The organism is Kluyvera sp. NPDC087067 (assembly GCF_044745165.1).
In the GTDB taxonomy this organism is placed as follows: domain Bacteria; phylum Pseudomonadota; class Gammaproteobacteria; order Enterobacterales; family Enterobacteriaceae; genus Kluyvera.
Genome location: NZ_JBIUZS010000006.1, coordinates 172,068 through 229,738, shown reverse-complemented (window position 1 = coordinate 229,738; position 57,671 = coordinate 172,068). Strand labels below are relative to the sequence as shown.

The window sequence follows — 57,671 nt, the reverse complement described above, 5'->3', positions numbered from 1 at the left end:
AACATCAATCACCACATTGCCGTTGGCGTCGACGGTATAGTTAACGCCCTGGTAGCTCAATGTCGATCCCGCCGGTAATCCGCCCAGCGAGATGGAGGTGATATGGTCGCCATCAGCCCCGCCTTCGAGGTTAGCGTCAATATTCAGATCGTAATGCCAGCTGGTTTTAACGTCATGATCGCCCGGATTGAGGCCTTCATCGCCCTTACCGGAGATAACGTCGGATATCCGGTTATTGCCACCGAAGGTTTGGCCGTTAATCGTGACGTTGACGCTTTCGTAATAGTTGATGCTGTTATTGACGTTTGCCGAGCCGGCCGACGAACTCCAGTTCGAGTCTCCTGGAACAAAAATATAGTCGTGCGCGTTGCTTGAGCTAGATTCCCGGTTGCCGTTGACCGCGTTCATGGCGTGCTGGGTATTATCGCCCTGGGTATAAGCGCTGCCATCGTGCAGCACGAAGATATCGCTCTTGCCCTCCGTGCCGTTGGCGTTGCCCTGGTCGTAATAGTGAATATTGGCGGCGGGAATGTCGCTTGAGACATATTTCCCGACATCGCCTTTAGATACCCACAGCACGACGTTATCACCCACGGCGGTGATCATCCCGTTGCTATCAACGTCGAAACCGTTACCGCTTGGATCTTTGCTGCCGCCGTTGACCTCAGTGACTTGTGTTCCTGATGTGGCGGTGAAGTCGATGTTTAGGGTGATGTCAGCGTCTGCGTCCGCATCAGCATCCGCGTCGGCATCGGCATCGGCATCGGCGTCGGCATCGGAGTCTGCATCGGCATCCGCATCTGCATCCGCATCCGCATCCGAATCGGCATCTGCATCTGCATCTGCATCTGCATCTGCATCCGCATCGGCATCCGAGTCAGCATCGGCATCCGCATCGGAATCGGCATCCGCGTCTGCATCAGCGTCTGCATCCGCATCGGCATCAGCGTCGGCATCTGCATCAGCGTCTGCATCGGCGTCCGCATCAGCATCAGCATCAGCATCCGCGTCGGCATCTGCATCAGCGTCCGCATCTGCATCTGCATCTGCATCTGCATCTGCGTCGGCATCTGCATCCGAATCGGCATCTGCATCGGAATCGGCGTCTGCGTCGGCATCGGCATCGGCGTCTGCATCAGCATCCGAATCGGCATCCGCATCCGCGTCGGCATCCGCATCGGCGTCGGCATCGGCATCGGCATCGGCATCGGCATCGGCGTCCGCATCAGCATCAGCATCCGCGTCGGCATCAGCATCAGCATCCGCGTCGGCATCAGCATCAGCATCCGCGTCGGCATCTGCATCTGCGTCGGCATCTGCATCTGCGTCCGCATCCGAGTCTGCATCGGCATCCGCATCTGCATCCGAATCGGCGTCGGCATCCGAGTCTGCATCGGCATCCGCATCTGCATCCGAATCGGCGTCCGCATCAGCATCCGCGTCGGCATCAGCATCAGCATCCGCGTCGGCATCAGCATCAGCATCCGCATCTGCATCTGCATCTGCATCTGCATCCGCATCAGAATCTGCATCGGCATCAGCATCCGCATCAGCGTCGGCATCGGCATCCGCATCGGCGTCTGCATCAGCATCAGCATCAGAATCTGCATCGGCGTCCGCATCAGCGTCGGCATCTGCATCTGCATCCGCGTCCGCATCGGCGTCCGCATCAGCGTCGGCATCTGCGTCGGCATCCGCATCTGCGTCGGCATCAGCATCTGCGTCGGCATCAGCATCCGCATCCGCATCTGCGTCGGCATCTGCATCCGAATCGGCATCTGCGTCCGCATCTGCATCCGCATCGGCGTCGGCATCCGCATCGGCATCGGCATCGGCATCGGCATCGGCATCCGCATCTGCATCCGAATCAGCGTCCGCATCAGCATCAGCATCCGCATCGGCGTCAGCATCCGCATCAGCATCCGCATCATCGCGAGAATTATCCGCGTCAGCGTTATTCAGAATCGTGAGTTCTTCGTCTACCTGGGTGTCGGGGAATTCCAGGCCCTGAGTGGGGTAGCCTGCGGTGGGATCGACAATTTCGCCGGTCAGGTCGAGGATGACGTGCGTATGTGCACCGCCCGCGCCGGGTTCACCGCTTCTGGTTGGCGATTGCGGGCCCGCGGCAGTGGCTTCGAGCAGTTGTGTCGGATCCTGTCCATCGGCAATGGCTTGCTGCATGGCAGCAATATCCATTTTATCGGTAGCGGTAGAGGTGGCCTGGAGATGATGGCCGCCTTCCCAGTGGCTATCGCGCCCGAGGTCGAGCGTTTTCCCATTCGGGAGTGTCAGGGTGATGGCGCCGTGGGCACCCGTCTCAATTTGCTCGCCGGTCTGGATTTTGTCGCCTTCTACCAATAAACGGCGACTTCCGTCTGGCGCAATGGCAAAAACCTGCCCAATGATGGCTTTTATTGTTCCGGCTATACCGCTCATATGACACTCCCCATGGTGATTGCAGTTATTCCTTAACCGCGACATCACAAATAAAAGATGGCAACTAATACAGATTTCTATGATGTCATTCAGTTGAATCGGTTAATTTTGCTTATATTTCTCGCTGAAAGCATCTGTAATAAGGAATATTTCTTACTGGTTCGAGGTTATTACGGAGAAAGGATGTATTCTTTGATTTTAATGTGGTTTTAATCGCAATATTTTACGAAATATTGCCAGGCGCAAGTGAAATAAAAAACGAAAAGTAAGGCTGCTAATAATACCCAGGCGTATTGTCATACGCCTGAAATAGTAAATAACCCGAATGATTAAATCAGTCTTTCATCGTCATCGCCAATGAGCCCTTCCAGGCCGCTGAGCGTTTGACGCGCCTGGGCACGGTTCAACAGTTTAGTTTGTGCGGCAGGTGGCAGGTCGGTAATACTGATGACACCTTTACTCATCAGCACTTCAATCAGGTCTTCCAGTACACGAACCATCTCCAGATCGCTCTGCTGGAGCTTTTGTAACGTTGCGGCGCGGATGCCTTCAACTTTAATCCATTCGCTGATTTCCGGCGTTAACTCATGACTGCTTTCCGTCATACCGCTGAACTCAACGGCTTCAACCCGCACAATCCGTCCTTCACCATCGCGTTCGATAAAATGCATGGTTGCTCTCCTGAGATTTATTGTATTTACCCGCCATACTTCATGTTGCACATCAAATGACGACAACGTGAATTATTTAGGGTTGAGCGTGCTGGCGTCGCTGAAATAACGCCCCATGGCGCCGTACAGGCCTATTTTTTCCAGTACCGCCAGCTCACCTGCTGTTTCCACACGTTCGGCGATAAGCGGCAAATTGATCTGCCGTGTCGCCCAGTAGATGGCTTCGATAAATAGCTTTTTATCTTCTTCTTCGTCAATACGATGAATGTACCCACCGTCCACTTTTATCCACGCAAGCCCCCACTGCGGCAGGTTACCGATGAGGTGGAAGCGACCGCCGAAGTGCTGAATACCGAGGCCACAGCCGAGATCCTGCAATTTTTTCACCAGCACGCTCACGCGTTCCGGGTCGGGCAGTTCGTTTTCATCGAGTTCCAGCGTCAAGCGTGATGTCAGATGGCGCGCGGTTTTAAGCGGCTGAAGCAGGGCGTTCAGGCTCTCGTCGTCCGCCACGCTCTCCCCGCTGATACTCAGCGCAAAGGCGTGGGTGGTGCTTTCCATGGCGCGAAGCGTCTGTTTTAGCATCACCACATCCATACGGCGGCCGAGCGCCAGACGGCGAACCCAGGGGATAAAGCGGCCCGCTGGGATAATCTCGCCATCTTCAGTTTTAATGCGCGCCAGAATTTTGCGGTGTAAAACAATATGCAGGTCATTGCACTGGTAAACAGGCTGCGAATAAAGCTCGAACGCCTCTTTATCCAGAATGGCGCTCAGACGCTGATGCCAGTGGTGGTGATCTTCATCCGGCACCGGCTTTTCACTATTTTCAGGGTCGACAAAAGTGTGCATGTCGGCTTCCGCGGCAACCAGAATCTGGTCGGCCTGACGCAGAATCATCTGCGGGGAATCGCCGTAGCGGAAGGCGGTCTCAGCAAAATGCGCCACTGGATTCACGTCGCTTAATCCGGTTTCGTACAACGCTTTGAGCTGCGTATTAAGCGCGTTAGCAAAACTTTCCATTTCCGTGGCTAATACGGGGGCGGTGATTATCGCGAACTCGCCGCCGCGTATGCGAGCGACAAAGCCTTCACTCTGGAAGAAACGCTGCTGTAAGTTGGTGAGAATATCGGCGACGGACTTTAACAGTTTGTCTGTATTCGCACCGCCGAAACGTTGGTTGAGCCCCATCAGATCTTGCACGCGCAGCAGTATCAGATTGCCGTCGGCGTGGTCTTCGTCGCTCAGTTTAGTGAGGAACTTCATGTCGAATGCGCGGCGGTTGTTCAGGCCGGTCAGACTGTCATTGTAGGCTTCCTGGCGCAGGCTTTCGGTGCGCGTTGCCTGTTCGCCGAACAGCGCTTTTAGCTGCGTGACCATCATGTTAGTCGCTTCTACCACCCGGCGAAGCTCCGGCGTTTTGGGCAGCGCAGGTAGGCTCAGAAACTCGCGGCGGCTGATAGCCATCGCCTGTTCGACGATATAGTTCAGCGGTCTCAGACGATGGCGTAACAGGAGCATCGCGCCGAGGATGCACAGCGCGCTACAGCCGATTAACCATAAGAAACTGGCGACGAGGCTTTCCCACAAGCGCGTGAGCGCAAACATCGGGTGGCTGATGACTTCAACGCGCGCGGCCTGCGTCCAGCCGCGCATAACAACGGCTTCCCCCTGGCCCGGGTTTAATCGCACCATGCGGGCAAACCAGGCGGGTACGTTAGCGCTGGGCGGTACATTTTGCCGTTCAATAATGGGCTTACCGCTTTTAATATCAACCACCTGGATGCGATAGAAATAGCCGCTGTCGAAGATGGAGTTCACCATCAGCTCGGTCATCACCGGATCGTCAATATGCGCGGTCAGGGACAGACCCAGTGCGGTGGCGGCATCCTGGGCATGAGCGCTCAGTTGGTTATGGTATTGCTCGCGGGAGCTTTCCAGCGTGGCAAAAAAGTTGCCGCAGAAGATCGTCAGCGTAAACAGGCAGATGCCAATCAGTAGCTGTTTATAAAGTGACATGTCTGCTTCCTATTCATTAATTACAAATCCTTCTGCACGCATCCTGGTGAGAAGATCCTGCCAACGAGAGAGTTTTGTACTGTCGCCTACGCGCTTGCTGCCGCTGGCCTGCGGGATCCATAAACCTTCACCGTTAAAGGAATAAACGGGAAGCAGATCGCTGCGCGCGGTCGCGGGTAATATGGCGGGCTTGAGATTATCCAGAACCAGCGGAATGGCGTCTGGCGTCGCATACCACGTCACAACCATATGCGCTTGATTTAGTTGTAATGCTTTAACGTAGGTAATTCTTAACTGGCTAGCCGGAACGCCCAGCTCTCGTAGGGTAAAGTATTTTGCCAGGGCGTAGTCTTCACAATCGCCCGCGCCTTTACGCAGCGCTTCTACCGGCGTTGCCCAATAATCCTGCTGGCCCCACACCGTCATATCATCAACAAAACGTATCCGCGAATTAAAAAACTGATTAACGAGGTTTAGCTTATTGCGAATATTGCCTTGGGGAGGTTGTTTAAGCAACGTTTCCCAGGCATCGATATTGCGTTGAGCGGCCGGGGTTGCCGGGCCATAAAGCCGCTGGGTGCGCGAGTTGATGGTATTAAAATCCCAACCCGCACCCAAATCTGGAGGCACCAGGAACAGCAGCGCCAGAAAAAGTGGCAGCCAGTGGCGTTGTTGAAAGAAGTTAAATCTCAACGTATTACACCGCATCGCCGCGCGCATGACGCCAGTGTTTACGGTAAGCGACATAGCCGGAGAGGTAGTGCTCTACATCATCGATTCGCACCCTAAAACTGTGGTGGCGAATGAAGAAACTGCCGACGATGCGCGGCGGATTTTTGAAAAACATCGCCAGTTCCGGCCAGAAAAAACCGTTCGCCAGATAGCGCGCGCGCGTCTCTAACGCCCAATTAAATTTCGCCATATCGAAATCGTCCAGCAGGTGGCGATGCTCCGAGTCGGCCAGACGTGCCAGCATCCGCGATGCCGCCATCATGAGCTCAAGCAGGGTCGGATAGGTGGTGACGCGTTCAATCACAAAGTCGAGATGATCGCGAACGTTATCCAGTCCGAACTGGTAGTAGCGCAGATTTGGGCGATAGAGCGTCAGTTCGTTCACGCAGTAGCTGAGCCAGTGGTCATGCGCCTGCCAGTGTTTTTGGGCGATAAAATGATCCATGGCGCGTTCGACGATCGCCAGCCAGCGTGGCGTTTTGGTCAGTCCATACAGGCGCATCAGCGCGAAAGCCGCTTCACCATCGTAATAAATAATCCGGTATTCGGCTTTGAGCGACAGGTCGGCGGCATTGAGTACATGATTGAACCCGCCGGTTTCCGGTTTTTGCATAAAGCCGATACCGTTAGCCAGTCGCTCCATCTGCGGCAGATAGCGCGTATCGCCGGTCAGCTCGGTGTATTTTGTCATGGCGAGTATGCACACCGCATTGCCGCCAAGCTTAATTTCACCGCCGGTATCGATAAGAAAGTCAGCCTCGCTGCCATCTGGCAGCGTGCGGGTTTCAATCAGCGACGTTGAGAGGTCGTGCAGCGCTCGTTCAATAGCGGCAAACTGGGATGGCGCTTGCGTCACCTCCCAGCCTTCCAGCAAAGCGTAGGTCGAGCTGGCATGGCGCAGGGTGTTATAGGTCGGAATCGCCCGGTCAAAGCAGGGGAACCAGCCATAATCGTAGCGCCCCGAAGCCTGTACCTGACGTGCCAGATAGTCGCTGGCGGAGAAGATCATCGGGTCCAGCGCCTCTTCCTGCCAGTGATTCAAACGGCGATAACCGGCGTTACGCCCGCTAAATTCAATGGGGTAGACCTGTTTGCCATCGCTAAATACGCTGCGGGTAGTAAAGCGCCAGATAAGCTGTTCAGGGTTTTCTGGCCACTGTAATGACGTGGCGAACCGCCAATGAGCGTAATGCGCAAGGTTAGTGGCATTGGGCGTAGCCACCCCCTCATTACCGTCATACAACAGCGCATTGGCGTTGATTTCTTGCTCGAGGATGGCGTGCTGAAAATCGGGGGTAAAACTCAGGCCAAAGCGGAAATAATTGCGTTTGGTTTGCGCCAGTTTCTCCTGCAAGCGATCCCAGCGCAGGGTCTGGATTTTATCGACCAGGTCGGCGCGCAGCCAGACGGGCGCGAGATTTTGCTCGCTTTCCCATTGTTGCAACGCTTCGGAAGCGGTCTGCCAGGCTTCATCCAGCGTTTTAGCGCAGGCGTAAGTCGTAAAAGCGCGTTCCTGACCATTGCTGGCGCTCAGAAAAAGAATATATCCCGGGAAGGGGGCAGGCTGTGTGGCAATATCTAGCTGCTCGACCTGTGGCCGAGTATGCGCAAGTAAATGGCTCAGTGACATTTATTCTCCTTGTTGCGCCAGTCAATCCTTGTAGAACATTTTCTCGGGCCAGAATAACACCATGTTCGGCGCTTTGTGTATTCTGTGGAAAATGTTTATTCAATGTTGAACTGGAGTGGGAACGTGCGTGAACGGATCGCTCTTTTTATATTATGTCTCAGTATTTCCTTATCCGCATGGTCATCGCAGCCGCTGCTCTGGAATCAACCGGCGGTAGAAGCGCAATGTCCGCTTCAGCACCAGGCGCTGTGGGTAAAATATGCTGGAGGAAACGCCTGTATCCGCTATTTCTTTGCGGGCAATCTGACTTCCGCGAAAAATGTGGTAGTCGTTCTGTCCGGCGACCGCGATACCTTTATGCGCCGCAACCCCGCAGACATTCCCAATAATACGCTTGAAGCGCTCGACAAGCAGGCGCAAAAACTCTCGGAAAAGATAGGCTTACCCGTCATTATTCTCGCACGTCCGGGAACCTATGGCTCTAGCGGCGATCATGCGAAGCGGCGTCAGCCTGAGGAGTTTCAGGCGCTAGATGCGGCGTTAACGGGCCTGCGTGAACGTTATGGGATGCAGCATTTTATTTTAAGCGGCCACAGCGGCGGCGCGACGGCGGCGGCAGCAATTTTAACGTTAGGTCGTAAGGATATTCGCTGCGCGATTTTAACTTCAGGCGCATATGGGCTTTTAGAAAGAGCTGAACGCTTACGGATTATTCGTGGTGAAAAAAGTCAGCGTGATAAAGATATTAATGGCCTGGCTCATCCATACGATCCGCTTGAACATATCAGTGGAATAGTGGCCGATCCTAAGCGCCACATCCTTATTATCGGTAATTCACACGACCGCGTAACGCCCTTTGATTTACAGGCGAAATTCGCTGCCGCATTACGTACCCACGGCCACTGGGTTTCCTTAATTGAATGGCCCGCGGTGCCGCCTCAATTTCATCAGTTAAAATTCAGTCCCTTGCGACAAAATTTACAGCAATGTGAATTATGATTTGAGTACACCCATTCGAAGTCTCCTTTTCAAGGACACCGACATGCACAAACAGGTACAGGGATGGCAAGCCGATGAGCTGGCCCAACTGTTAAATGGTCAGTGGCGCGCGATGCCGCCGGAGGGCTGGTTTGCGGATGATATCGCCTTAAAAACCTTTGATCTTAAACAGCCTGGGCGTAGGTATCTGCTGGTCGCCATCGACGCGGACACCTGGCATAAAGGGTCGGGAAACTCGGGCATTTATGCCGGCTGGAAAGATACGCACGAGACGCTTAAGCGCCATCATGCAAAATTCTGTGGGGCTATCGTGCAACGATTTATCCCCGAACTGCCGGCAGATTTTCCGCAGCTGGTGGTTGAGAACTCTTACGATGTCCTGAATATCCTTGCCGATGAGGCGCGCAGCCGCATGCAGGGGAAAGTGGTCGCGGTGACCGGCACGGTTGGCAAATCCTCCACCAAAGATTTGCTGGATATGCTGCTGAGTGAAGAGGGAACGGTGATTGCCACACGCGGCAACCACAACACCCGCACCGGGACGGCGGTGAGCCTCGCGCGCTGCATTACTAACCCGGATTATGTTGCGCTGGAAGTGGCGATTTCTGCGCTGTGGATGGCTTCCGGCGGCGTGGGTTCGCGTATTAAAGCCGACGTCGCCATCATTACCGAAATTGGCCTGACGCAGATAAGCGACCACGTCAAAGGCTTACGCGACACCGCGCGCTTTAAGGCACGCCTGTGCCGGGGCATGCAGCCGGGAGGCTATGCGGTGCTCAACCGGGACATGGCAGAGTACGACTATGTTCGCCAACAGGTTGAGGATTACGGCGCCACGGTGCTGACGTACGGCTTTCATTCGGATGCGGATATTTCCGTTACCCGGTATGAAGCGGATACCCTCGGTTCGACAATCACGGTCAATCTCAGGGGCACATCGCTCACCTATCGCCTCAATGTGCCAGGACGCGGCATGGCCGGAAACTCAGTGGCGGTTCTGGCAGCACTGCATCTGCTCGGCATCGACACCGCCCAGGCCGCTCGCCGGATGAGCTATTTCCGCAACGTGGCGAAAAAACTGCAAGCTGAAACCCTGAGTCTGCCCACCGGCGGCGCGGTGACGTTGATTGATGACAACTACAATGCCGCGTTTATTTCGATGAAAAACGGGCTGGAGGTCGCGGCGCTCTATCCGCGCGGTGAAAACCAGCGGCGTATCGCGGTGCTGGGGAGGCTGGCAACGCTTGGCGAGCTGTCACAGGTGAGCCACGAGGCGCTGGCGGAGCCCATTCTGGCGGCCGGGTTTGATAAGGTGTATCTGCATGGCGAGGAGATGCTGGCGCTCAAGAATAAGCTCCCGCCAAATCTTATCGGCGGCTATTTTACCGACGTCGATGTGATGGCAGAAACGGTGCTGGGCGAGCTACGTGATGGCGATGTGGTGCTGGTTAAAGGCAGCGTCAGCGATTCAGATTTCCACCTGATCATCGGCAAAATGAAAGACCATGCCAAAGCGACCGTGGTGCTATTAGGTGACGACGCCGCCACGCTGCTGATGAATCTCACTGATGGCAGCGTCCTGCGCGCCAGTCATCACTATAAGACGTTTAACCCGCGCCATTTGAGCCACCTATTACTGAGCGCTGAACTGGCCGCGGGTATTCTGGCCCGAACGCATCGCCTGAGCGATGTGGTACAGGTGAAGGCCCTGCCCGGTGAGGTGGGCCCGATGCTTGGCTTGCAGGACGGGCAAGGCTTAAGCGTGAAATCCCTCCTTCAGGGGATGCTTATCAGCAATGCCCGTGATGCCGCCATCAACCTCGCTGGCCTGCTTTCTACGCCGTCCTGCGATCCGTTAACGGCGTTATCTACGATGATCGATAAAGCCGGGATGCAAAAAACTCGCCTCACAAACGTGGCGGGCCGTACCCAGCGGGGGCAGCAAAGTACGCTGGAAGACGTGGCATCCTTCATTCGCTATTTTTATCAAACGTATCCCCATCTTTTGCACTGGTTCGCCGATTTTGAGGTGGATATCGGCGGTGTTCTGTATCAAAAGACCCACAATATTCAATCCGACGGTCGGGCAAGCTATAGCTTTTCCTCCGGCGGTTCACCGTGCTGGGGTTTTGCCATTCAGCGTCGGGATAACGCGCTCTGGTTAGCCTGCGCCGCCGGGGCCAGCGATGCTTTCCACCTCGATTATTTGCTCGACGGCTTGCTGGCACAAGATGCGCAGGCCGCAGTGACGCCGATGCCTAAGAGGTTAAATGAACCGTCGATCATCACGCTGGTGGGGGATACCTATTATGGCGAGTGGTACAGCGCCCAGCGGGCCAAACGGGGCGTCGATGATGCGCTGATGCGCTACGGTTATGACTACTCGTTTGAGGGCCTTACTCCGCTCCTCAAAGGCAGTGATTACACCATCGCCAACTTTGAAGCCGCGCTGAGTTTTGACGACCAACACGGTTTACAGGGGCTTAAACCTTTCTGCCTGACGGGTTCCCCGCTGCGGTCGGTGGCGGCGCTTAAAAAAGTGGGTATTGATGCGGTCGCGCTGGGCAATAATCACGTGATGGATGCTGGCGTTGCGGGTGTCGAAAGTACGCTTGCGGCCCTGGAACAAGGGGGAATCGCCAGCTTTGGTGCTGGGCTGAACGCCCAGCAGGCGGAGGCGCCGCTGGTGTTTACGCTGGGAGGCAGAACTTATAAGTTCTACAGCGCCTACTGGTATCGCCGCTATATGGAGCAGGACTGCGCCTTCTATGCGTTACCGCGCCGCGCTGGGGCGGCTTGTCTTAGCGGTGGCCTTGTTGATCAACTGCGCCACGATAAAGCCGCCGATCCCGCTAACACCTGCGTTGTGCTGGCGCATTGGGGTCAGGATTATCGCTGGACGCTGCCAATGCAAAGGCAGCTGGCGAGGCGGCTCACACAAGCGGGGGCCGATCTGATTATCGGCTCTGGCCCGCATATGCTGGGTGAGTTTGAACGGCTGGGCGATAGCTGGGTGGCCTACAGTATTGGCAACGGGGTATTCAACAGCAACGGTGAATATCGGCAGCGCGGTGTACCGCCGTTTAGCTTTATCGCCCGTTTGCTGCTGGGCGGCGCACAGCCGCAGCTTCAGCTTCATCCTATCTACACGCACAACCCGGAAACTTTCTGGCAGCCAAGACCGGTGAGTGATGCTGAGTTTGAACAGGTTATCACCGCTCTTGAAGGGCAGGGCGTGGCCTTCACCCATGATGGCGCGAGAATTGAAACGCTGCCTGAAGGCCGCCGGGCGATAATCCTGCCGCTGCCAGCGCAGTTTAGCTCCCGTCCGTAGGCCCGATAAGCGCAGCGCCATCGGGCAATGAAGCCTGATTGCCGGATGGCGGCGTAAACGCCTTATCCGGCCTACCGAGCTGTAGGCTCGATAAGCGCAGCGCCATCGGGCAATGAGCTTCGCGAGAGGGGGAAATCGTTTTCAGGTTTAAGTCAGGCGCCATTTCAGCCGCTTTGATCGGGTATTGAAATGGAGCGTTGAACATGAAGCGATTTGCTTTTGTCTTGTTATTGCCTTTATTACTCACCGGCTGCGCCACTATTGTCGGCAGCGACGATGAAGCCGTTTATATTGATAGTGTCCCGTCGAATACGCCGTTCATTGTGGCGGATAGCGCGGGCAATATCGTGGCGAAGGGCAGTACGCCGACATCGGTCATCCTGCAAAAGAATGACGGCAGCTATTTTGGCAAGCGGGAATACACGCTGACGGTGAAACATGATGGCTACCACTCCAGCATCGTACCGCTCGAATATCGCCTCAGCTATTGGTACACCTTCGGCAACCTTATTTTTGGCGGGATCCCGGGTTGGTTTATTGTTGACCCATACTCTGGCGGTATGTACACCCTCAAAGAGAACCGGCTGAACGTCATTCTACGACAGTGCGCGCCGGGACCTTTTCGCTATATGTGCACGTGATGGGTATTGACCCTCTCCCTGAAAGGGAGAGGGAGCACAGTCCTATCCTTCGTACACCGACCGGTCCCCTCGCCCCTATGGGGAGAGGGTTAGGGTGAGGGGGGCTGGCTGAGTCTTCAGGGCATTGTGCAATAGCCGTTATTCTTTGCGGTGAAGAAGATCCTGATAGATTTGCGTCAACACTCCCTGCGCGCCAAATTCCTTCTTAATCCACTGCGTGACCTGCCCGGTGGCCGAGTGCTGAGTTGCCAGCAGCATCCGCGAATCCTGACGCGGATTATGGATTTGGCGGGTCACCAATAACGACTGGGCCTCTCGCACCATATAATCCGGCAAAAAACCAATTCCTGCCCCGAGGATCTGGCACTGGCATTTGGTATTGAAATCCGGCACCAGGATCGACTCCTGGCCATGAAGGAGCCAGCCGACCTTTTTATTAATGGTATGCGCAGTATCCTCCACCATGATGTTGGGATACAGCCGCAGCTGGCTTTCGGCAATGGGCTCCGGCATAAACGCCAGCGGATGAGTCGGGGCAATGGCAAACGCCCAGCGGATGGCACCAATTTCGGTGTAATCAATACCGCCGCCGTCCAGCAGGGTATCGGGCGCGCCGATAGCGATATTAGCCTGGTTATTAATGATCGAATCCCACACGCCGTTATAGACCTCGGTGGTCACCGCTATCTGGCAGGTTGGAAACTGCTTTTTCAATACCTGAAGCAGCCGGGCGGTGTGCTTTGGCGTATACAGCAACTGGTTAATACAGATGCGTACGCGAGTCTCAATTCCCTGGGCGATGGTATCAATGCTGCGCTTGATGGCGTGGAAATCATTAAGCAGATCGCTGGCTTTGCGAAAGAAATAGCGGCCTGACTCGGTGAGTTCAATGCTGCGCGTGCTGCGGGTAAACAGCACCACATCCAGCCCGGTTTCCATCCGCTTGATGGTATAGCTGATGGCGGAGGTGGTCAGCCCTAGCTCCTCCGCCGCTTTGCTAAAGCTGCTTAACCGTGCGGCGGTGGTAAACGCCAACAGATTTTCTTCAGTAAAAATTGAGTTCATCCGCGCACTCCTGCCATCAGTGAGATCCACTGATGAATGTATTGGTAGTGCTTATGGTTGGGCAATCATTTTTGAATAACTTTTAAAACCGCCGTTTATGCTTCTATTTGGCATGCTGCCGGATGGCGGCGTAAACGCCTTATCCGACCTACAACAGATATTCATTCGTAGGCCGGATAAGCGCAGCGCCATCCGGCAGCATACCGCTACGCCGCCTCTTTCGAGGTGGCTTCGCTCAGCTTGCGTCCGGTATATTCCGAGATAATCCCGACGCAGTTCCCGGCAAAAAAGCCCAGCAACGTGACCCACCAGTTCATCCCGGTGGCGAAAAACAGCGTCATGCCAAGAAAGCCGCCGGGAATAAATGAGGTGAGCCAGAATCGGCCCTGCCAGACCACTACGGCGGAGAACGGTACCGTCATGACCACGCCAGCCCAGAAAGGCGACAAGCCGCTTACCGACGCTAGCCAACCGGAGGCCATCGCGGCCAGAAACGCCCAGACGGCCCCGGAATAATTCACGAACAGGCTCTTTACAAAACCGGCGTTGCCACCGCCTGCCGCGTAGAAGCTACAGAAAGCGACAAACCCGATGGTGCCCAGTAATTCCCAGCCAGGTGCTAGCCCAACCTGCGAGGACACCATCTGCCAGAGACCTGCACAGATCCCAACAGTAATGCCCGTTGCGGTGAGTCCGTTCATGATGATTTCCTCTCATATTGTGGTTTCGTGCTGAAACTATATAGAAAGAAAACCCGATTGAGTTAAGGGGCATAGCGGCAAAGAAATAAACGGTGCACTATCGCACAGTCTGTACGCATTATTAAAATTTTTTCAATAATCAGGCGAGTTATGGCGAATAAAATTTAAGCGGGTTCTTTTCTATCAATTTCGTTGCTATTCTCAATTCATCAAAAAACAGCCACAAAAATCAGGGGAATGATAATGACCAATACCAATCTGATTGCTGATTATCTGTTAGCAGCGCAACAAGGTGAGCTGGCAAAATTAAAATCCTGTCTGCATCAGGGTGTCGATATTAATGCTGTTAATCGTCAGGGACAAACAGCCATTACGCTGGCGAGCCTGAATAAAAAATATGATTGCGTGGTGGCCTTACTGGCCGCCGGTGCGGATATTAATAAACAAGACCAGACCTGTTTAAATCCTTTTTTAATTAGCTGTCTGAATAATGATTTAACGCTGCTGCGTTTACTGTTACCGGCCCGTCCGGATTTAAATCGTTTAACCCGTTTTGGTGGCGTGGGGCTAACGCCTGCCTGTGAAAAAGGCCATTTTGACATCGTCAAAGAGCTATTGCATCGCACCCACATTAACGTCAACCACACCAACTTTGTCGGCTGGACGCCGCTGCTGGAGGCCATTGTGCTCAATGACGGCGGTAAAACACAGCAGGCGATTATCGGCCTGTTGCTGGAGCATGGCGCCAGCCCGCACATGACCGACAAATACGGCAAAACCCCACTGGAACTGGCGCGGGGCAAGGGTTACGAAGAGATAGCCAAGCTTCTGATTGCCGCCGGAGCGTAACAGAGGAGACGCGCTATCGACACCCCTACACGGCGGTGTGTGCAAGCGCTAACTGCGGACGAGCACTTTCTCTTTGAACGTGGCTCAGGTCGGGTCGAACAGGTCTTTTCCCGGGCGGTAAACCTTTATCTCCCGGCGCAGCAGCGGTTGCTGACGCTATTGTGCGAAGAGTACGACAATGCCCCGAATAGCTGTAGGTTAGCACTCACTCACTTTGACGGTCTTTTTCGGCCGGGTGAGGCGGTTCAGTTTCACCCAACAGGGATAACGGTTGGCGAGGATAAATGGCTGAACACCGCCTCCTGCCAACGCTGGCAGCCAACAATACCGCGGCTTAACGCCGAACGATTCCGGCAGATACCCTGGCTGCGGTGGCACGACGAGATTCATCAACAATTACAGGATAACCAGACGCTGTTTCTCTGGCGCGGAGATAACCCGTTTTATCTGGCTATCTCCGAGGCATTACAGCAGCGGCGGAAAATATTATTTAATGCGTTATTACAGGGCCGGAAAATAACCTCGGCGGTGGCTAATATGGTGGGGTTAGGTATTGGCCTGACGCCATCGGCGGATGATTATTTAGTGGGATTAAGCACCGTTTTATTTATCGACGGACATCCGGCGAAAAAATATCGCGATGCATTTTATTGCGCACTAAAAGTGGCGCGTGATAATACCACTTTATTAAGTGCCATTACGCTGGAAGCGGCTTTTTCTCAGCGCTATCGAGAAACAATTTTCGGGTTTATTAACGGCATGGTTAATGAACCACAACATATTTCTACCCAGACTATCGCCAGTATTAAAAATATTGGCTCCAGTTCCGGCTGCGACATGCTTTATGGCATGGCGGATGCCTGCGCGCTGAGCCAAGCCTACGGAGGGAGTTATGTCAGTCAAAATAGTGATTAAGAAGAATACGTATTTTGATTCGGTCTCGCTGATGTCGATTTCCACTCGCGCTAATAAGATTGACGGCGTTGAGCAGGCGTTCGTGGCTATGGCCACCGAGATGAACAAGGGCGTGCTGAAAAATCTCGGGCTGTTAACCGCCGAGCTGGATGAAGCGAAAAACGGCGACCTGATGATTGTCATCAACGGCAAAGACGGTGCTGACAACGAGCAGACGCTGGCGGCCATTGAAGAGTTGTTCACTAAAAAAGCGGAAAGCGGTTCGCACGAAGCGCGCTATGCCACGCTTGCTAGCGCCAAAAAACATAATCCAGACAGCAACCTGGCGGTGATTTCAGTCAACGGTCTGTTTGCTGCCCGTGAAGCGCGTCAGGCACTGCAAAACGACCTCAACGTGATGCTGTTCTCCGACAACGTCACCATTGAAGACGAACTGGCGCTAAAACAGCTGGCGCATGAAAAAGGGCTGTTGATGATGGGGCCGGACTGTGGCACTGCGATTATCAACGGCGCGGCGCTGTGCTTTGGCAATGCGGTACGTCGCGGCAATATCGGCATTATTGGCGCGTCCGGTACCGGCAGCCAGGAGCTGAGCGTACGAATTCATGATTTTGGCGGCGGTATTTCGCAGCTTATCGGCACCGGCGGGCGCGATCTCAGCGAGAAGATTGGCGGACTGATGATGCTCGACGCGATCGGCATGCTGGAAAACGACCCGGAAACCGAGATTATCGCGCTGGTCTCCAAACCACCAGCGCCGGCCGTTGCACGCAAAGTGCTGGAACGTGCTCGTGCCTGCCGTAAACCTGTAGTGGTTTGTTTCCTCGGCCGCGCTGAGCCACCGGCTGACGAGCAAGGTTTACAGTTCGCTCGCGGCACCAAAGACGCGGCGCTAAAAGCGGTCCTGCTGAGCGGCGTGAAGAAAGAATCGTTGGACCTGCATCCGTTGAACGATGCGCTAATTGCCGACGTGCGTTCACGCCTGACCCCACAGCAGAAGTACATTCGCGGCCTATTCTGCGGCGGTACGCTGTGCGATGAAACCATGTTCGCGGTGATGGAAAAACACGGCGACGTTTACAGCAACATTCAGCCTGACCCGGCCTTCCGCCTGGCGGATATCAACCGCAGCGTGAAGCACACCTTCCTCGACTTCGGCGATGACGACTTCACCAACGGTAAGCCGCACCCGATGATCGACCCGACCAACCGCATCAGCCGCCTGATTCAGGAAGCGCGCGATCCGCAGGTGGGTGTGATCGTCATGGACTTCGTGCTGGGCTTTGGATCGCATGAAGATCCGGTCGGTTCAACGATCGAGACGATAAAAGAAGCGAAAGCGATCGCCGCCGCCGATGGTCGTGAGCTTGCGATCCTCGCCTACGTGCTGGGTACCGATCTTGATACGCCGTCGCTGGAAAAACAGCGCCAGATGCTGATCGACGCGGGCGTTATCCTCGCCAGCAGCAGCACCAATACCGGTTTGCTGGCGCGTGAATTTATCTGCAAAGGGGAGGAAGCCTGATGAGCCAGTCACTGTTTACCCAACCGCTGAACGTCATTAACGTCGGCATCGCCATGTTCAGCGATGACCTGAAAAAACAGCACGTCGCCGTCACCCAGCTCGACTGGACGCCGCCGGGGCAGGGCAACATGCAGGTGGTGAATGCGCTGGACAGCATCGCCGATTCCCCGCTGGCGGAGAAAATTGCCGCCGCCAACCAGCAGGCGCTGGAGCGCATCATTCAGTCTCACCCGGTGCTGATTGGCTTTGACCAGGCGATTAACGTGGTGCCGGGCATGACGCCGAGAACCATCCTCCACGCGGGGCCGCCGGTTACGTGGGAGAAAATGTGCGGCGCGATGAAAGGTGCAGTCACCGGGGCGCTGGTGTTTGAAGGGCTGGCGAAGGATATCGACGAAGCGGCAGAGCTCGCGGCTTCCGGTGAAATCACCTTCTCGCCGTGCCACGAGCACGACTGCGTCGGTTCGATGGCGGGCGTCACCTCAGCCTCGATGTTTATGCACATCGTTGAGAACAAAACCTACGGTAACATCGCTTATACCAACATGAGCGAGCAGATGGCGAAGATCCTGCGCATGGGGGCTAATGACCAGAGCGTGATCGACCGTCTGAATTGGATGCGCGACGTGCAGGGCCCAATGCTGCGCGAGGCGATGAAGGTAATCGGTGAAATCGACCTGCGCTTAATGCTGGCGCAGGCGCTGCACATGGGCGACGAGTGCCATAACCGTAATAATGCGGGTACCACGCTACTGATTCAGGCGCTGACGCCGGGAGTTATTCAGGCGGGTTATTCCGTTGAACAACAGCGCGAAGTGTTTGAGTTTGTCGCCAGCAGTGACTACTTCTCCGGCCCGACGTGGATGGCGATGTGTAAAGCGGCGATGGATGCGGCGCACGGCATTGAATACAGCACCGTGGTTACCACCATGGCGCGAAACGGCGTCGAGTTCGGCCTGCGGGTCAGCGGCCTGCCGGGCCAGTGGTTCACCGGCCCGGCGCAGCAGGTTATCGGCCCGATGTTTGCGGGCTATAAGCCGGAAGACTCAGGGCTTGATATCGGCGACAGCGCGATTACCGAAACCTACGGCATCGGCGGCTTTGCGATGGCAACGGCCCCGGCGATTGTGGCGCTGGTGGGCGGCACGGTGGAAGAGGCTATCGATTTCTCCCGCCAGATGTGTGAAATCACCCTCGGCGAGAACCCTAACGTCACCATTCCGCTGCTCGGCTTTATGGGCGTGCCAACGGCTATCGACATTACCCGCGTTGGTAGCAGCGGCATTCTGCCAGTGATCAACACCGCCATTGCCCATAAAGATGCGGGCATCGGCATGATTGGTGCCGGGATCGTACACCCGCCGTTCGCCTGTTTCGAGAAAGCGATTCTGAGCTGGTGCGAACGTTACAACGGATAACGGGCACGGAGCCGGAAGTCCCCGGCGGCGCTTCGCCTGGCCGGGCTACATGACAGCCGGGCGCACCGAACGGTTCCCTCTCCCCTATGGGGAGAGGGCTAGGGTGAGGGGACAACGGGCACAGAGCCGGAAGTCCCCGGCGGCGCTTCGCTTGGCCGGGCTACATGACAGCCGGGCGCACCTAACGGTTCGCTCTCCCCTATGGGGAGAGGGTTAGGGTGAGGGGACAACGGGCACGAAGCCGGAACTCCCCGGCGCTTCGCCTGGCCGGGCTACATGGCAGCCGGGCGCACCTAACGGTCCCTCTCCCCTATGGGGAGAGGGTTAGGGGGAGGGGACAACGGGCACGGAGCCGGAAGTCCCCGGCGGCGCTTCGCCTGGCCGGGCTACATGACAGCCGGGCGCACCTAACGGTCCCTCTCCCCTCTGGGGAGAGGGCTAGGGTGAGGGGATAACGGGCACGGAGCCGGAAGTCCCTGGCGCTTCGCCGGGCAACATGGCTAGCTCAATAACAATAATCACATCACCTTCTGCACTGGAACCTACACGATGAAAGAACTTGTGGTCGTCGCCATTGGCGGCAACAGCATTATCAAAGACAACGCCAGCCAGTCGATTGAACATCAGGCAGAGGCGGTGAAAGCGGTCGCGGATACGGTGCTGGCGATGCTGGCATCGGATTACAACATCGTACTGACCCACGGCAACGGCCCGCAGGTGGGGCTGGATCTGCGTCGCGCGGAGATTGCCCATGAGCGCGAAGGGCTGCCGCTCACCCCGCTCGCCAACTGTGTAGCCGACACCCAGGGCGGTATTGGCTACCTTATTCAGCAGGCGTTGAATAACCGGCTGGCGAAACGCGGCGAACAAAAAGCGGTGACGGTGGTCACGCAGGTGGAAGTGGATAAAAACGATCCCGGCTTCACCAACCCGACCAAACCCATTGGCGCGTTCTTCAGCGCCGAACAGCGTGAAGAGCTGTTAAAGGCCAACCCAAGCTGGCGCTTTGTCGAAGATTCCGGGCGCGGCTATCGTCGCGTTGTCGCCTCGCCGGAGCCGAAACGCATCGTCGAGTCTGAAGCTATTCAGGCGCTGGCGCAGAAAGGCTTTCTGGTGATTGGCGCGGGCGGCGGCGGCATTCCGGTGGTGCTGGGCGAAGATGGCGATTATCACAGTGTTGATGCGGTGATCGACAAAGATCTCTCCACCGCGTTGCTGGCGCGCGAGATCGCCGCCGATATTCTGGTGATCACCACCGGCGTGGAGAAGGTCTGCATCCACTTCGGTAAACCGGAACAACAGGCGCTGGGGCAGGTGGATATCGCCACCATGACCCGCTACATGCATGAAGGTCACTTCCCGGCGGGCAGTATGCTGCCAAAGATTGTCGCCAGCCTGCAATTTTTACAACACGGCGGTAAACGGGTGATTATCACCACGCCGGAATGTCTGCCTGCCGCCCTGCGTGGCGAAACGGGCACCCATATCGTCCATTGATAAGGAACGACGATGAAAGAGAATAACAGTCGCCGTGAGTTTTTAAGCAACAGCGGCAAAATGGTCACCGCCGCCGCGCTGTTTGGTGCAACCGCGCCGATGGCCTATGCGGCGACGTCCGGCGCAGCCGTCTGCGAGACGAAGGGAACCATGAACATTACTGACAGCCATTACTATCTGGATAACGTACTGCTTGAAACGGGCTTTGAGTACGAGGGTGCGGTCGTCGTGCACACCCGGACTGCGCGACAGACCGTGGAGATTCAGGACGGCAAAATCATAGCCCTGCGCGACAACAATAACCACCCGGACGCCACGCTGCCACGCTATGACGCTGGTGGTAAGCTGATGTTGCCGACCACCCGCGACATGCATATCCACCTTGATAAAACCTTCTACGGCGGCCCGTGGCGCTCGCTCAACCGCCCGGCGGGCACCACGATTCAGGACATGATAAAGCTGGAACAAAAGCTGCTGCCTGAACTCCAGCCGTACACGCAGGAGCGCGCTGAAAAGCTGATTGACCTGCTGCAATCAAAAGGCACCACCATCGCCCGTAGCCACTGCAATATCGAGCCGGTCTCCGGGCTGAAAAACCTCGAGAATTTACAGGCGGTGCTGGCGCGGCGCAAAGCCGGTTTCGACTGTGAAATCGTCGCCTTCCCGCAGCACGGCCTGTTGTTATCGAAATCTGAACCGCTGATGCGTGAAGCGATGCAGGCCGGGGCGCACTACGTCGGCGGGCTCGACCCGACCAACGTCGACGGCGCGATGGAGAAGTCCCTCGATACCATGTTCCAGATTGCCATCGACTACCACAAGGGTGTGGATATTCACCTGCACGAAACCAGCCCAGCGGGCGTGGCGGCGGTGAAATATATGGTGGAAACCGTGGAGAAAACGTCGGAGTTGAAGGGCAAGCTGACTATCAGCCACGCCTTCGCGCTGGCAACAATGAACGAAGGGCAGGTGGATGAAATCGCCTCGCGCATGGCCGCACAGCAGATCGCCATCGCTTCGACGGTGCCTATCGGCACGTTGCATATGCCGCTGAAACAGCTGCGCGACAAAGGCGTGACGCTGATGACCGGCACCGACAGCGTGATTGACCACTGGTCGCCGTACGGCCTTGGCGATATGTTCGAAAAAGCCAACCTTTACGCCCAGCTCTATATCCGCCCGAACGAGCAGAACCTCTCCCGCGCGCTGTTCCTCGCCACCGGCGACGTACTGCCGCTGAACGACAAGGGCGAGCGCGTCTGGCCGAAAGCGCAGGATGATGCCAGCTTTGTGCTGGTGGACGCCTCGTGCTCGGCGGAAGCCGTGGCGCGGATCTCTCCGCGCGCCGCGACGTTCCATAAAGGACGGCTGGTGTGGGGAAGCGTGGCGTAACCCTGTAGGCCGGATAAGGCAACGCCGCCATCCGGCAGCAACGGCGCAGGTTGCCGGATGGCGCTGCGCTTATCCGGCCTACACTGCACCCGTAGCCCGGACGAGGCGCATCGCGCCGACTCCGGGGCCGCTCGATCCAAAAATTTTTTACCGCAACCGAAACCTTCAGACCGTAGCGTGCGAACTATGATGTACAGAGCACGTTTATTCCCCTGATGGAGTCGACCATGAAACGTTTCAAAGCCTTGTCTGCCGCCGCCGTACTCAGCCTTTCTCTCTTCGCCGTGAATGCGAACGCCGCCCTTGAACCAGGAGCAAAAGCCCCGGACTTCAGCCTGCAAGGCGCGCTCGGCGGCAAGCCGCTGACTTTCTCTCTGCAACAGGCATTACAGAAAGGGCCGGTGGTGCTCTATTTCTTCCCGGCGGCGTTCACCAAAGGCTGTACCCTCGAGGCGCACGCTTTTGCCGAAGCCACCGATGAGTTCAAAAAGCTCGGCGCAACCGTGGTCGGCGTGACGGCCGGTAACGTTGATCAGGTGGATGAATTCTCAAAACTGGAGTGCCGGGATAAATTTGCCGTGGCGGCCGATCCGGGCGCGAAGGTGGCGGCACAGTATCAAACGCTGATGAAGGTAAACGGCAAAACGCTGTCCGACCGTACGTCGTACGTGATTGCACCGGATAACAAAATCCTGATGAGCTATACCGATCGTAACCCTGATGAGCATATCCAAAAGGCGATGGATGCGGTGAAGCAGTACGCGAAATCGCACTCATAATTTAGCCACCGGGAGACGCTATGTTAACTGCCATTCTGGCCGCCTTTGTGGGCGGCATCATACTTAACCTGATGCCCTGCGTGTTCCCGGTTATTTCACTGAAAGCGCTGGGCATTCTGCGCCATGAGGGCGATGTCAAAAGCGCGCGTACCGAAGGGTTGGGCTTTTTGCTCGGCGTGATTTTTACCATGCTGGTGCTGGCGGGCATTCTGCTGGCGCTGCGCGCCGGTGGCACCGCCGTCGGCTGGGGGTTCCAGCTCCAGTCGCCGATGGTTATTGCCGTGCTGGCGCTCATCATTCTCGGCGCGGCGTTGAACCTGTTCGGCGTGTTTGAAGTGGGCTTATCGTTGCAGCGGGCCGGTGAAATCTCGGTAGGGCGCGGGGCATTTGTGCGATCCGCGTTAACCGGCGCGCTGGCAATCGTGGTGGCCACGCCCTGCTCAGCACCCTTTATGGCGGGCGCGATAGGCTATGCGCTGGTGCAGCCTCCGGCGGCCTCGCTGGCAATTTTCCTCTCGCTGGCGATAGGATTTGCCGCGCCGTTTACGTTGATTTCGCTGTTCCCGGCTATCGCCAAACGTCTGCCGCGACCGGGCGCATGGATGGATATCCTCAAGCGCGGCCTGGCGTTCCCGATGCTCGGGGCGTTTGCCTGGCTGGTGTGGGTGCTGACGCAGCAGGCGGGCACTACTGCGCTGTTAGCGATGCTGATTTGCGCGGTGGTGGTGAGCTTTGCCGCGTGGCTGTACGGCATGGCCCAGCGTCGACGCTATATCGGGCAATCCTATAAAGCGCTGCTGGCGGTGACGGTGGTGCTATTTGTCGCGGCGGTTAGCCCGCTTCCCGGCGTGATGCACGTTCAGCCGCCGCAGCCGGAGCGTGTGGCCGATATTACTCACGTCAAATGGTCGCCGCAGACGGTGGAGGAGATGCGCGGGCATGGCAAAGCGATCTTTGTCGATTTCACCGCCTCCTGGTGCATTACCTGCCAGGTAAATGAGCGCACGTCGCTCTCAACGGCGGCGGTGAAACAAGCATTGGCGAGCACCAATACCATCTATATGGTGGCGGATTCCACCAAATTTAATGCCGATATCGATGACGCGATGAGCACCTTCGGACAGGGGGGATTGCCTTTGTATGTGGTGTATCCGGCAGACGGCAGCGCGCCGAAAGTGTTGCCGCAGGTACTGACGCCCGCGATTGTGGTTAACGCCCTGAACCAGGCATCCGGTAAAAAAGCATGAGGTAACGGGCATGACGGAATATGGATAACGGCTTCGCGCCGCGTGAAGCATGGCCCGGGCTGATGGCATGCGCGCAGGCGGGCGATGGCGATGCCTACACCCAACTGCTACGGGCTATCGTGCCGGTGATTCGGGCGATAGTCCGTAAGCAGATAACCGACTATGTACTGGTTGACGATGTTATCCAGGACGTTCTGCTGGCCGTTCATCGGGTGCGTCACACCTACGATCCCGCCTGTCCGTTTCTACCGTGGCTAATGGCCATCACCCAGGCGCGCACCGTTGATGCACTGCGCAAGCGTGGCCGCCACTGGCTGCGTGAAGTTGAAGCCGAACAAGCCGTTGAATCAGCCGCCGAACCTGTCCCGGAACCGGATGAACGAGAAGAAGCGCTGGCGCTGATATTAGACCAGCTCCCCTCGCGCCAGCGGCAGATTGTGGAGCATATCCACCTGCAGGAGATGAGCCTCGCCGAGGCCGCTGCTCGCAACAATTTAAGCATTTCGGCGGTGAAATCGCTATTACACAGAGCACTAACCAACCTTCGTCGGATGGGAGCGAACCATGACCGATCATGATCTTTTTATTGCGCAGCTAGCCCGTGACGCGACTCCAATACGCCGCCCGTGGGCGAGCAACCGCCGGGTTGCCGCCTGGCTGCTGATGGCGCTACCGTGCGGCTGGCTGAGTAGCCTGGTGTTTCATCGGCTGGCGACGGACTGGACGCAACCCGGCGCGCTGCTGTCGGCGCTGCAACTGACCACGGCTTTTGTGATAGGAACACTGGCGATACGCAATGCTTTTCTGCTGAGCATCGCCGGGCGCAAAACGCTGGGCTGGCGCTGGTTTGTGCCGCTGATTGCGCTCTGGCTGGGCGGAGCTATTTTTAGCCTCGGGACGACGCACGCGCCGCAAAGTCATCCCGATGAGGTGAACTGCTACGCGTTTATGATGGCGGTGAGCACGCCGATGATGGTCATTATGATGGGCTATCTGCGCCGTACGCGGGCGCTGTATCCGCTGCGCACGTTGGCGACGTCAGGGGTGGGAATCGCCTGTATGGCGCTGACGATGCTGTCTTTTTGTCACCCGGTGGAGGTGCATCCGCTGGATTTTGTGCTGCATATGGCGGCGGGGGTGACGATTGTGCTGGTGATGATGGCGGTCGGATGGCGGTGGGTGAGAATTGGCCGGTGAGCGCGGCGGCATTGCCGGATGGCGCTGCGCTTATCCGGCCTACATCTGGGCGTAGCCCGGTCGAGGCGTAACGCGCCGACGCCGGGGCAGCTCGGTCTACACCTCTTCAACCTCATCTAACCGCCGCTGCAACGCATCCAACTGCCACTCGCTAAACACCTCAATCCCATGCTGGCGTAACAGCGCCGCCGCGACCCCTTCGCCCGAGACTTTCATCCCGCTAAACGCTCCGTCATACACGTGCTGGCTCCCGCAGGTCGGGCTGCCGTCGGTCATAATCGCAAACCGACACCCGTGACTTTGCGCGGCTTTTAACGCCAGCCACGCCGCCAGCACGTACGGCTGCGTCACATCGCGCCCGTCGCTTTCCACCACCTGTGCGCGCCCGCTCAACACCTCATTACCCTGACCGTTAACCATCTCCGCCGACAGCCGCGGCGTCGCAAGCCCTGCCGCCAGCTCCGGGCAATGGGGCACCAGACGATCTTCATCGCGCCATTGTTGCAGCAGAGTTACGGTGCAGGATTTATCGGTGCCGTTGTAGCGCACGGGATACCCGGCGAGGCAGGCGCTGAGGAGGATTTTGTGTTTGACGGGCATGGGAAATACCTTTGATAAGGTGCGTGGCATCGCGTTTATCGTGATACCGGCGGCTATAAGGTAGCAGAAAATGAACAAGGAGTCGGATCTACAGAAAATGCAGGGGAGCGTGAGAAAGCTGGAGTCCGCCAACCTTTCAAATCAGGTCAGCAATTTATCCCGCAAAATTAAGTGATAAAAGAGCTGCCGCCAGAAAGCAAAAAACCCGCCATAGGCGGGTTTTTCTCATTCTATTTCCGAACAGAGATTATCGCTGTAAAGCCGCACCGTGCGTTGCAATCACTTTCTGATACCAGTAGAAACTTTTCTTACGACTACGGTTAAGCGTGCCGGAACCGTCCTGTGCTAAATCAACGTAGATAAATCCATAGCGTTTAGTCACTTCCGCTTTCGAGGCGCTGATAATATCAATCGGCCCCCACGAGGTATATCCCATGACTTCCACGCCATCCTGAATGGCTTCCTGCACCTGTACCAGGTGATCGTTGAGATAACTGATTCGGTAATCATCGTTGATTTCACCGTTAGCATCCGGCTTATCTTGCGCACCCAGCCCATTTTCGACGATGAATAGCGGCTTCTGATAGCGATCCCACAATACATTAAGCAGCGTACGCAAACCGATGGGATCAATTTGCCAGCCCCACTCCGAACTTTCCAGATGCGGGTTCGGCACCATGTCCAGAATATTCCCTTTGAGTTTTTCAACCAGCTCGCTATCTGCCGTTACGCAGCCGGTCATGTAATAGCTAAAAGAGATAAAATCAACCGTATGGCTGAGCGCAGTATTATCTTCTGCTGTGACGTTAAGCACGATGTCATTTTCACGGAAATAACGCTTCATATATCCCGGATAACGTCCACGGCACTGTACGTCGCCGAAGAACTGCCACTGGCGATTATCCTGCAATGTGGCGAAGACATCTTCAGGTTTACAGGTAAGTGGATACGTTAAACCGCCCAGCAACATATTACCGATTTTGGCGTCAGGGATAATTTCGTGACAGGCTTTAACCGCCAGGCCACTGGCAACCAACTGATGATGGATAGCCTGATAGATTTCTGCCTTGCTGCAACCTTTTTGCAGGCCGACACCGGTTAACGGCGCGTGCAGCGACATATTGATCTCATTAAAGGTGAGCCACAGTTTGACTTTATGCTGATACCGGGTAAATACCGTCCGGGCATAACGTTCGAAGAATGTAATAACCTTACGATTCCCCCAACCGCCATAATTTTTCACCAGCCCCCAGGGCATTTCATAGTGCGACAACGTCACCAGCGGTTGAATATTGTGTGCTCGTAGCTCATCAAACAGTTTGTCATACCACGCCAGGCCGGCTTCGTTTGGCTCGTTTTCATCACCCATCGGGAAAATACGTGTCCAGGCAATCGACACGCGTAAGCAGGTAAAGCCCATTTCCGCGAACAGGGAAATATCTTCCGGGTAGCGATGATAAAAATCGATGGCGACGTCTTTAATACTGCTAATACCGTCGCGGCTTTTCACCGGCTCGCCGAATATGCCTTCCGGCAGCATGTCAGAGGTGGAAATACCTTTGCCATCTTCCTGCCACGCGCCTTCAACCTGATTAGCGGCTAACGCACCACCCCATAAAAATTTTTCCGGAAATGTTGTGTTCATCTTATTTACCTTAATTTAGCGTTTCACATAGAGGAAAGGATCGCCCGCGTTGACATAAGGGGTTTCGTTCTTCTGCTCCAGCCCCTGATAGTCATCGCTATTGCTCATAATGACCGGCGTACACAGGTCAAAACCTTTAGCCAGAATGGCATCACGGTCGAAGGTAATAAGCAGATCGCCGGGCGCTATCTTGTCCCCTTCTTTTATGTGTGCAGTGAAGTGTTCACCGTCGAGTTTTACGGTATCAATACCAACGTGAATGAGAATTTCAATTCCCGAGTCACTGAGTAAACCAATCGCGTGGCGAGTGGCAAAAAGGCTGGCAACTTCGCCGCTGAAAGGCGCGACGACTCGGCCCTCCGAAGGAATAATGGCCGCACCTGCGCCCATCAAACCGCTGGCGAACGTGGCATCCGGCACTTCACCAAGCGGCAGACTTACGCCGCTGAGCGGTGCCAGCACGGTATTTTCATCAACAACCGTGCTCACGCTGACAGGTTTGGCATCTTCTGCGGTTTTCGTCGCAGGAATGCCAGCAAAAAATGTCATCACGCAGCTGAAGATAAAGGCAATGACCACGCCAAGCATCGCGCCCCAGACGGTAAAGTCGATTCCCGTTGGTGGAATGATTTGCGCCACCGTAAAGATGCTTGCCAGGCCAAAGGAGTAAACCTGGCTCAGGCTGAAGCCCACAATCGCGCCACCGATGGCACCGCCTACACAGCCAAAAATGAAGGGACGGCGGTACGGGAGCGTCACACCGTAAACGGCAGGTTCAGTGATACCGAAAACACCGGCAATCGTTGCCGAACCAGATAATGCTTTCAGTCGTTGTTCGCGTGTTTTCAGGAAGACGCCCAGCGCCGCGCCGACCTGGCCAAACACCGCAGGCAGCAAAATCGCCAGCATCGGGTCATGACCAAAGACCGCCATATTGTTCATCATCAGCGGGATAAGCCCCCAGTGCAGGCCAAAAATCACGCACACCTGCCACAGACCGCCGAGGATGCCACCTGCAAGCCACGGCGCAAATTTGTACACGACCTGGAAGCCGGTCGCGAGCAGCTCGCCAAGCCCTGAAGCGAGGGGGCCAATTGCCAGGAACGTCAGCGGAATGGTAATCGCCAGGCACGCCAGAGGGGTTAAGAAGTTTTTAACTGCCGCCGGGAAAATTGCGTTGCAGCGTTTTTCCAGCCAGCAGGAGAACCACGCGGAACAAATTACCGGAATCACCGACGACGTGTAATTGATAACCACCACGGGGATGCCCAGGAAGTGTAACGCCGCGTTATCGCCGCTCAGGCTAAACGCCTCGACCATCATTGGATGCACCAGCGCGCCGCCGATCACCATCGTTATAAATGGATTGCCGCCAAACTTTTTCCCGGCGGTGTAGCCCAGCACGATAGGCAGGAAATAAAACAGGGAGTCGCTGGCGACAAACAAAATGCGCCAGGTGCCTGCGGTTTCGCTGAGCCAGCCAAAGGCCACGCTAAGCGCCAGAAAACCTTTCATGATCCCGCAGGCAGCCAGCACCCCAAGAAACGGGGTAAAAATACCGGAAACCATGTCGATAAACGCCGCCAGCACTCCCGTCTTTTTATCCGACTTTTCTTTATCCGCAGGCGCATCGTCGGTGATGCCGCCGACCTTGCACACGGCCTGCCAGACATCATGGACGTGATTACCGACAACGACCTGAAACTGCCCGCCGCTTTCGACCACCATGATGACGTCCGGGTTCTTCTTCAACGCATCGGCATCCGCTTTGCCATCATCCTTCAGCTTGAAGCGTAGACGGGTGGCGCAATGTACCAGGCTGCTCACGTTTTCGCGCCCACCTACGTGGCGGAGAATATCCTGTGCCAGATCTTCATATTTCATTTTCATCGATATCATCCGTACTAAAATAAAAAAACCTGATCATCAGTAAAGCGTGTTAACTGATGCATCAGGTTTTGCCTGCCTAAGCAGTAACAATCCTTTATGTGTACTACAGGGTGAGCTAAAACTATTTTCTTAGCGCCTTTTCATACTGCGCCTGATATTGCGGGGCATTCCACGCGCCATCAATCAGCGTATAGGTGATATAGCCTTTATTTAACCAGCCCGAATCGGTGTCATCCTGAACATTGTTTAAAGAGGCCGGGTTAATCGTCTGCTTTGCGGTTCCGTCAGGCAAAATGTCGTAGCTAATCTGCGGAGTAGGGAACATTTCGTTTTCAACGAAGTGAACACCTTTAATTTGTGCTTTTGGCAGCGGCGGATAGTTAATACTTAACCCGGAGCCTTTAGGCAATAAAGCGCTATCGGATAGCGGTTTGTCGTTTATTTTTTCGACCACATCAACGACGTAATCAATCGCATCAGGCCAGTATTTATGCGTACTCGGCCATTTATTTTTCATTTCATCTTCGTTATAAATGTACCCAATGCTGGCAGCGATTGCCGGGAAACCATAGCGAATAGCGCGCGCGGCGGCGCTCACGGTTCCTGAATTGACCTGCGCCATCCCGGTATTCGGGCCATCATTAACGCCAGAAATAACCAAATCGGGGGGATTATCTTTCAACAGCCCCTGCAGGCCAAAGTCAACGGAGTCTGCTGGCGTACCCGGGAAGCAGTAACGTTTGTCGGCGACTTTTTTAACGTCAAAAACTTTACCGGTTTTAAACGTAATCGCAGAACCAATACCACTTTGATTGGTCGCTGGCGCAACCATCCAGACATCAAACCCCTTTTGAGCCAGTTTTTCCTGAAGCTGAATACTGCCGGGAGATTCACAGCCATCATCATTTACAATCAGAATCTTTAGCGGATTGGCAGAAACTGTAAAACTTATCGCGGAGATCAGCGCGGCAGCAATTAACGTTATCTTCATCAAAGCTCCTGTTATCCCTGAGGGATAAATTTAATGCAAAAAAAAACCTAAGGCCCCTGCTGCAACGAGTGCAGAAAGTGCCTTAGGTTTTGCCTGAATCAGTAACAATCCCGAGTTACTAACGAAAATACGTCGTGTTGGCAGTTACGTCCAGACGGTGAAATTTTTTTTGTGATAGCGATCACTCTTATTCGAATAATGTGCCGTTCACTGGCATATTCTCAGAAATTAAGATAAGAGATATTCAGGATATGAGGAGGATCACATTTACATATATCACTGTAATAAATCAGATGCACGGAAAAAATATTAGTGGTAATGTCCGCAGCAACTGGATTGTTACTGTTTCAACAGGCAAAACCTACGTTTTCTTCTCTCCCTCTCTATTTTGGGAACCAGAAGAGCACGTAGGTTTTTTTTTGGTTAAAAAAGGATGATGCAACGATGAAAAAATGGTTACTCAGTGCATTAATGGTAGTTTCCGCTACCGTAAGCCCAACCATTATGGCGCAGAGCAATGATAAAAACAGTCAGGATGAGGCGATCAATATCTATTTTGCTCGCCATGGTAAAACCCTGCTTAATACGCTAGATCGCGTTCAGGGATGGGCGGATTCACCGCTTACCTCGGAAGGTAAAGAGGTTGCCCGTTATTTAGGCGAAGGATTGAAGGATATTAAGTTCGATGCCTTTTATTCCAGTGACGCTGGGCGTCAGCGTGAGACGATGGCAGTAATTCTTAAGCAGGCTGGCGTGACAAATTATCATCTCACAGAACTGGAAGGTTTACGCGAAGCATTTTTTGGCAGCTTTGAAGGAGGCTATAACAAAGATATGGCCAATGCTGGCGCGCATGAATTAGGTCTGGCCGACGCTAAGGCGCTTTTCACCGCGATGAAATCAGGTACGCTGCCGGTAAAAGATAACCAGAATGCGCTGGCGAAAGCAGACCCGCAGCATCTGGCTGAAAACTATGAGCAGGTGAAAAACCGGACCCAGGCGGCGCTGAATACCATTGTTGAAACGGCTAAAAAAGAAGGTGACAAGAATATTCTGGCCATTTCGTCCGGCACCTCAATGCAGATTATGATCTCTGACCTGACCGATAACCCGGCCAAAAATCTGCCGCTCGCCAATGCCGCAGTGGTCAAAATCACCTATAAAGATGGCAAATATAGCGTACCTGAAATTGGTACGATGAAATATGTAGAGGCCGGTAAAAAGGCACTCAGCAACAAATAAACGCTTCTGCCTCTATTATTTTGGCCATTCGCAGTGTCTCCTCTGGATAAATTGCTGCGATGGTCCTTTTTCGGGAATGGATGATGCTTAAGTATATTACTCTCACGTTGATTACGTGCGGGCTTTCTTCGCCCGTTTGGGCAAGCGAGAACGCATTCTTAAATGACGCATTTTTCACGGATTCGCAACTCACGCTCTCAGCAAAGAACTACTGGAAATACCTGAAAGAAGAAAACGCTAACCCTAAACATGTGCATAACGCGTGGGGGCAAGGCTTTTCAGCAGATTATCAATCTGGGTATTTTGCCGATATCATTGGCTTTGACGTCACTTATTATAGCGCCATCAAATTAGGCGCCAGTGATTATTTTAACTCTCGTGGCGTACTTTATAATAACGGAACCGGTAACAATAAAAAAAATGCCGAAGGGTATTCAAAATTCGGCCAGCGAAACATTAAGCTGAAATATGCTATTGAGGATTTGCAGCTAAACGCCCGCTGGGGATGGCAGATGCTGAAAAACTATGGCGTCATTTCGACATCTACACGCCTCTCCCCAACAACCTACTCAGGTATTAGCGGAGGTGTAAGCTATGGGCATCTCACCCTGCGCGGTGCGTGGGTGGAAAACTCTATGGATCGAAACTCACCCGATAAAAAGCAGTTTTCGACCAACACAGGTAAAGATATTAGCTATCTGACAAGCGGCGAAATTCTCTGGAAAAGTGACGGGTTCGATGCTCAGTATGCCTGGGGCGAAAGCAAAAACTATTTACAGCGCCACATCCTGTTCACGCAACTTCGTCCAGCCTCTGACTGGACAATCGGCACCCAGATTTACGCTACGCACGCGCAGGAAGAATATCGTGCGATGCCGTCAAATAAACGGGATTTCGATAATAACGCCTGGCACTTTGCGATGGATGCGACCTGGAAAGGGGAGCACTGGAGCAGTAAAACGGGCGTCGGCTATACCGATGCGCAGAAAGCCAATGAAGTGGGATTTTATCCGCGTCATATGAGTAAGAACTCGCGCGGTACCTTTATCTCAATGGCCTATGCGGGCGACGATTATCTACGCGATGGTGAACTGATGTTTGCTAACATGACGGAATATCGCTTAACACCCGATCTGGGCGTTGGTCTGGTCGGGAATATCGCGCAGTTTAATTATAAAGGTAATCACGTACGTACCGGGGAAATTAGCGCCTTTACCCGCTGGACGCCCACCGATGCGCACCTAAAGAATTTTACGTTTTGGGCGATGTTCGGGCCTGGATGGTCGTATAAAGCGAGCGGAAAAACGCCGGTGCTGACTAATGGCCATTATACCCGCACCCATACGCTGTCGGCAGAAGTCATTATGGAATATCGTTTCAGGTTATTCTGACCCAAAAGAGGTACACGGCAGATCATGCTCACTTTTTTTGCCCTAAAGTTTTTAAAGGGTATCATTCGGTGATAGATTGCGCCGCGGATAGTGACAGCTTTAGCTAACCAAACCTGATTTCCAGCGCTTATCATGGGTCAGGTTTTTCATTTTTTTGGGGGGCAGATGATCATCGCAAAAATATTGAATAATAATGTCGTGGTTATTCTGGATGCGCAGCAACGAGAGCAAGTCGTCATGGGTCGAGGTTTAGCCTTTCAGAAACGCGTAGGCGACAAGCTGGATACCTCACTTATCGAAAAGGTTTTTGCCTTACAGAGTGACGAATTGACCCGACGCTTGGGCGAACTCCTGAGCCAAATTCCGTTAGAGGTTATTACGACCTGCGACCGTATTATTGACCTGGCGCGTAGCCGGTTAGGGAAGCTACAGGAAAGCCTTTATATTACGCTTACCGACCACTGCCACTACGCGGTCGAACGGCAAAAGAAAGGTCTGGCGATTAAGAATGCCCTGTTGTGGGAAACGCAACGTCTTTATCCCCGCGAGTTTGAGCTGGGCAATGAGGCACGAGCGATAATAGCCCAACGACTTGGCGTTGAACTACCGGAAGATGAAGCAGGATTTATTGCATTGCACCTGGTGACCGGGCAGCTTAACAATGAAATGCCGGAAGTTATGCATATTACTCAGGTGATGCAGGAGATTCTAAACTTAGTGAAATATCAGCTACGGCTGGAATATGACACTAGCACATTAAGCTATCAACGATTTGTCACGCATCTGAAGTTTTTTGCACAACGTATGCTGTCGCGTAACGTGGTGCCCGATGATGATGAAACCCTGCATAATGCTATAAAAGAAAACTATGCTCTTTCCTGGAAGTGTGCGGAAAAAATAGGGCTGCATATCCGTAACACGTATCAACGTGAGCTGACCACGGAAGAGATTATGTTTTTAACCATTCATATCGAGCGGGTTCGCAAAGATACGCTTCAACGCCACTAACAAAGTCGCTGGATAATCCAGATTGTGAATTTCATTTCTCATTATCTTCTCTGCTTATTGGGCAGGGAAGATTATTCAGCAAATGCCCCTATGTCAGTATGAGCAGGTTTACCGTCATAAATAAGGCGTTGCCACGACCAGAAGTTTGCCCGAACCCCAGAAAGCAAAAAACCAGCCCGTAGGCTGGTTTTTCTAAATAGTGGTGCCCGGACTCGGAATCGAACCAAGGACACGGGGATTTTCAATCCCCTGCTCTACCGACTGAGCTATCCGGGCAACGAGGCGCATTAAACCGTAGTCGCTCCCTCACGTCAACCAAATTCACCGAAAAGCTGTTCAACTGCTTACTATTGCGGCAATCTACGCGTTTACGCCGATTGTTTGCACAAATATTGCCGGCATCAGTGGGGCAATCGGCAATGCTGGCTTAGGTCAGCGCGCCACCCTGGCGGCACTGGGCAAAGCGCAGGATGTCTTCTGCCAGACGGTGGGCGGTGTCGACGTCGGCCTGGCTGCGGCTGACCAGCATGCGGCTTAAGCAGCCTTCCAGCACCAGCTGCATCTGTCTTGCGACCATCGCCGGATCGTCCACTTCCAGCTGCGTCAGCAGTTCATGGCTGTACTGGTACGCATCGCGTTTTTGCTGCTCGGCGAGCTGGTGAATCGGGTGGTCTGCCTCCGGGTAGAAGGTACAGGCGGCGATAAACAGGCAGCCGGGGTAACGGTTTTTGCTGACGCAATCGGTCAGTGCGGTATAGCGGGCCAGCAGCTTTTGCTCGGGCGTGAGCTCTTCATTGAGCATTAACTGACGACGCCAGGTCTCAACCTGTTGGCTCAGGTAGCGCAACGCGTCATACAGCAGCGCTTCACTGTCCGGCCAGAAACGGCGCAGTTCATCTAACGGGCGGTCCACGCGCTCGGCAACCATCTCCAGCGTGGTGCTCGCAATCCCTTCTTGTTCAAGGAGCTGTAGTGCTTCTCCTAATACGTCTTCGCGTTGCACGTTCTTTTCCTCCGTTACCGACAGTTTCCCGTCTAAAAGTGTTGTCTACGGTTGGCGATCGCGCAAATGTGCGCTGAATGCGTTGGCATCCATAAAGCCGGTCACTCGTGCGATGGGGTGTTCATTACCCTCTTTATCAAAGAAGAGGATGGTCGGTAGCCCCAGCACCTGTAAATGTTTTAGCAGCGCCACGTCCTGCGCGTTATTGGCGGTGACGTTGGCTTGCAAAAGGACGGTATTTTGCAGTGCCTGTTGAACCTGCGGGTTGCTAAAGGTGTACTTCTCAAACTCTTTGCAGGCTACGCACCAGTCGGCGTAGAGATCAAGCATCACCGGTTTGCCGCGCGCGTTGGCGAGGGCGGTATTAAGCTCTTCAACGTTGCTGATGCGGGTGAAATTCAGGTGAGCCTGACTCTGCGTTGCCGGGTGACCAAAGGCCCAATCCTGAAGCGGACGCACGCTAATCAGCGCCGCGGCCAGCAGGATAATCTGCATAATCCTCTGCCACGGCTTGCTGAGTCCGAGGCTTGTCACAAACGCCCAGCCAAAGAACGCCACGCCGAGCATCGACCATAACCGCAATCCCCAGACGTCGCCAATAATGCGCTCCAGCAGGAAAACCGGCAGGGCCAGGATCACAAAGCCAAAGGCGGTTTTGACGTGCGCCATCCACGGCCCGCTTTTTGGCAGCAGCCGGTTACCAAAGACGGTGACGATAATCAGCGGCAGCCCCATGCCCAGCGCGTAGAGGTACAGCGTCCCGCCGCCGAGCCACAAATTACCGCTCTGGGCGATATACAGCAAAATAGCGCTCAGCGGCGCGGTGGTGCACGGTGAGCAGATAAGCCCGGCAATCGCGCCCATTGCAAACACGCCGCCCATTGAGCCGCCCTGCTGGCGGTTGCTCATCAGAGTTAAGCGGGTTTGCAGCGATGACGGTAGCTGGAGTGAAAATGCGCCAAACATCGACAGCGCCAGCAGGATAAATACCGCCGACAGACCGATGAGCACGTAAGGGTGCTGGAGTGCGGCCTGGAACTGCATTCCGGCGGCGGCGACGATAAGGCCGAGCGCGGTGTAGGTCAGCGCCATGCCCTGAACGTAGATAAAGGCCAGCAGCAGCGCGCGGGCGGTGGAAAGGCGCTGTTTGCCGCCGAGGACGATGCCGGAGATCAGCGGGTACATCGGCAGGACGCAGGGGGTGAAGGCGATGCCGATACCGATGAGTAAGGCCCAGAGGGCGCTAAATGGGAGATCGGTGCTGGCGTTGCCCCTCACCCCGGCCCTCTCCCCGGAGGGGAGAGGGGGAGTTTGCACCTGAGCCGCAACGGCGTTCAGTGGCACGGTTTTGGTTTCTGGCGGGTAGCAGAAGCCCGCGTCGGCGCAGCCCTGATAGGTGACGGTCAGCGTGGCGCCCTGTGTGGCTTGGGTCAATTCAACCGGCACCGTTAACCGCTGGCGATAGATTTCGCTTTTGCCGTAAAACTCGTCGTTATGCCATTCGCCTTTGGGCATTTGCAGCGGGGCGATTTGGGCATTGGCGGGGGTGACGGTGACCTGTTTGCGATACAGGTAGTAGCCGTCTTTCACCTGCCAGGTGAGGTTAACGTCGTGCTGGTTTTGCTGAAAATCAAAGGCAAAGGCCTGGTCAGCAGGGACGAAATTAGAGCGGCCGGGCGCGTCAAATAACCCGGCGAAAACGGAGGTGCTGCACAGGAGCAGGACTAGCGTAAGGAAGCGTTGAGCCATGAGTGATAATCAACATCTACATGAGAAACGGGAAGAACGAGTAATTCGGGCGTTTGATACGGGTGGTGGGCCTTCAGACAATCAAGCAACGCCTGCTGGTGGGCGACGTTGGTTTTTAAAATCATCTGCACTTCATACTCCTGCTCGAGTTTCCCCTCCCAGTAGTAGAGCGATGTCGCGCCGGGTAACAGCGTGGCGCAGGCCGCCAGCTTTTCAGCCAGCACTTTTGCCGCCAGATCCTGGGCGGTTGCTTCATCTGGAGCCGTACAGAGAACCACAACAGTGTCGGGAGTACTCATTGCCAACCTCGTATCGATGAAAAAAGGCACTATAGCACGCCGGGTCATCGGGGTTGAATGAATCGGGCCGCGAAGCGGCCCGACTTTAAGGATTTTTACCGTGCAGGCGGTCAGAGCATCAGGCCGCCGAAGATAAAGCCTAAAATTACGCACAGGGTAATGGCGATAACGCCAGGGATCAGGAAGGCGTGGTTAAACACGTACTTGCCGATGCGCGTGGAGCCGGTGTCGTCCATCTCAACTGCCGCCAGTAATGTCGGGTAGGTTGGCAGGACGAACAGCGCAGAGACCGCCGCAAAGGAGGCGATTGCCGTCAGTGGGGTGACGCCCAGCATCAGTGCAGCAGGCATCAGTGCTTTGGTGGTGGCCGCCTGGGAGTAAAGCAGGGTGGCGGCAAAGAACAGCACTACCGCCAGCAGCCACGGATAGTTGTGCAGCAGGTCGCCCGCCACGGCCTGGATGTCGGCGATATGCGCTTTAACGAAGGTATCGCCCAACCACGCAACGCCGAGTACGCACACGCAGGCGCTCATGCCGGATTTAAAGGTGCTGGCATTGAGGATTTCGCCGGTGTCGATTTTGCAGGTGATGCAAATCAGCGTGGCGATAGTCAGCATGAATACCACGATGGCTTCGTTACGCGGCAGCACCGGGTTCTGGATGAGCCCTACGGTGTCGCTGATGGCGGTCGCGTAGAACATGACCGCCACGATGCCGATGAGGAACAGCAGCACCGAGCGTTTAGCGTGAGGCTTCAGCTTAAAGACCTGGCTGCCGCGCAGGCTGACTTCGCCTTTCGCCAGACGCTCCTGGTACACCGGATCGTCTTTTAGCTCGCAGCCGAGGAAGTTACACACCACCGAGGTGAGCAGCACGGCAATCAGGGTCACAGGAATACAGATCGACAGCAGCGTCAGGTAGCTGACGCCCATCGGTTCCAGAATCCCGGCAAAGAACACCACCGCCGCAGAAATCGGCGAGGCGGTAATCGCAATCTGCGAGGCGACCACGGCGATAGACAGCGGGCGAGAAGGGCGAATGCCTTGCTCTTTAGCCACTTCGGTTATCACCGGCAGCGTGGAGAACGCGGTGTGCCCGGTGCCGGCCAGAATGGTCATAAACCAGGTGACCAACGGCGCCAGGAAGGTGATGTATTTTGGGTGACGGCGAAGCATACGTTCCGCCAGGCTGACCAGATAATCCATCCCGCCCGCCACCTGCATGGCAGCAATGGCGGCGATAACGGCCATGATGATTTCGATAACGTCAAAGGGTATTGCGCCCGGTTGTATCTGGAAAATCAGCGTCAATACCAGCACGCCTAAACCACCGGCAAAGCCGATGCCGATCCCCCCGAGTCTTGCCCCTAAATAAATGGCAAGAAGCACAATGACCAGTTCTGCTCCAAACATATTAGCCTTCCTTGTTTATAGGATTGATATGTAATTGTTGTATTTTCGTGAATTATAGAAACAAAAAAGGCATGTCATCATGACATGCCTCGTGTATTTAGTCTGAAAGACTACTGTTCGCTTTCATCGGTATATCGCTTCGCTTTATAGGCTGGATGCATCAGGTTTTGCGGGGAGAAGATATCATCCAGCTCCGCTTCCGTCAGCAGCCCGCGTTCCAGCACCACTTCACGTACGCTCTTGCCGGTTTCAGCACAGATTTTGCCGACGATATCGCCGTTGTGGTGGCCGATGAACGGGTTCAGGTAGGTGACGATACCGATGGAGTTGTAGACGTAGCTCTCGCACACCGCTTTGTTGGCGGTGATGCCGTCGACGCATTTTTCCAGCAGGTTGTAGCAAGCGTTAGTCAGGATGTGGATAGACTCAAACATCGCCTGGCCAATCACCGGCTCCATCACGTTTAGCTGCAGCTGACCGGCTTCGGATGCCATGGTGACGGTGGTGTCATTACCAATCACTTTAAAGCAGACCTGGTTTACCACTTCCGGCACGACCGGGTTCACTTTGGCTGGCATGATGGAAGAGCCTGCCTGCAGTTCCGGCAGGTTGATTTCGTTTAAGCCAGCGCGTGGGCCGGAGGAGAGCAGGCGAAGGTCATTACAGATCTTCGACATTTTCACCGCCAGGCGTTTCAGCGAGCTGTGTACCATCACGTATGCGCCGCAGTCGGAGGTGGCTTCAATCAGGTCTTCTGCCGGCACGACCGCCAGGTTGCTGACTTCTGCCAGCTTCTGCACGGCTAATTGCTGGTAGCCATCAGGGGTGTTCAGACGCGTACCGATTGCGGTCGCGCCGAGGTTCACTTCCAGCAGCAGTTCTGCGGTACGCAGCAGGTTTTTGGTTTCTTCATGCAGCAGTACGCTGAAAGCGTGGAATTCCTGGCCCAGCGTCATCGGGACGGCATCCTGCAGCTGGGTACGACCCATTTTCAGAACGTCCTGGAATTCGTCGGCTTTACGCTGGAAGCCTTCACCCAACTGGTGGATGGCATCAATCAGCTTAACGATAGAGGTGTACACCGCGATGCGGAAACCGGTTGGGTAGGCGTCGTTGGTGGACTGGCATTTGTTGACGTGGTCGTTAGGGTTCAGGAACTGGTACTCACCTTTCTGATGGCCCATCAGTTCAAGACCAATGTTCGCCAGCACTTCGTTGGTGTTCATGTTGACGGAGGTGCCTGCACCGCCCTGGTAAACGTCAACCGGGAACTGGTCCATGCATTTGCCGTTATTCAGAACTTCATCACATGCAGCAATGATGGCATTCGCAACGCCTTTCGGAATGGTTTGCAGCTCTTTGTTGGCCATCGCCGCCGCTTTCTTCACCATCACCATCCCACGAACGAACTCTGGGATGTCGCTGATTTTACTGTTACTAATGTAAAAGTTTTCAATCGCTCTCAGAGTATGAACGCCGTAGTAAGCGTCAGCAGGAACTTCCCTGGTACCCAACAGATCTTCTTCGATACGAATGTTGTTTAGCATGTGAACCTTCTTTTTGCGAGCTGCCAATGATTTCACCAAATACGCAGGATTTTTGGGGTCATGCGCTTTTCTGACCGCAGATTATTTCCTTATTCGGCCCAGTGTCCATGATCATATGCTGATAATAGCGGATTGCAGTTATCTGGATCACTTATTATCAGGCGCGAAGCATAAGAATTATTGATTTGTGAAATGAGTCACCGCTTGACGATTGTTGACAAAAATATCAAACCCCACTGATTGAAAAATGGTGAAAAACCACCATTTAGATCTCATGCTGCGAATGATGAATCGCCGCAGGCGCGTGATACGCGCTCTATACCTCACAGGAGATGCCAGTGCGCTGGATACCGTTAGTTGCCATATTTCTCTATGTTTACATTGAGATCTCAATTTTTATCCAGGTCGCCCATGTGTTTGGCGTCCTGCTGACGTTAATTTTAGTCATCTTTACTTCGGTTATCGGGATGTCTTTGGTGCGTAACCAGGGCTTCAAAAATCTGATGCTGATGCAGGAAAAAATGCAGGCGGGTGAAAGCCCAGCGGTGGAGATGGTCAAAAGCGTTTCGCTGATCCTCGCCGGTTTACTGCTGCTGTTGCCAGGGTTCTTTACCGATTTCCTCGGACTGGTGCTGCTGTTACCGCCGGTACAGAAGCATTTAACCGTCAAGTTGATGCCATACCTGCACTTTAATCGTATGCCGGGCGGCGGTTTCGCTGGCGGCACGACGAGCGGTCAGACCTTCGATGGCGAATACCAGCGTAAGGACGAGCGTCCAGACCAGATCGATCATAAAGACGATCACCGCCCGTAATATATAGACCGGCCTGTAGGCCTGATAAGCGCAGCGCCATCAGGCGTTGCAAAGTAGAATGCCGGATGGCGGCGTAAACGCCTTATCCGGCCTACAACGGTACTAGCAACGCCAGGAATTAAGCCGGATGCGTATCCGGCTTAATGATTTTGCGCTTAGGCAGCAGCCACCACAGCGCCGCCAGCATCACCACCGCATAAAGACTCTTCCACCCCACCATCGCCAGCAGCAGCACACACAGCGCGACGCCAATCATCGAGAGCACGCGAAAACGTCCTGAAAGCAGCTTGCAGCCTGCCAGCATGCACAGCAGATAAATCATAATAAAGATGCCGTTGGCGTAGATGATTAGCGCATCAAGATTGATGTTGAGCCAATAGCTCGCCAGCGTGCTCACCATACAACAGCCGATCACCACGCTCAGCGCATTACGCGGCACGCGGTTGGGTGACAGGCGAGCGAGATAGCTGGTGGGCTTATATTGCGCCTGTGACCACACCAGCCGGGCAAAGCTCTGAATATAGATATTGAGGCTGGCAAAGCAGGCGAGAAAACCAATCACGCTCGCCACCCACAGCGCCTTCACGCCGAACAGTTGCACCACGATAGTCGGCAGTGACGCGGCGGCGGTATTGGCCGCGCCGTAGGCATGAAAACGCAGCACCAGTACCGTACAGGCCCAGTACACCACGCCCGCCAGCAGCAGGCCGATAATCAGCGCCCGGGGGAAATCCCGCTCTGGATGGCGGAACTCTGAGGCCATATGGGCAAAGGCTTCAAGGCCGACAAAGCACCAGAACATCACCGATAGCGCGGCAAACAGCTGGGAGCGGTCTACCTCTGCGAGGGCCGGGAAGGGAATATCGTTAACCGTGATATCGCCGTAGAACCACATTGCCGCCAATAGCGCGACGATCATTATCGCAACCAGCGTTTGAATATTGGCGCTGGAGCTGGCGCCGCGTGAACCGAGCCACCAGATGATGGCGAGCGTGGCCACTTCCGCCAGCAGTAGTTGCCAGCCGTGCCAGCCAAACAGCGCCTGGGTAAAACCGGAGGCAATGTGCAGCGCGGCAGGCAGCCCTACCGGGATCACCGAGAGAAACAGCCAGCCGGTCACGCGAGCTAAGCGTGGGCCAAAGGCCATCTCAACAAAGTACGCCACCCCGCCCGCGCTGGGAAAATGACGACCGAGCAGGGCGAACACGATCGCCACCGGAAACACCAGTACAATCAAGGCAGGCCAGGCCCACAGGCTGGTATTGCCCGCCACCAACGCGCCCAGCGCCGGGACGGCAAAGACGCCGGTGCCGAGCAGCGACGTTGATAATAGTCCGATCCCCTGAGCTAGCCCTAGCTCCTGTTTTAGTCCTGCCATGCCCCTCTTCCCTACCTGTGCAAAGAGCGCAATTTTACCATTTCGTCGCCGCCTCATTGTGCTGTAGTCGGCCGGTATTTCAGCGATTTATCGTGATTACGCCGCAGGAAAAAAATTTTTTTAAGTTTCCCCCTTGAAGGGGAAGAGAACACCCCCATCTCTCAGGCACTAGTCGGAAAACCGTGTTCGGCCCGGCGTCATCCATAACTGATAATGACTTTCTCAAAGGAGAGCTATCAATGAGTATTCGTCCGCTACATGATCGTGTGATCGTCAAACGTAAAGAAGTTGAAACCAAATCTGCTGGCGGCATCGTTCTGACCGGTTCTGCGGCAGCTAAATCAACGCGTGGCGAAATCATCGCTGTCGGTAAGGGCCGCATCCTGGAAAACGGAACCGTGCAGCCGCTGGACGTTAAAGTTGGTGACATCGTAATTTTCAACGACGGCTACGGCGTGAAATCTGAGAAGATCGACAATGAAGAAGTGTTGATCATGTCTGAAAGCGACATCCTGGCAATTGTTGAAGCGTAAGTAACGCGCGAACGAATTTGAGGAATAGAAGAAATGGCAGCTAAAGACGTAAAATTTGGTAACGACGCTCGTGTGAAAATGCTGCGCGGCGTTAACGTACTGGCAGACGCAGTAAAAGTAACCCTGGGTCCTAAAGGCCGTAACGTAGTTCTGGACAAATCTTTCGGTGCGCCAACCATCACTAAAGATGGCGTATCTGTAGCACGTGAAATCGAACTGGAAGACAAGTTCGAAAACATGGGCGCGCAGATGGTGAAAGAAGTTGCCTCTAAAGCGAACGACGCGGCAGGCGACGGTACCACCACTGCAACCGTACTGGCTCAGGCTATCATCACTGAAGGTCTGAAAGCCGTTGCTGCGGGTATGAACCCAATGGATCTGAAGCGTGGTATCGACAAAGCAGTATCTTCTGCCGTTGAAGAACTGAAAGCGCTGTCCGTACCGTGCTCTGACTCTAAAGCTATTGCTCAGGTTGGTACTATCTCCGCTAACTCCGACGAAACCGTAGGTAAACTGATCGCTGAAGCGATGGATAAAGTCGGTAAAGAAGGCGTGATCACCGTTGAAGACGGTACCGGTCTGGAAGACGAACTGGACGTGGTTGAAGGTATGCAGTTCGATCGTGGCTACCTGTCTCCATACTTCATCAACAAGCCAGAAACTGGCGCTGTTGAGCTGGAAAGCCCATTCATCCTGCTGGCTGACAAAAAAATCTCCAACATCCGCGAAATGCTGCCAGTTCTGGAAGCCGTTGCGAAAGCAGGCAAACCACTGCTGATCATCGCTGAAGATGTTGAAGGCGAAGCGCTGGCGACCCTGGTGGTTAACACCATGCGTGGCATCGTGAAAGTGGCTGCGGTTAAAGCACCAGGCTTCGGCGACCGTCGTAAAGCTATGCTGCAGGACATCGCAACCCTGACCGGCGGTACCGTTATCTCTGAAGAGATCGGTATGGAGCTGGAAAAAGCGACCCTGGAAGATATGGGCCAGGCAAAACGCGTTGTGATCAACAAAGACACCACCACCATCATCGATGGCGTGGGTGAAGAAGCGGCGATTCAGGGCCGTGTTGCTCAGATCCGTAAGCAGATTGAAGAAGCAACTTCTGACTACGACCGTGAAAAACTGCAGGAACGCGTAGCGAAACTGGCTGGCGGCGTTGCGGTAATCAAAGTCGGTGCAGCTACCGAAGTTGAAATGAAAGAGAAAAAAGCACGCGTTGACGATGCCCTGCACGCGACCCGTGCTGCGGTAGAAGAAGGCGTGGTTGCCGGTGGTGGTGTTGCGCTGATTCGCGTAGCAAGCAAACTGGGCGATCTGCGTGGTCACAACGAAGACCAGAACGTGGGTATCAAAGTTGCGCTGCGCGCAATGGAAGCTCCACTGCGTCAGATCGTGCTGAACTGCGGCGAAGAACCTTCAGTTGTTGCTAACACCGTGAAAGCGGGCGACGGTAACTACGGTTACAACGCAGCAACCGAAGAATACGGCAACATGATCGACATGGGTATCCTGGACCCAACTAAAGTGACCCGTTCTGCTCTGCAGTACGCCGCTTCTGTTGCGGGTCTGATGATCACCACCGAGTGCATGGTGACCGACCTGCCTAAAGGCGATGCTCCTGACTTAGGCGCAGCTGGCGGCATGGGCGGCATGGGTGGTATGGGCGGCATGATGTAATCATGCGCTATATCCCATAGCCAAAAGAAACCCCCGAACAGAAATGTTCGGGGGTTTTGCTTTTTAGCGGCAAATGCGGCAGTTACTCAAAGGTGCCTTTCACAATAGCCTTACCGTCGCACACCATCTGTCGGCCTTTCGCCCAGACCTCACGAATGTTCAGCTCCGCATCCAGTACCAGGAAATCAGCATCACAACCTGGTGCCAGTCGCCCTTTATGGGCAAATCCGAGAAATTCAGCGACATTGCGGGTCAGCGGAAGAAGCGCCTCTTCCAGCGGCAGATGATGCTCAAACACGAGCTGTTGCAGCGTGTTAAGCAGAGATTCAAACCCCGCCACGCCGATCCCGGTCAGATTACCGTGGGCATCGAAATGCGGCTGGCTGCCGTTACCATCGGAACTGAGCGTCACCCGCGAGAACGGTACGTTGCCTTCGCGGGCTATCATAATGGCGCGGGCGGGATCGATAGGCGCATCAATGCTGCTGGTGATGTCGATGTAGCCGCCTTCACGCGCAAAGCGCAGGGCCGCGGTGAACAGTGATTCAGCACGGTTAACATGCGTCGGGAGGAGTTTTGTGATGGGCACATCGCAACGTCTCAGAATGTCGTAAATCGGCTCTAGTTCGCGCGGGCTGCTTCCCATATGGAATACAGATATACCGGCTTTTGCGCCGAGCAGACCGGCAACGCGCGATTGTGCGGCCATATTTGCGAGCTGGGCGGCGTCGGGTGCGGAAGAGCGGTGATCGGAGATGGCGCATTTCACGCCGATAATTTTATCGATAAAGGCGATGTCTTTTTCGATACTGCCGGTAATCGTCGGCGACGGCAGGCCGTAGGCGCCGGTCAACATCCAGGCGCTGATCCCTTCATGCTCAAGGGCGCGGGTTTTTGCCAGCAGTGATTCAGGGTGGCGGGTGATGCCATCAGTCCCCAGTAAACCGACCACCGACGTGACGCCTGCCGTTACCAGCTTTGAGAGCTGAACTTCCGGTGTCCGTGTGTGTGGGCCCGCCTCACCGCCACCGCCAATCAAATGCACATGCTGATCGAAAAAACCGGGGCACACGGTCGCGCCTGCAAGCGAGCTAACCTGACATCCCGGCAGCGTAAAGTCAGCGCCAGCCGGTGCTGTGGCGATAATTTTTCCGCCGGCGACCAGCAGATCGCAGAGCCCCAGGTCGTCAGGCGTATAGAGGTGGGCATCGCGAAATAAACGCGGCTCCAGCAAAGATACGTTCATCATGATTCCTCAGAAAAGTAGTTGCATCACCCAAAGAGAGAGCAGGGCGTTAACGATACAGACAGTGATAATGTACGGATAGTACTTAGGGTTGACCCCGGCGGTGCCGAGGCAACGGCCGGTGTTTTGTACCGGATTGCCTATCAGATAAATGGCGGGCAGAAGCACGGTGGCATCGTGGCAGCTAATCGTCCCGGCGACCACAAGACTTGCACAAACGCCGACGCCACCGCCCATGCTCATCACCGAGGCGAGTAACACCGTCGCGGCAACGCCCGGTAATCCCCACAGCGCCATAATCGGTTCGCAGACTTTTCCCACGATGTCCAAAAGCCCGGTCACTTTGAGCGCCTGAATAATGACAAAGGCCATGACGACGTTTGGCAACAGGCTGGTGGTGGCGATGGTAAATCCGCGGCGCGCGCCATCGATAAAGAGATCCATGATGTTTTTACGCGGCAGGGTTGTCATGGTTGACCTCCTTGTGACTGCGCTTTTCAAGCTGAGCGATCCACAGGCGTAAAATGTTAGCGCCAATAAATTTAAACAGCAGAATTACCACCAGCGGTGTGATAACCGGTACGGTAAGCACGGCAAACAGCGCGGCGCCAGAGGAAAAGTAATTGGTGATGATAGCGCTGCCGCTGGTCTGGAATGTGGCAAAAATGGCGCGCTCTTTGTCGCTTATGACCCCTTCATCGGCCAGTTCTTTGGTCATCCCGGCGGCGGCATCGGTGTTTTGCAGATTGGCAATCAGCGCTAGCGAGCAAACGCCTGGGATGCCCAGCAAAGGGCGCAGTATTGGCGTCATCAACTGCTGGGCCGCGCGTAGGCCACCCAGCCCTTCGGTGACGGAAATAATGCCCAACGACAAAATGACCGACGGCGCCAGTTCAAGGGCAAACAAGAAGCCATCTTTAGCTCCCGTCCCACCCACGCCGCGAAAAGAGACCGCCTTTTCGCCGACGGCGTTAATCTGGCCAAAGCTGCCGTTAAGCACCGTAAAATCGAATACGCGCCACCACTGCGTGCTGTTAGCGAAGAAGCCTGAGAAAAAAATAATGGTCAGTACAAAAACGAAATAACCTACCCATGTCACTTTTTCCTCTGTTCCCGAGGATGTTTTGCTCATGTTGTGTCCTTAGTGTTGAGTGCAAAATACAAGCGTTGTACTGGCTTACACTAAAACCATAAGGTGCCAAAAGACGACATGTTGAGCGTATTATCGGAATACATTTAGGGGCATTTGATTTAGTGCAGTGATGTGCAAGGTTCGTTGCAGAAATGCATGAGGATTTTTCTTTTGTTCATCTTTTTAGTATAAGGTTTAAACGCGGACGACATGCGTCCAGCTTATTGATTATGGGGAACAACATGCAGGTGAAATATTTAGCAGGGATTGTCGGCGCGGCGTTGCTGTTAGCAGGCTGTAGCTCTTCAACGGAGCTGACCGCTGGCGGCCAGAATGTTCGCTTTGTGGAAGATAAGCCGGGCGCGGAGTGTCAACTGTTGGGCGCGGCAACCGGTAAGCAGGGTAACTGGCTTTCAGGTCAGCAGGGCGCTGAAGGCGGCTCAATGCGTAGTGCGGCGAATGCGTTGCGTAACCACGCAGCGGAACTGGGCGGTAACGTGATTTACGGTGTGAGCAGCCCAACGCAAGGCATGTTATCCAGCTTCATTCCAACCGACAGTGAAATGAACGGCCAGGTCTATAAGTGCCCGAATTGATGTCTTTATAGCCCCCGGCGTTTTACCGGGGGCTGTCACAATCACGCCGTCGTCTTTTGAGCGTTTTGTTGCAGCTGATAGAGCGCCTGCATACAGGCATTCGCGCTGAACGTTTTGTTCTTATCAGAAGATAGCGTTCTGACCAGCACCTGGCTCGGTACGCTCGTAAGCTTATTCAGGCGAGGGCTGACGTCCAGCAAGCGGCGAGAAATCCCCTCCACCTCCTTCGTCCCGGGTTTACTGCGGGTTTTAATGACCGTCCCACAGAACTGCTCTTTGCCGTCTGCATCTTTGTAGCGATACAGCACCGCCAGGTGATGGACAAACAGGTTACGCTTCCAGGCCGGATGGTCATAAGAGTCATATTCCAGATTGCCCCCATCGCGGTAGTCCACGTCGTACAGCGGTAAGAAATCAAGAATTGAGGAGATGCGCACGGCAAGTTCGCGCATATCGGCGTTGTTGATGGCGTGAATGATTACGGTAATCAGCAGCTCAATCTGGAGCAGATCGACCGTGAGTTCCACGGTTTTGCCTGACTGTAAATTCAGCGCAAAGGTCATGGTGTTCTCATCGTGCTGTAATAGCGCGAGGGTATTGACCCGCATATTCACATCCGCGTGTTCCAGCTCTTCGCGTGAAATCGTTGGGATGTTCTGGTGCATTTTCTGTACGGTTTTATCGCGCTGCTTTTCATAGCGGCTGCGATCTTCTGCACTCAGCGATGGAATTTGTGAGATACGAAATTCCAGTGCGGTAAGCAGGTCTTTTAGCACCAGCGTCGGAAGGAAAAAAAGCGACTCTTTGCTGCGCGGAGCTTTGATTTTCAACGCAAGCGCGATGAAATTTTTATCCTGGCGGATAACGCCCGCATTAATACCCATGATTGTGATAGCCAAACGGTTCTCCTTAACCATTTTTGAGTTAAATAGAAATCTTTAACTTATTGATCTGGTTTATTTTTATGACAGTATTGAGAAGGTTAAAATAGCACAGACCACTATGAAGTCCAGAGAATATATACAGGCCGAAGCCTGTATATAGATGGGGAACTTAACGCTGACGTAGATTGAGATCCAACGGGGTTTTACTCGGCTCTCCGCCGATTTCCCGCGCAAGCTTCGGCACCATATAGCCCGACACCAACGTCAGAAGTTCACGCACAATCTCACGCGCCTCTTCATCGCTCACGAGGAAATGCGCCGCACCTTGAACTTTATCCAGCACATGCAGGTAATAGGGCATCACGCCCGCGTCAAAAAGAGCGTTGCTGAGGTTCGCCAGGGTTTGCGCATTATCATTCACCCCGCGCAACAGCACGCTTTGGTTAAGTAGCGTGACACCGGCTTTGCGAAGGTTTGCCATGGCCGCGCAGAATGCATCGTCAATTTCATTGGCGTGATTGATATGGTTCACCAGCAGTATTTGTAGCGATGAACGCGCAAAGCGCTCAACCAGCGCGTCGGTGATGCGCGCGGGGATCACAATCGGTAAACGGCTGTGAATACGCAGACGCTTAATGTGTGGAATGGCCTCAAGCTGGCCTATCAGCCAGTCCAGCTCATGATCTTTGGCCATAAGCGGGTCGCCGCCGGAGAAGATGATTTCGTCCAGCTCAGGATGCGCGCTCACGTAGTCTAACGCGGCCTGCCAGTTGCGTTTATTGCCCTGATTGTCGGCATACGGGAAGTGACGACGGAAGCAATAGCGGCAGTTCACCGCACAGCCACCTTTGACCAGCAGTAGGGCGCGGTTGCGGTACTTATGCAGGAGGCCGGGCACTACGCTGTGCTGTTCTTCCAGCGGATCCGTGGAAAAACCGGGCGCGGCGATAAACTCCTCTTGCGAGGTCAGGACCTGGCGCAAAAGGGGATCGTTGGGATTGCCTTTTTCCATTCGTGCGATAAATGCACGCGGAACGCGCAGAGCGAAAAGACGCTTCGCGTCTCGTCCTGCGAGCAAATTTTCATCAGCGTCTATATTCAGAAGACGTAATAGTTCATCCGGATCGGTGAGAACATCGGCAAGTTGCATCAACCAATCTTCTCTGGATGGGGTATTTAGGGTTACAATATGCGCCATTTTGTGGCTTAGCTACCATTTAACAATTTCAGAGGGCCTTATGGCGACTTACTATAGCAACGATTTTCGTGCTGGTCTTAAAATCATGATGGACGGCGAACCGTACGCGGTTGAAGCCAGTGAATTCGTTAAACCGGGTAAAGGTCAGGCATTCGCACGCGTTAAGCTGCGCCGCCTGCTGACCGGTACTCGCGTTGAGAAAACCTTCAAGTCTACCGACTCCGCTGAAGGCGCAGACGTTGCCGACATGAACCTGACCTTCCTGTACAGCGACGGTGAATTCTGGCACTTCATGAACAACGAAACCTTCGAGCAGCTGGCTGCCGATGAGAAAGCGGTTGGCGATAACGCAAAATGGCTGCTGGATCAGGCTGAGTGCATCGTGACCCTGTGGAACGGCCAGCCTATCGCGGTAACCCCACCGAACTTCGTGGAACTGGAAATCGTTGAAACCGATCCAGGCCTGAAAGGCGATACCGCAGGTACCGGCGGTAAACCAGCTACCCTGAGCACCGGCGCCGTGGTTAAAGTGCCACTGTTCGTACAGATTGGCGAAGTGATCAAAGTCGATACTCGCTCTGGCGAATACGTCTCACGCGTTAAGTAATGCGATCAGACGCAGCAACGCTGTTGTTGCGTCGATCTCTTGCGGGCAAGGACGATGAAACCCACCGTAAAAATTTTTCTCCTGCTGCTCCTGAGCGGCACTCTCCTCACAGGCTGTAACACCGCGCGTGGCGTAGGTGAAGACATTCAGAGCCTGGGACACGCTATTTCCCACGCGGTAAGTTAATTCCATTTTTCTTAAAAAATGCATACATCCCAGCATCCTGCGCGAAATTGTCTATGCTTATAAAGCTTCATAACAAAAAAACTGACACAAAGGATGATATTATGGTGAAAAAAGCGATCGCCTCACTTTTTACGGTACTGGTACTCTCCTCTGTTTTAACCGCCTGCAACACCACTCGTGGCGTAGGTGAGGATATTTCGGATGGCGGTAGCGCGATTTCCGGCGCAGCAACCAAAGCGCAGAACTAAAGATGTGATGGCGGTACAACATCGCGTTGTACCGTCGTTTTACTAAACCCAATTCCAACAACCTTACGGGACGACCCGTAAGCGTATCGCAACCGGGGACGGCCCCATTTTCTGGAGCCTTTTATGCCTTGGTTAATTCTATTTGTTGCAGGTCTTCTCGAAGTCGTCTGGGCCGTTGGCCTTAAATATACTCATGGATTCAGCCGTCTGGTGCCAAGCGTGATTACCGTTGCGGCAATGGTGGTCAGTATGGCTATGCTGTCGTGGGCGATGAAAAGTTTGCCCGTCGGCACGGCCTATGCGGTGTGGACGGGGATTGGCGCGGTTGGCGCGGCGATAACCGGTATCTTGCTGTTAGGTGAGTCGGCAAGCCCCATGCGGATTGCCAGCCTGGCGCTTATCGTGCTGGGCATTATTGGTTTGAAAATGAGCGCACATTAATGACTTGCCGGGCGGTGTGACTTCCGCCCGGCAAAAGGTTATTGCAGCGCGCTCAGAATACGATAAGCCGCTTCCACGCGAGCGGGGTTGGGATAGCTTTTGTTGGCGAGCATCACGATGCCAAGCTGTTTTTCAGGGATAAACGCCACGTAGCTGCCAAAGCCCCCGGTAGACCCGGTTTTATGGACCCACGATGCTTTGAGCAACGGGGCCGGTGGGTTGATTTCGGTTGCCGGTAATGCTGCCAGTGCGACCTTATTATCACTCCCGTTGACCAGCGTTTTAGCATCGACCGGCCAGTTGAGCATCTCCCAGCCCAGTCCCTGATACATTGAGCCTATATGCCAGTAGCGAGACTGCGCAAGTGCAATACCCTGCTTTAGCGACGCATCCTGCACGGTGTCCGGCGTCATGTTCGCCATCACCCAGCTCGCCATATCCTCAACGTTGGTTTTTACGCCATAGGCCTCGGCATCCAGCATGCCAGGCGTTACGTGGACGGCCTTACCGTCGCGGTAGCCCCAGGCGTAGTGCGGAGCTTGTTCTGCCGGAACGTTAATCCAGGTATGGGCCAGTTTCAGCGGTTTAAAGACACGCGCCATCATCGCTTGTTCAAAGTTCATGCCGGAAGGCTTAACCGCCAGCGCACCAAACAGGCCGATGCTGGAATTAGCGTAAAGACGCGTGGTGCCGGGGCGATACTGCGGCTGCCAGGTCTGGTAGAAGTGCAGCAGGGAGGCGCTATCGGTGACCTCGTCGGGCACCTGTAACGGCAGGCCACCTGCGGTGTAGGTGGCTAAATCCAGCATACGGATACCCTGCCACTGTTTGCCGGTGAGCTCAGGCCAGTACTTCACCGCCGGATCGCTTAGGGCAATTTCGCCACGAGCAATAGCGTCACCGCCCAGCACGCCGGTGAAGGTTTTACTAATAGAACCGAGCTCGAACAGTGTTTGTGGTGTGACCGGCTTATTGGCGGCGACATCCGCTTTGCCGAAGGTGAAATAGTGCGGTTTGCCCTCATAAATGACCGCGACCGCCATGCCTGGGACGGCCTGGGTTTTCAGCAACGGCGTGATGGTATGTTCTACCACGTCAGCCAGCTGTTTTTCTGACATTGGGGCGGCAAGCGTGGTGCAAGAAACGCCGAGCAGCAGGGCACAGCAAAGGGTTTTTTTCATCATCAATTATCTTCCGTAATCGCAGGTCAGTAATATGTCCGGGCCCTTCAGACGAGCGTAGTTTGTGGGATTTGACTGTGCCTGACAAACGGTTAAATTTAGCATGAGCTGTAACTTTTTCTAACGGACGGGCCTATGACGCGCAGCTATATCCCTCGCAATTCGCTTCGGGCTTTTGAAGCCGCCGCCAGGCATCTGAGTTTTACGCAAGCCGCGATTGAGCTCAACGTGACGCATTCAGCCATCAGCCAGCAGGTGAAGTCGCTGGAGCAGCATCTGAACTGCCAGCTTTTTGTGCGGGTGTCCCGCGGCCTGATGTTGACGACGGAGGGCGAAAATCTGCTGCCGGTGCTGAACGAGTCTTTTGATCGTATCGCCGGGATGCTGGACCGCTTTGCCAGCCATCGCGCCCAGGAGAAGCTGAAAGTGGGCGTCGTCGGCACCTTTGCCACCGGTTGTCTCTTTCCACTGCTTGACGATTTTCATCGCCATTACCCGCATATTGACCTGCAACTGTCGACCCACAATAACCGCGTCGATCCTGCGGCCGAAGGGCTGGATTACACTATCCGCTATGGCGGCGGGGCCTGGCACGGCACGGACGCGATATTTCTGTGTCATGCGCCACTGGCGCCGCTGTGCTCACCGGAAATTGCTGCTCACCTGCACTCGCCAGCCGATATGCTGAAATTTACTCTCCTGCGCTCCTACCGGCGCGATGAATGGACGGCATGGATGCAGGCGGCGGGAGAGTTGCCGCCGTCACCCACCCATCGGGTGATGGTGTTCGATTCATCAGTGACCATGCTGGAAGCGGCACAGGCGGGGGCAGGGATTGCGATGGCTCCCGTGGATATGTTTAGCCACTTGCTCAACAGCGAGCGCATTGTTCAGCCGTTTACCACGCAGATTGATTTGGGGAGCTACTGGCTCACCCGGCTCCAGTCACGCACAGAAACGCCTGCTATGGGCGATTTTGCCCGGTGGCTGGTGGGGAAGATGCGGAAATAACAGGCCCGCCGGATGGCGGGCCTGAGGGCTTAGATAGTGACCACGGCAATCAATGTGACGACCGTCAGAATAGTCGCCAGACCGTAGAACACCCATTTGCCGCTTGGCACGTGGATTTTCAGGTCGTGCATCGCATGGTGAATACGGTGCAGGCCGCACCACAGCGGTAGGACGACCATCAGGAACAGGAACACCCGGCCGATAAAGCTGCTGGCAAAGGCCAGCACGCGCTCATAGCTCAGCGCATCGCCCGGGAATAGCCCCAGCGGAAGCAGAATGCCAACCAGCAGGATAATCACCGGCGCAATGATGGCGCTCCACATGCCGCCTGCGCCAAACAGGCCCCAGAAGACCGGCTCGTCAGAACGTTTTGGATTTGGATTGATCACAATAGTCTCCTTACCAGAACAGCGCGACAAACAAAATGACCACGGTGACGATAGCCGTCACCACCCACAGCCCTTTAATCACCGGCTCTGGCCCCATTTTCTCGCTTTTTACGATGATGTTCGCGGCTTTTGGCGCCAGTTCAAACCAAGTTTTGGTATGAAGTAGGGCCGCAGCGAGCACGATCAGGTTCAAAATGACGATAATAGGATTTTGCAGGAAGCCGACAAAATTAGCCCAGGTTTCCGGGCCGTGCTTGAGGGCGAAGATCCCATACATCAGTTCAAGACTGAACCAGACCGCTGGCACCGCCGTCCCTTCACGCAGCATATAGAAGCGATAAAACGGCAGATTTTTCCACCAGGTAGACGGCATCGGCCGTACATAGGGTTTGCGTTTAGTCGTCATCATGCACTCCTTAGCGTGGTTTCAGGGTGGCGATAAGAAAGTCTTTCGAGCTTTCCACTTTGCTCTGCTGAATAGCGGCGGCGGGATCGACGTGTTTTGGGCACACTTCGGAGCAGTAGCCGACAAAGGTGCAGGTCCATACGCCATTCTGGCCGTTAAGCTGCGCCATACGTTCTTTCTTACCGTGGTCGCGGCTGTCTTCGTTGTAGCGGTGCGCAAGCGTTATGGCCGCCGGGCCGATGAACTCAGGGTTCAGACCAAACTGTGGGCAGGCCGCATAGCACAGACCGCAGTTGATGCAGCCGGAGAACTGATGGTATTTCGCCATCTGCGCCGGGGTTTGCGTGTTCGGCCCCTGATCCGGCGTGCGCGGGTTGCCGATGATATACGGCTTAATCGCTTCCAGACTCTCGATAAAGTGGGTCATATCGACCACCAGATCGCGTTCGATCGGGAAGTTAGCCAGCGCTTCCACCTTCAGACCTTTGGTGTATTCGCGCAGGAAGGTTTTACAGGCCAGCTTCGGCACCTTGTTGACCATCATGCCGCAGGAGCCACAGATAGCCATACGGCAAGACCAGCGGTAGCTCAGGTCTGGTGCGAGATTGTCTTTGATGTAGCCCAGCGCATCGAGCAGTGACGTCTGCTCATCGTACGGCACTTCATAGAAGGCGCTGTGCGGTGCGCTGTCTACTTCCGGGTTGTAGCGCACAATCTCAATTTTGATAGTTTGCATCTCAGCCATTCGCCTTCTCCTTCTTATCGGCCGCTTCGGCTTCAGCACCGTAGACGCGTTTGGCCGGTGGCAGGGTGGTGATCTTCACATCGCTGTAGTCGAGGCGGGTGGTGCCGTCGGCGTCGCGGAAGGCGAGGGTATGCTTGAGGAAGTTAACGTCATCACGCTCGGTACAGCCTTCGTCCAGACGCTGATGTGCGCCGCGCGACTCTTTACGCGCCATCGCGGAGTGCGCCATACATTCGGCAACGTTCAGCCCGTGGCCCAGCTCAATGGTATAAAGCAGGTCGGTGTTGAACACGCTGGAAGTGTCGGTCACGCGCACGCGCTTGAAGCGCTCTTGCAGTTCGGCCAGCTTATCGATGGTTTTCTGCATCAGTTCCGGCGTACGGTAAATCCCGCAGCCTTCTTCCATCGACAGACCCATTTCGTCGCGGATCTTCGCCCAGTTTTCGTTGCCTTCCTGGTTCACGACGGCCTTCAGGCGATTTTCAATGTCGCTAACCTGTGCATCCAGCGCGCTGCCGTTGGCTTCACCGACCGTTGCGGCACGCGCCATTGCCTGCTCGCCCGCCATGCGGCCAAAGACGACCAGTTCTGCCAGCGAGTTGGAGCCCAGACGGTTTGCGCCGTGCAGCCCAACGGAAGAACATTCACCCACGGCGAACAGCCCTTTAATGCGGGTTTCGCAATGCTGGTCGGTTTCGATACCGCCCATCGTGTAGTGTGCGGTTGGACGTACCGGAATCGGCTCTTTCACCGGGTCGACGCCGACGTAGGCTTTCGCCAGTTCGCAGATAAACGGTAAACGTTCCAGCAGCTTTTTCTCGCCGAGGTGGCGCAGGTCAAGGTAAACCACGTCGCCGCGCGGCGTGGAGATGGTGTTGCCTTTACGCCATTCGTGCCAGAAGGCCTGAGAAACTTTGTCGCGCGGACCCAGCTCCATGTATTTATTCTTCGGCTGGCCGAGCGGGGTTTCTGGGCCCATGCCGTAATCCTGTAGATAACGGTAGCCATCTTTGTTGACCAGAATACCGCCTTCACCACGGCAGCCTTCAGTCATCAGAATGCCGGAACCCGGCAGGCCGGTTGGGTGATACTGGACAAACTCCATATCACGCAGCGGTACGCCGTGGCTTAACGCCATACCCATACCATCACCGGTGACGATGCCGCCGTTGGTGTTGTAGCGATAGACGCGACCCGCGCCGCCGGTCGCCATTACCACGGCGTTAGCGCGAATTTGCACCAGCGTGCCTTCCATCATATTCATCGCCACCAGGCCTCGGGCCTGACCGTCGTCGACCAGAATATCGAGGACGAAATGTTCATCAAAGCGTTGAATTTGCGGGAACTGAAGGGAGGTCTGGAACAGGGTGTGCAGCATGTGGAAGCCGGTTTTATCGGCGGCGAACCATGTACGCTCGATTTTCATGCCACCGAAGCGTCGGACGTTAACGCTACCGTCTGGACGACGGCTCCACGGGCAGCCCCATTGTTCGAGCTGGGTCATTTCGGTTGGGCAATGGTGGACGAAGTAATCGACAACATCCTGTTCGCAAAGCCAGTCGCCACCGGCGACGGTGTCGTGAAAATGGTATTCGAAGCTATCATGGTCCTGTGCGACGGCGGCGGAGCCACCTTCAGCGGCAACCGTGTGGCTGCGCATAGGATAAACTTTAGAGATCAACGCGATTTTGGCTTTTGGATTGGCCTGGGCTGCTGCGATAGCAGCACGTAATCCAGCGCCACCCGCACCTATAATGGCAAGATCGGCTTGAAAGGTTTGCACGACATTCCTCCAGATTATTGTTATTTCACAACACGCTACGCGGGGGATATCACATAGCCTGGCGTAAAAACGTTTCCACTGCTCCTTTATGGGTAAAGCAGTATACCCGTGAGGTCGTCAGGGAAATTTGACGTGTTCGATTTTTTTATCGTTATGTGCGCTTTATTTATCACTGTAGCTGATGAATTACGTTGTGGAATTACCTGGGAAAATCCTCTTTGCCGTAATGCGGGAAATGCTGGGCAAAATTTGTGTCATTTGATGCTTGAGGGTAGACTTCGTGCCCTTGTCTGAAATCGGAGAAAAAAACATGAGCGAGACGGCAACCTGGCAGCCGAGCGCATCCATCCCAAACCTGTTAAAACGCGCGGCGTTGATGGCGGAAATTCGTCGTTTCTTTGCTGACCGCGGTGTACTGGAGGTGGAGACGCCTTGTATGAGCCAGGCAACGGTGACTGACGTCCATTTAGTCCCGTTTGAGACTCGCTTTGTTGGCCCGGGGCACTCCCAGGGCATGAACCTGTATCTGATGACCAGCCCGGAATACCATATGAAGCGCCTGCTGGCGGCGGGCTGTGGCCCTGTGTTCCAGCTGTGCCGCAGCTTCCGTAATGAAGAGATGGGGCGTCACCACAATCCAGAATTCACCATGCTGGAGTGGTATCGTCCGCACTTCGACATGTATCGTCTGATAAACGAAGTTGATGATTTGCTGCAGCAGGTACTGGAAACGCAGCCAGCGGAAAGTCTCTCCTATCAGCAGGCGTTCCAGCGTCATCTGGAAATCGATCCGCTGTCAGCGGACAAAGCCCAGCTGCGTGAAGTGGCGGCAAAGCTTGATTTGAGCAACATCGCCGAGACGGAAGAAGACCGCGATACGCTTTTACAGCTGCTATTTGCGATGGGCGTAGAGCCGCACATCGGCAAAGACAAGCCGACGTTCGTTTATCACTTCCCGGCAAGCCAGGCGTCGCTTGCGCAGATTAGCGCGGAAGATCACCGTGTCGCTGAGCGTTTTGAGGTGTACTACAAAGGAATCGAGCTGGCGAATGGCTTCCATGAGCTGACCGATGCTCGCGAACAGCAGCAGCGCTTCGAGCAGGATAACCGCAAGCGCGTGGCGCGTGGCCTCCCGGCGCAGCCTATCGACCAGAACCTGTTAGATGCGCTGGCGGCGGGGCTGCCGGACTGTTCCGGCGTGGCGCTGGGCGTTGACCGCCTGGTGATGCTGGCGCTCGGTGCTGAACAACTGTCTGACGTACTGGCATTCAGTGTAGATCGGGCATAAGCCTGATTAAATACATTTCTGCAACATAAAATGGCGCTTAATGCGCCATTTTCTAGTTATTAATTTCAAAATTCCCTCTTATGGTCACAAGATTCGTCTG

Annotated in this window: 52 protein-coding genes, 1 tRNA gene and 1 pseudogene (1 of these 54 only partly in view); 26 read left to right on the top strand and 28 right to left on the bottom strand. The window is 54.7% G+C overall.

Annotated features, from left to right (window positions below):
• The 5 genes and pseudogenes from ACIPDS_RS16675 to ACIPDS_RS16655 form a co-directional block, all read right to left on the bottom strand.
• Positions 1 to 2,436 carry the 5' portion of a retention module-containing protein gene (locus tag ACIPDS_RS16675; RefSeq protein WP_400738062.1) on the bottom strand. 912 nt of this gene lie to the left of the window's left edge, so 2,436 of the gene's 3,348 nt are visible here — the first part of the coding sequence; its start codon is at positions 2,434 to 2,436; the stop codon falls past the left edge of the window.
• 329 nt (positions 2,437 to 2,765) lie between these two features.
• A complete protein-coding gene (locus ACIPDS_RS16670; protein ID WP_166516547.1) occupies positions 2,766 to 3,107 on the bottom strand; it encodes a tryptophan synthase subunit beta in 342 nt (113 codons plus the stop codon).
• Positions 3,108 to 3,179: 72 nt separating this feature from the next.
• A complete protein-coding gene (lapD, locus tag ACIPDS_RS16665; protein ID WP_400738059.1) occupies positions 3,180 to 5,126 on the bottom strand; it encodes a cyclic di-GMP receptor LapD in 1,947 nt (648 codons plus the stop codon).
• A gap of 9 nt (positions 5,127 to 5,135) precedes the next feature.
• Entirely contained in the window at positions 5,136 to 5,819 is a 684-nt protein-coding gene (gene lapG, locus ACIPDS_RS16660) for a cysteine protease LapG (protein WP_400738056.1), read from the bottom strand.
• Between the two features lie 34 nt (positions 5,820 to 5,853).
• Positions 5,854 to 7,488, bottom strand: a pseudogene (locus tag ACIPDS_RS16655) (Mur ligase); the annotation flags it as partial.
• Between the two features lie 123 nt (positions 7,489 to 7,611).
• Here ACIPDS_RS16655 and ACIPDS_RS16650 point away from each other — a divergent pair.
• The 3 genes from ACIPDS_RS16650 (at position 7,612) to ACIPDS_RS16640 (ending at position 12,462) form a co-directional block, all read left to right on the top strand.
• Positions 7,612 to 8,487 carry an alpha/beta hydrolase family protein gene (locus tag ACIPDS_RS16650; protein ID WP_400738054.1) on the top strand — a complete coding sequence of 292 codons (876 nt, stop codon included), beginning with the start codon at positions 7,612 to 7,614 and terminating at the stop codon, positions 8,485 to 8,487.
• A gap of 43 nt (positions 8,488 to 8,530) precedes the next feature.
• On the top strand, positions 8,531 to 11,821 hold the full coding sequence (locus ACIPDS_RS16645; RefSeq protein WP_400738051.1) for a CapA family protein: 3,291 nt from the start codon (positions 8,531 to 8,533) through the stop codon (positions 11,819 to 11,821).
• A gap of 203 nt (positions 11,822 to 12,024) precedes the next feature.
• A complete protein-coding gene (locus ACIPDS_RS16640; protein WP_400738048.1) occupies positions 12,025 to 12,462 on the top strand; it encodes a hypothetical protein in 438 nt (145 codons plus the stop codon).
• Positions 12,463 to 12,600: 138 nt separating this feature from the next.
• Here ACIPDS_RS16640 and ACIPDS_RS16635 read toward each other — a convergent pair whose 3' ends face one another.
• The gene (locus ACIPDS_RS16635) at positions 12,601 to 13,527 is read right to left on the bottom strand and encodes a LysR substrate-binding domain-containing protein (protein ID WP_400738045.1); all 927 of its coding nucleotides are present in this window, start codon (positions 13,525 to 13,527) and stop codon (positions 12,601 to 12,603) included.
• Positions 13,528 to 13,733: 206 nt separating this feature from the next.
• Positions 13,734 to 14,228 (bottom strand): DUF1097 domain-containing protein, encoded by a 495-nt coding sequence (locus ACIPDS_RS16630; protein WP_400738042.1) that lies wholly within the window; start codon positions 14,226 to 14,228, stop codon positions 13,734 to 13,736.
• 243 nt (positions 14,229 to 14,471) lie between these two features.
• Here ACIPDS_RS16630 and ACIPDS_RS16625 point away from each other — a divergent pair, with 243 nt between their 5' ends.
• From ACIPDS_RS16625 to ACIPDS_RS16580, 10 genes are all read left to right on the top strand, one after another.
• Entirely contained in the window at positions 14,472 to 15,077 is a 606-nt protein-coding gene (locus ACIPDS_RS16625; RefSeq protein ID WP_400738039.1) for an ankyrin repeat domain-containing protein, read from the top strand.
• 39 nt (positions 15,078 to 15,116) lie between these two features.
• A complete protein-coding gene (locus ACIPDS_RS16620; protein WP_400738036.1) occupies positions 15,117 to 15,992 on the top strand; it encodes a DUF2877 domain-containing protein in 876 nt (291 codons plus the stop codon).
• Positions 15,970 to 17,517: an acyl-CoA synthetase FdrA gene (gene fdrA, locus ACIPDS_RS16615; RefSeq protein ID WP_400738033.1), complete on the top strand. Its 1,548-nt coding sequence runs from the start codon at positions 15,970 to 15,972 to the stop codon at positions 17,515 to 17,517. The genes ACIPDS_RS16620 and fdrA overlap by 23 nt, the downstream gene beginning before the upstream one ends.
• On the top strand, positions 17,517 to 18,935 hold the full coding sequence (locus tag ACIPDS_RS16610) for a DUF1116 domain-containing protein (protein ID WP_400738030.1): 1,419 nt from the start codon (positions 17,517 to 17,519) through the stop codon (positions 18,933 to 18,935). The genes fdrA and ACIPDS_RS16610 overlap by 1 nt, the downstream gene beginning before the upstream one ends.
• Positions 18,936 to 19,484: 549 nt before the next feature.
• Positions 19,485 to 20,432, top strand: a complete 948-nt coding sequence (locus tag ACIPDS_RS16605; protein WP_400738027.1) for a carbamate kinase family protein — start codon at positions 19,485 to 19,487, stop codon at positions 20,430 to 20,432.
• 12 nt (positions 20,433 to 20,444) lie between these two features.
• Positions 20,445 to 21,824 (top strand): amidohydrolase family protein, encoded by a 1,380-nt coding sequence (locus ACIPDS_RS16600; protein ID WP_400738024.1) that lies wholly within the window; start codon positions 20,445 to 20,447, stop codon positions 21,822 to 21,824.
• A gap of 227 nt (positions 21,825 to 22,051) precedes the next feature.
• On the top strand, positions 22,052 to 22,603 hold the full coding sequence (locus tag ACIPDS_RS16595) for a peroxiredoxin (protein WP_400738021.1): 552 nt from the start codon (positions 22,052 to 22,054) through the stop codon (positions 22,601 to 22,603).
• Positions 22,604 to 22,623: 20 nt separating this feature from the next.
• Positions 22,624 to 23,850, top strand: coding sequence for a protein-disulfide reductase DsbD family protein (locus ACIPDS_RS16590; protein WP_400738018.1), 1,227 nt, complete (start codon positions 22,624 to 22,626; stop codon positions 23,848 to 23,850).
• Positions 23,851 to 23,870: 20 nt separating this feature from the next.
• Positions 23,871 to 24,428: a sigma-70 family RNA polymerase sigma factor gene (locus ACIPDS_RS16585; RefSeq protein WP_400738015.1), complete on the top strand. Its 558-nt coding sequence runs from the start codon at positions 23,871 to 23,873 to the stop codon at positions 24,426 to 24,428.
• Complete coding sequence (locus ACIPDS_RS16580; RefSeq protein ID WP_400738012.1) at positions 24,415 to 25,047, top strand: DUF1109 domain-containing protein; 633 nt, start codon at positions 24,415 to 24,417, stop codon at positions 25,045 to 25,047. Before ACIPDS_RS16585 ends, ACIPDS_RS16580 begins: the two co-directional genes overlap by 14 nt.
• 96 nt (positions 25,048 to 25,143) lie before the next feature.
• On the opposite strand, the gene ACIPDS_RS16575 is transcribed toward ACIPDS_RS16580, so the two are convergent.
• The 4 genes from ACIPDS_RS16575 to surE form a co-directional block, all read right to left on the bottom strand.
• Positions 25,144 to 25,647 (bottom strand): DUF523 domain-containing protein, encoded by a 504-nt coding sequence (locus ACIPDS_RS16575; protein WP_400738009.1) that lies wholly within the window; start codon positions 25,645 to 25,647, stop codon positions 25,144 to 25,146.
• A gap of 247 nt (positions 25,648 to 25,894) precedes the next feature.
• Positions 25,895 to 27,292: a glycoside hydrolase family 1 protein gene (locus ACIPDS_RS16570; protein WP_400738006.1), complete on the bottom strand. Its 1,398-nt coding sequence runs from the start codon at positions 27,290 to 27,292 to the stop codon at positions 25,895 to 25,897.
• Between the two features lie 15 nt (positions 27,293 to 27,307).
• Positions 27,308 to 29,176, bottom strand: coding sequence for a PTS beta-glucoside transporter subunit IIABC (bglF, locus tag ACIPDS_RS16565; protein ID WP_400738294.1), 1,869 nt, complete (start codon positions 29,174 to 29,176; stop codon positions 27,308 to 27,310).
• A 127-nt stretch (positions 29,177 to 29,303) separates the two neighbouring features.
• Entirely contained in the window at positions 29,304 to 30,173 is an 870-nt protein-coding gene (gene surE / locus ACIPDS_RS16560) for a 5'/3'-nucleotidase SurE (RefSeq protein ID WP_400738003.1), read from the bottom strand.
• A 504-nt stretch (positions 30,174 to 30,677) separates the two neighbouring features.
• On the opposite strand from surE, the gene ACIPDS_RS16555 reads away from it, so the two are divergent.
• From ACIPDS_RS16555 to licT, 3 genes are all read left to right on the top strand, one after another.
• Entirely contained in the window at positions 30,678 to 31,415 is a 738-nt protein-coding gene (locus tag ACIPDS_RS16555) for a histidine phosphatase family protein (protein WP_400738291.1), read from the top strand.
• A gap of 83 nt (positions 31,416 to 31,498) precedes the next feature.
• Positions 31,499 to 32,806 (top strand): OprD family outer membrane porin, encoded by a 1,308-nt coding sequence (locus ACIPDS_RS16550; RefSeq protein ID WP_400738288.1) that lies wholly within the window; start codon positions 31,499 to 31,501, stop codon positions 32,804 to 32,806.
• A gap of 165 nt (positions 32,807 to 32,971) precedes the next feature.
• A complete protein-coding gene (gene licT, locus ACIPDS_RS16545) occupies positions 32,972 to 33,814 on the top strand; it encodes a BglG family transcription antiterminator LicT (RefSeq protein ID WP_400738285.1) in 843 nt (280 codons plus the stop codon).
• Between the two features lie 200 nt (positions 33,815 to 34,014).
• Here licT and ACIPDS_RS16540 read toward each other — a convergent pair.
• The 6 genes from ACIPDS_RS16540 to aspA all read right to left on the bottom strand — a co-directional run bounded on the left by ACIPDS_RS16540 (position 34,015) and on the right by aspA (position 39,824).
• Positions 34,015 to 34,090: transfer RNA gene (locus ACIPDS_RS16540), tRNA-Phe, on the bottom strand.
• 151 nt (positions 34,091 to 34,241) lie between these two features.
• The gene (locus ACIPDS_RS16535; RefSeq protein ID WP_400738000.1) at positions 34,242 to 34,817 is read right to left on the bottom strand and encodes a transcriptional regulator; all 576 of its coding nucleotides are present in this window, start codon (positions 34,815 to 34,817) and stop codon (positions 34,242 to 34,244) included.
• A 45-nt stretch (positions 34,818 to 34,862) separates the two neighbouring features.
• The gene (locus ACIPDS_RS16530; protein WP_400737997.1) at positions 34,863 to 36,566 is read right to left on the bottom strand and encodes a protein-disulfide reductase DsbD; all 1,704 of its coding nucleotides are present in this window, start codon (positions 36,564 to 36,566) and stop codon (positions 34,863 to 34,865) included.
• Entirely contained in the window at positions 36,542 to 36,865 is a 324-nt protein-coding gene (cutA, locus tag ACIPDS_RS16525; RefSeq protein WP_166516563.1) for a divalent cation tolerance protein CutA, read from the bottom strand. The genes ACIPDS_RS16530 and cutA overlap by 25 nt, the downstream gene beginning before the upstream one ends.
• 110 nt (positions 36,866 to 36,975) lie before the next feature.
• Positions 36,976 to 38,277: an anaerobic C4-dicarboxylate transporter gene (locus tag ACIPDS_RS16520; RefSeq protein WP_400737993.1), complete on the bottom strand. Its 1,302-nt coding sequence runs from the start codon at positions 38,275 to 38,277 to the stop codon at positions 36,976 to 36,978.
• 110 nt (positions 38,278 to 38,387) lie between these two features.
• On the bottom strand, positions 38,388 to 39,824 hold the full coding sequence (gene aspA, locus ACIPDS_RS16515; protein ID WP_166516565.1) for an aspartate ammonia-lyase: 1,437 nt from the start codon (positions 39,822 to 39,824) through the stop codon (positions 38,388 to 38,390).
• A gap of 338 nt (positions 39,825 to 40,162) precedes the next feature.
• On the opposite strand from aspA, the gene ACIPDS_RS16510 reads away from it, so the two are divergent.
• Complete coding sequence (locus tag ACIPDS_RS16510; protein ID WP_400737989.1) at positions 40,163 to 40,639, top strand: FxsA family protein; 477 nt, start codon at positions 40,163 to 40,165, stop codon at positions 40,637 to 40,639.
• A gap of 118 nt (positions 40,640 to 40,757) precedes the next feature.
• Here ACIPDS_RS16510 and yjeH read toward each other — a convergent pair whose 3' ends face one another.
• Complete coding sequence (yjeH, locus tag ACIPDS_RS16505) at positions 40,758 to 42,017, bottom strand: L-methionine/branched-chain amino acid transporter (protein WP_400737986.1); 1,260 nt, start codon at positions 42,015 to 42,017, stop codon at positions 40,758 to 40,760.
• Between the two features lie 239 nt (positions 42,018 to 42,256).
• Here yjeH and ACIPDS_RS16500 point away from each other — a divergent pair, with 239 nt between their 5' ends.
• A complete protein-coding gene (locus tag ACIPDS_RS16500; RefSeq protein ID WP_003855929.1) occupies positions 42,257 to 42,550 on the top strand; it encodes a co-chaperone GroES in 294 nt (97 codons plus the stop codon).
• Positions 42,551 to 42,583: 33 nt separating this feature from the next.
• On the top strand, positions 42,584 to 44,230 hold the full coding sequence (groL, locus tag ACIPDS_RS16495; protein WP_400737978.1) for a chaperonin GroEL: 1,647 nt from the start codon (positions 42,584 to 42,586) through the stop codon (positions 44,228 to 44,230).
• 82 nt (positions 44,231 to 44,312) lie between these two features.
• Here groL and iadA read toward each other — a convergent pair whose 3' ends face one another.
• Genes iadA through ACIPDS_RS16480 form a run of 3 tightly spaced genes read right to left on the bottom strand, consistent with a single transcriptional unit; the run spans position 44,313 to position 46,608 of the window.
• Entirely contained in the window at positions 44,313 to 45,476 is a 1,164-nt protein-coding gene (iadA, locus tag ACIPDS_RS16490; RefSeq protein WP_400738282.1) for a beta-aspartyl-peptidase, read from the bottom strand.
• Positions 45,477 to 45,485: 9 nt separating this feature from the next.
• On the bottom strand, positions 45,486 to 45,947 hold the full coding sequence (locus ACIPDS_RS16485; protein ID WP_400737975.1) for a YjiG family protein: 462 nt from the start codon (positions 45,945 to 45,947) through the stop codon (positions 45,486 to 45,488).
• On the bottom strand, positions 45,928 to 46,608 hold the full coding sequence (locus ACIPDS_RS16480) for a nucleoside recognition domain-containing protein (protein WP_400737973.1): 681 nt from the start codon (positions 46,606 to 46,608) through the stop codon (positions 45,928 to 45,930). Before ACIPDS_RS16480 ends, ACIPDS_RS16485 begins: the two co-directional genes overlap by 20 nt.
• A 242-nt stretch (positions 46,609 to 46,850) precedes the next feature.
• On the opposite strand from ACIPDS_RS16480, the gene ACIPDS_RS16475 reads away from it, so the two are divergent.
• A complete protein-coding gene (locus tag ACIPDS_RS16475; protein ID WP_166516569.1) occupies positions 46,851 to 47,204 on the top strand; it encodes a DUF4156 domain-containing protein in 354 nt (117 codons plus the stop codon).
• A gap of 41 nt (positions 47,205 to 47,245) precedes the next feature.
• On the opposite strand, the gene yjeJ is transcribed toward ACIPDS_RS16475, so the two are convergent.
• Positions 47,246 to 48,103: a YjeJ family protein gene (gene yjeJ, locus ACIPDS_RS16470; protein WP_400737969.1), complete on the bottom strand. Its 858-nt coding sequence runs from the start codon at positions 48,101 to 48,103 to the stop codon at positions 47,246 to 47,248.
• Between the two features lie 154 nt (positions 48,104 to 48,257).
• Complete coding sequence (epmB, locus tag ACIPDS_RS16465) at positions 48,258 to 49,286, bottom strand: EF-P beta-lysylation protein EpmB (protein ID WP_400737966.1); 1,029 nt, start codon at positions 49,284 to 49,286, stop codon at positions 48,258 to 48,260.
• Positions 49,287 to 49,326: 40 nt separating this feature from the next.
• Between epmB and efp the strand changes: the two genes are divergently transcribed.
• From efp to sugE, 4 genes are all read left to right on the top strand, one after another.
• Positions 49,327 to 49,893 carry an elongation factor P gene (gene efp / locus ACIPDS_RS16460; RefSeq protein ID WP_166516572.1) on the top strand — a complete coding sequence of 189 codons (567 nt, stop codon included), beginning with the start codon at positions 49,327 to 49,329 and terminating at the stop codon, positions 49,891 to 49,893.
• 54 nt (positions 49,894 to 49,947) lie between these two features.
• Positions 49,948 to 50,079 carry an entericidin A/B family lipoprotein gene (locus ACIPDS_RS16455; RefSeq protein WP_166516573.1) on the top strand — a complete coding sequence of 44 codons (132 nt, stop codon included), beginning with the start codon at positions 49,948 to 49,950 and terminating at the stop codon, positions 50,077 to 50,079.
• A gap of 101 nt (positions 50,080 to 50,180) precedes the next feature.
• Complete coding sequence (gene ecnB, locus ACIPDS_RS16450; protein ID WP_166516574.1) at positions 50,181 to 50,327, top strand: lipoprotein toxin entericidin B; 147 nt, start codon at positions 50,181 to 50,183, stop codon at positions 50,325 to 50,327.
• A 123-nt stretch (positions 50,328 to 50,450) separates the two neighbouring features.
• A complete protein-coding gene (gene sugE, locus ACIPDS_RS16445) occupies positions 50,451 to 50,768 on the top strand; it encodes a quaternary ammonium compound efflux SMR transporter SugE (protein WP_166516575.1) in 318 nt (105 codons plus the stop codon).
• Positions 50,769 to 50,806: 38 nt separating this feature from the next.
• Here the strand turns inward: sugE and ampC are convergent, their stop codons facing one another.
• Entirely contained in the window at positions 50,807 to 51,952 is a 1,146-nt protein-coding gene (gene ampC / locus ACIPDS_RS16440; RefSeq protein WP_400737961.1) for a CMY2/MIR/ACT/EC family class C beta-lactamase, read from the bottom strand.
• A gap of 132 nt (positions 51,953 to 52,084) precedes the next feature.
• Between ampC and ampR the strand changes: the two genes are divergently transcribed.
• A complete protein-coding gene (ampR, locus tag ACIPDS_RS16435) occupies positions 52,085 to 52,960 on the top strand; it encodes a LysR family transcriptional regulator AmpR (protein WP_400737958.1) in 876 nt (291 codons plus the stop codon).
• A 29-nt stretch (positions 52,961 to 52,989) separates the two neighbouring features.
• Here the strand turns inward: ampR and frdD are convergent, their stop codons facing one another.
• The 4 genes from frdD to frdA are packed head-to-tail and all read right to left on the bottom strand — an operon-like array spanning position 52,990 to position 56,283.
• Complete coding sequence (gene frdD / locus ACIPDS_RS16430; RefSeq protein ID WP_166516578.1) at positions 52,990 to 53,349, bottom strand: fumarate reductase subunit FrdD; 360 nt, start codon at positions 53,347 to 53,349, stop codon at positions 52,990 to 52,992.
• Positions 53,350 to 53,359: 10 nt separating this feature from the next.
• Entirely contained in the window at positions 53,360 to 53,755 is a 396-nt protein-coding gene (gene frdC, locus ACIPDS_RS16425) for a fumarate reductase subunit FrdC (protein WP_166516712.1), read from the bottom strand.
• Positions 53,756 to 53,765: 10 nt separating this feature from the next.
• Positions 53,766 to 54,500, bottom strand: coding sequence for a succinate dehydrogenase/fumarate reductase iron-sulfur subunit (locus ACIPDS_RS16420; protein WP_400737954.1), 735 nt, complete (start codon positions 54,498 to 54,500; stop codon positions 53,766 to 53,768).
• Entirely contained in the window at positions 54,493 to 56,283 is a 1,791-nt protein-coding gene (gene frdA, locus ACIPDS_RS16415; protein ID WP_400737951.1) for a fumarate reductase (quinol) flavoprotein subunit, read from the bottom strand. Before frdA ends, ACIPDS_RS16420 begins: the two co-directional genes overlap by 8 nt.
• Before the next feature lie 310 nt (positions 56,284 to 56,593).
• Here frdA and epmA point away from each other — a divergent pair, with 310 nt between their 5' ends.
• Positions 56,594 to 57,571: an elongation factor P--(R)-beta-lysine ligase gene (gene epmA / locus ACIPDS_RS16410; RefSeq protein ID WP_400737948.1), complete on the top strand. Its 978-nt coding sequence runs from the start codon at positions 56,594 to 56,596 to the stop codon at positions 57,569 to 57,571.
• The last annotated feature ends 100 nt before the right edge of the window (positions 57,572 to 57,671 follow it).

Bases quoted from the DNA above. Each gene is read 5' to 3' on its own strand.
- ACIPDS_RS16635 (WP_400738045.1), bottom strand. From the start codon at position 13,527: ATGAACTCAATTTTTACTGAAGAAAATCTGTTGGCGTTTACCACCGCC.
- ecnB (WP_166516574.1), top strand. From the start codon at position 50,181: ATGGTGAAAAAAGCGATCGCCTCACTTTTTACGGTACTGGTACTCTCC.
- ACIPDS_RS16420 (WP_400737954.1), bottom strand. From the start codon at position 54,500: ATGGCTGAGATGCAAACTATCAAAATTGAGATTGTGCGCTACAACCCG.
- ACIPDS_RS16550 (WP_400738288.1), top strand. From the start codon at position 31,499: ATGCTTAAGTATATTACTCTCACGTTGATTACGTGCGGGCTTTCTTCG.
- ACIPDS_RS16570 (WP_400738006.1), bottom strand. From the start codon at position 27,292: ATGAACACAACATTTCCGGAAAAATTTTTATGGGGTGGTGCGTTAGCC.
- ACIPDS_RS16585 (WP_400738015.1), top strand. From the start codon at position 23,871: ATGGATAACGGCTTCGCGCCGCGTGAAGCATGGCCCGGGCTGATGGCA.
- ACIPDS_RS16670 (WP_166516547.1), bottom strand. From the start codon at position 3,107: ATGCATTTTATCGAACGCGATGGTGAAGGACGGATTGTGCGGGTTGAA.
- frdC (WP_166516712.1), bottom strand. From the start codon at position 53,755: ATGACGACTAAACGCAAACCCTATGTACGGCCGATGCCGTCTACCTGG.
- bglF (WP_400738294.1), bottom strand. From the start codon at position 29,176: ATGAAATATGAAGATCTGGCACAGGATATTCTCCGCCACGTAGGTGGG.
- efp (WP_166516572.1), top strand. From the start codon at position 49,327: ATGGCGACTTACTATAGCAACGATTTTCGTGCTGGTCTTAAAATCATG.
- ampC (WP_400737961.1), bottom strand. From the start codon at position 51,952: ATGATGAAAAAAACCCTTTGCTGTGCCCTGCTGCTCGGCGTTTCTTGC.
- groL (WP_400737978.1), top strand. From the start codon at position 42,584: ATGGCAGCTAAAGACGTAAAATTTGGTAACGACGCTCGTGTGAAAATG.
- ACIPDS_RS16625 (WP_400738039.1), top strand. From the start codon at position 14,472: ATGACCAATACCAATCTGATTGCTGATTATCTGTTAGCAGCGCAACAA.
- ACIPDS_RS16455 (WP_166516573.1), top strand. From the start codon at position 49,948: ATGAAACCCACCGTAAAAATTTTTCTCCTGCTGCTCCTGAGCGGCACT.
- ACIPDS_RS16555 (WP_400738291.1), top strand. From the start codon at position 30,678: ATGGCGCAGAGCAATGATAAAAACAGTCAGGATGAGGCGATCAATATC.
- ACIPDS_RS16580 (WP_400738012.1), top strand. From the start codon at position 24,415: ATGACCGATCATGATCTTTTTATTGCGCAGCTAGCCCGTGACGCGACT.
- yjeH (WP_400737986.1), bottom strand. From the start codon at position 42,017: ATGGCAGGACTAAAACAGGAGCTAGGGCTAGCTCAGGGGATCGGACTA.
- ACIPDS_RS16485 (WP_400737975.1), bottom strand. From the start codon at position 45,947: ATGACAACCCTGCCGCGTAAAAACATCATGGATCTCTTTATCGATGGC.
- licT (WP_400738285.1), top strand. From the start codon at position 32,972: ATGATCATCGCAAAAATATTGAATAATAATGTCGTGGTTATTCTGGAT.
- ACIPDS_RS16575 (WP_400738009.1), bottom strand. From the start codon at position 25,647: ATGCCCGTCAAACACAAAATCCTCCTCAGCGCCTGCCTCGCCGGGTAT.
- sugE (WP_166516575.1), top strand. From the start codon at position 50,451: ATGCCTTGGTTAATTCTATTTGTTGCAGGTCTTCTCGAAGTCGTCTGG.
- iadA (WP_400738282.1), bottom strand. From the start codon at position 45,476: ATGAACGTATCTTTGCTGGAGCCGCGTTTATTTCGCGATGCCCACCTC.
- ACIPDS_RS16590 (WP_400738018.1), top strand. From the start codon at position 22,624: ATGTTAACTGCCATTCTGGCCGCCTTTGTGGGCGGCATCATACTTAAC.
- ACIPDS_RS16595 (WP_400738021.1), top strand. From the start codon at position 22,052: ATGAAACGTTTCAAAGCCTTGTCTGCCGCCGCCGTACTCAGCCTTTCT.
- ACIPDS_RS16475 (WP_166516569.1), top strand. From the start codon at position 46,851: ATGCAGGTGAAATATTTAGCAGGGATTGTCGGCGCGGCGTTGCTGTTA.
- ACIPDS_RS16605 (WP_400738027.1), top strand. From the start codon at position 19,485: ATGAAAGAACTTGTGGTCGTCGCCATTGGCGGCAACAGCATTATCAAA.
- ACIPDS_RS16600 (WP_400738024.1), top strand. From the start codon at position 20,445: ATGAAAGAGAATAACAGTCGCCGTGAGTTTTTAAGCAACAGCGGCAAA.
- cutA (WP_166516563.1), bottom strand. From the start codon at position 36,865: ATGAGTACTCCCGACACTGTTGTGGTTCTCTGTACGGCTCCAGATGAA.
- ACIPDS_RS16630 (WP_400738042.1), bottom strand. From the start codon at position 14,228: ATGAACGGACTCACCGCAACGGGCATTACTGTTGGGATCTGTGCAGGT.
- epmB (WP_400737966.1), bottom strand. From the start codon at position 49,286: ATGGCGCATATTGTAACCCTAAATACCCCATCCAGAGAAGATTGGTTG.
- ACIPDS_RS16645 (WP_400738051.1), top strand. From the start codon at position 8,531: ATGCACAAACAGGTACAGGGATGGCAAGCCGATGAGCTGGCCCAACTG.
- fdrA (WP_400738033.1), top strand. From the start codon at position 15,970: ATGTCAGTCAAAATAGTGATTAAGAAGAATACGTATTTTGATTCGGTC.
- ACIPDS_RS16530 (WP_400737997.1), bottom strand. From the start codon at position 36,566: ATGGCTCAACGCTTCCTTACGCTAGTCCTGCTCCTGTGCAGCACCTCC.
- surE (WP_400738003.1), bottom strand. From the start codon at position 30,173: ATGAAGATAACGTTAATTGCTGCCGCGCTGATCTCCGCGATAAGTTTT.
- epmA (WP_400737948.1), top strand. From the start codon at position 56,594: ATGAGCGAGACGGCAACCTGGCAGCCGAGCGCATCCATCCCAAACCTG.
- ampR (WP_400737958.1), top strand. From the start codon at position 52,085: ATGACGCGCAGCTATATCCCTCGCAATTCGCTTCGGGCTTTTGAAGCC.
- ACIPDS_RS16640 (WP_400738048.1), top strand. From the start codon at position 12,025: ATGAAGCGATTTGCTTTTGTCTTGTTATTGCCTTTATTACTCACCGGC.
- ACIPDS_RS16520 (WP_400737993.1), bottom strand. From the start codon at position 38,277: ATGTTTGGAGCAGAACTGGTCATTGTGCTTCTTGCCATTTATTTAGGG.
- ACIPDS_RS16610 (WP_400738030.1), top strand. From the start codon at position 17,517: ATGAGCCAGTCACTGTTTACCCAACCGCTGAACGTCATTAACGTCGGC.
- ACIPDS_RS16480 (WP_400737973.1), bottom strand. From the start codon at position 46,608: ATGAGCAAAACATCCTCGGGAACAGAGGAAAAAGTGACATGGGTAGGT.
- aspA (WP_166516565.1), bottom strand. From the start codon at position 39,824: ATGCTAAACAACATTCGTATCGAAGAAGATCTGTTGGGTACCAGGGAA.
- ACIPDS_RS16500 (WP_003855929.1), top strand. From the start codon at position 42,257: ATGAGTATTCGTCCGCTACATGATCGTGTGATCGTCAAACGTAAAGAA.
- lapD (WP_400738059.1), bottom strand. From the start codon at position 5,126: ATGTCACTTTATAAACAGCTACTGATTGGCATCTGCCTGTTTACGCTG.